Here is a 57,671-nt window from a genome sequence, read left to right on the forward strand (position 1 = left end):
CAAAGAATTGAACCACTACCTGACTCATTATATGAAACGGAACGGATTCCGGACATGGCCGATGGAAGAGTTAGCTGCCGTTTCCTTCAAAGAACATGCCGCTGCCGTGGAAGAGATGGAAAAAGAATTGAGCGGATTACTCGACAAAGCGGCTCTCCAGGAAGATAAAGCCGTCATCACCTATCTGCGTAACGACCTGTATTCCTCCATGCTGAATCTGAAACAACGGTATTGCTGGGCTGTCCGGGAAATCAACAAGGTGGCTATGGATCAGGATCCCGATTACGTCGCTTTTAACCGGGGGCTGGATCTGAATGACGAAGCCTGGCTGGAAAGGGAAAAAGATCAGGATATCACGGGGTATCCGGGGTTGGTAGACGGCAGAATCCGTTGGGAAATGGCTGTACAGCAGGATTCCCGTGCCAATACAGAATTAAATGCCGCTGCCTATATGGAGTGGGCCCGGAAGTTGATCAGTAACGAACGGGTGGCTAATTATTTTGTCAACCGTATAGCCTACCGGTATTTCAATTCCGGAGGAAACGACAAACTGGAAGAGATTTACAAGACTTTCCTGCAATGTTCAACCGATTCCGTTGCGATAGAAGAGATCGGTAACAAATACAAAGAGATCCGGGCCTTAGGGAGTGGGACTACAGCTCCTGATTTTGAAATGAAAGATGAAAACGGGAAAATCTACAGATTGTCCGACTTCAAGGGGAAATTGTTGTACATCGATATCTGGGCCACCTGGTGTGGGCCTTGTTGTCAGCAGATTCCCTTTATGGAAAAGAAATACCGGCAATACAAAGACAATCTCAATATCGAATTTATCAGTATCTCTGTGGACCATGAGATCGGAAGTTGGAAAAAAAAGGTAAAGGAAGATCGGCCGGCTTGGAGACAGTTCATTGCGGACCGGGGAATGCGGTCGGATTTATGCAAAAGATACGGTATATCGGCCATCCCCCGTTTTTTACTGATTGATCCGGCCGGACAGATCATTACAGTGAAAGCCCCGCGGCCTTCCGATCCCAAACTCGACACCTATCTGGAAAAATACGGAAATTGATACCAGCAAATACGCACTTAACTCCCCCACGATTCCCGGTCCAGGCTTCGGTATTGAATAGCCTCCGCTATATGTTGCGGCAGGATATGGTCCGAACTTGCCAGGTCGGCAATTGTCCGGGAGAGTTTGATAATCCGGTCATAAGCCCGTGCAGAAAGTCCGAATTTCTGCATCGCCATTTTTAATAAAGAAAGGCATTGTTTATCCAACGGACAAAAGCGTTTCAGCAGAGGCGGGGACATTTGGGCATTACAGTAGATACCCGGATAATCTTTAAAACGCTCCGTTTGAATGTTGCGGGCAGTGATCACCCTTGCCCGGACTACGCTACTAGGGTCGGCTTCTTGTATTCCGGCAATTTTTTCCAGTTCTACCGGGACAACCTCGATATGTATATCGATCCGGTCAAGCAGAGGACCCGAAATTTTGGATAGATAATGCTGGATCGCACTTCCCGAACAGGTACACTCTTTAGTCGGATGGTTATAATAACCACAGGGACAAGGATTCATGGAAGCGATCAGCATAAAATTGGCCGGATAATCGACACTGTAGCGGGCCCGGCTGATGGTAATTTTCCGGTCTTCCAGGGGCTGGCGCATAACTTCTAAGACATTGCGCTGAAATTCAGTGAGCTCGTCCAGGAAAAGAACTCCGTTCGTAGCGAGAGAGATTTCACCGGGACGAGGGAAAGATCCTCCGCCGATCAGGGCTATCGGAGAGATTGTATGATGGGGTGAACGGAAAGGCCGGGTCGTAATCAGCGAACAATTCCGGGATAGTTTTCCCGCGACGGAATGAATTTTTGTGGTTTCCAGCGACTCTTCGACAGTCATCGGAGGGAGTATTCCCGGTAAACGCCTCGCAAGCATCGTCTTCCCCGAGCCGGGTGCTCCTACCATCAGAAGATTGTGAGCACCGGCGGCTGCAATTTCCAAAGCCCGTTTGACGGTTTCCTGCCCTTTCACATCTTTAAAATCATAAAGAAGATCGTTGGTTACTTCCGATAGGGTCGGATCGAAGGTGAACGGTTCTGCCTGCTGTTTGCCGTTCAGAAAATCGGTGACTTCCCGGATATGGGAGAAACCATAGACGTGTATACCTTCGACTACAGCAGCTTCGTTTGCATTTTCCAACGGCACGATAATGCTTTTGAAACCCTCGCTCCTGGCATTGATAGCGATAGGAAGTACCCCTTTTACCGCCACCAAACTTCCGTCGAGTGATAATTCTCCCAACATCATAAAATTCTCCAGCCCTTCGGGCGAGAGTTGTTCGTTGGCAGCCAGAATACCGATACAGAGTGGGAGATCATAAGCAGAGCCTTCCTTTTTGACATCGGCAGGAGCCATATTGATGATTACCCGCTTGCCCGGAATCCGGGAACCGATCTCCCGCAGGGCCGAATCGATCCGTTGCTGACTTTCTTTTACCGCATTGTCCGGTAAGCCCACAATGATAAATTTAGCACCGTTCAGGATGTTAACTTCCAGAGTAATGGTTGTGGCCTCGATTCCATTGACGGCACCACTAAATATCTTCACTAACATGACACCGCAGATTTAAGATTAAGTGTATGTAAGTTAAGATAATTTTACAATAAATCAAAGTGAAAATCCTGATTTTTATCTTCGGTCTCGAGCACTGCTTCCCGACCGTCGAAACTGGCGAAACTATAATAGGTGATCCAGTCCCCTGTGTTGATATAGCGGCTGCTTGGCGAGAGAGTAAAATCGATAGGCAGATGCCGGTGTCCGAAAATGAAATAATCGAAATGTTGTCCTTGCAGCACTTCCCGGCAAAAACGGACGATCTCTTCTTTTTCCGCTCCCCGGAATGCATCGGCTTCGATTTTGCCGTTTTCCAGACGGGAATGCGACGACCATTTCCGCGCAATCAGGATTCCGATATCCGGATGTAGCCATCTGAAACACCGTTGTAAAAAACGGTTGTGAAAAATACGGTAGAGAAATAGATATCCTTTATCCTGTGGGTTCAGTGCATCGCCGTGTCCGATCAGGAAACGCTTACCGGCTATCCTGAAAATTTCATTGTGAGTATGTAGGATCACTCCGCATTCTTCCGGGAGATAACCGAATGCCCAGATATCGTGATTACCCGTAAAGAAATGTACAGGTATGCCCTGGTCCGTAAACTCGCATATTTTGGCCAGAAAGCGGACATGTCCTTTGGGTACTGCCCGCTTGTATTCGAACCAAAAATCGAAGATATCCCCGAGCAGGAACAACTCACTACAATCCGGACGGATGGTGTCGAGCCAACGGATCAGGCGGTTTTCCCGTTCCCGGTCATTATCCAATACAGGAGCACCCAGATGGACATCGGAAACGAAATAAACCTTTTTTCCAGCCTGGAGCCGGAGGGTATGTTCTGTAAGGGGGATTCGCTCACTGATTTTCATCGATTCTGCCTCTTTCTCGCTCTTGGGGTGAGTGATTTTAAATTATTTTAAAAGGTCGTTCAAACGGTCTTCCAGGCGTTGGCCTGCCAGATTTTTCCCGACAATTTCAAATTTAGGGTTGATAATATAATTGGCAGGTACATGTTGTATGTTCCACATCTGAGCAGCACGGCTTTTCAAACCATCCGGATCCCAGACACAAATCCAATTGATATCCAACTGTTTTACGAGACTTTGCCAGGCAAGTTTGTTCGGATCCAGACAAACCTGATAAATCTGAACTCCCCGGTTTTTAAATTTGTTGTAGATCTTTTTCATCTCTTGAATATAGCCGACTCCGTCTTTGCTGTTCAAGACAGTAAAATCGAGCAGTATATATTTCCCTTTCAGCGAACTAAGGGCAATGGTGTCCCCCTGTGCATTCGGAAGATGGATTTCCGGCAGTGATCCTTCGCTGTTGTTGATCAATTGTTTTATTTTCATGTTTTGAATCGCCTTGTTGATCTGGTCTAAATGATTCAGGATCGCTTTCGTATATTGCGATTCCGGGTACATCGCTTTCATCGAAGAGGCGACGACTTTATAAGAATGCAAATCGTTATCCGGATTCAGGATGAAATTATCCTGATCGAATTTCTGATACAAGGCATAATAGGAAGCCGGCGAAATGGCATGCTTCAGGATAAAATCCTTCGAAAAGTTAATTTGTTTGTTCACGACCGAATCCCAGGCGGCTGCAATTTTTTGACGTTCGCTGGTCGCTTCGGCAGGAAGGGCGGCAAAGCTTTTCTTCAGCGAATCCATCATGACATGAGTATTGTTCAGTTGAAAATTCAGCAGCTTTACCCAAAGGGAATTTTCAGATCCGTCTACCCAGTAATTCTGGGAAAGTCCGTTCAACGTTCCGCTTAATTCGATATGATCTTCCGGTTCAGCAATGAAAGTAATAAATTCCTTCGGACCGATTTTTACATTATAGAAAGTGGGGAGGGAGGTTGTTGTTTTAAAGGTGAAATGTCCGTTCCGGTCGGTTTTTGTCGAGTCGATGATGACAGCTTGATCGACATTCAACTGCTCCAGGTACACTTTTTGATTTTCAGCTTCCTTGATCTCTCCGGTAATTTTAACATTATTTTTATTTGTACAGGCTGCCAATGCAAGTAATACAAATACAGACGACCGTATATTTCTTCTCAACATGATGAAAAAGGTTAGTTATTACTAGATTTTAATCGTACGAAAATACAATTTTTTTCGACTAGGACAAAAGGAATCTATTAGTTAAAATTCTGTCAAGAATTATTTCTTTCTGTTGCTTTCTAAAGGAAAAGAATATATTTGCAAACGATGTTGAAATTGGGCAAACAGATATTGCATACGTTAGTGCTGCTTATTACCGGGATGGCATTGATTGGAGTGAATGTAACTCAGTCGGGTTGCATTCATTCGGACCGCACATATCTCGAAGTCAGAGTCCTGCCTGCAGAGAACACATGTCCTTGCGAAGAGGGATGTGGCTGTTGTCAGGAGGAACGGCAATTTTGTAAAGATTGTTGTCATGCTTCTTCCCGTCATGATTTTTATAAAGTGACTGATTCTTCATTGGTAGAGCGGGTTTTACAAATGCAACTTTCCGTATTTACCTTACCTGAATGCGGTTGGGAGATGACGATGCAGATTCTTGCTGTGCGGGACGGAAAGGATGGCTTTGCTTTTTACCGGAAGTTTCCCGGGATTCCGCCCTCATTGGAATCGTTGTGTACTTTTCTTTGTTAAAACCTTTTGCCGGTCAGTCCTGACTATGGATTTGGATAAGGTGTGTTGTCATTTTTAATCTTCAATCATAAGGTAAATAGTGTAAAAATGAAATTGTTCAGTTTAATGGTACTGTTATGTGCCTCTCTGGGAGGATATGCCCAGGATATAAAGGGACGGGTGGTCGAGCAGGAGAATGGAAAAAAGGTCGGTTTGCCGGGTGCCAATGTCTATTGGGCCGGAACGACAGACGGTGTAGTGACGGATGCTGAAGGGCATTTCAAAATCAAATGGAATAAATCGGGGCGCTTGGTCGCCAGCTTTATCGGGTACCGGACCGATACGCTTACGGTAAAACGCACGGATAAACAGGTCGAGATCGAATTGGTGGCAGGAGAAGTACTCGATGAAGTGAAAGTGGTCACCCGGGGAAATACGACGATTATGAGTACCCGAGGGCCTCTGATCGAACAGGTGATCACCGGCGAAGAATTGTGTAAAGCAGCTTGTTGTAATCTGGGAGAGAGTTTCACTACCAATGCTTCGGTAGATGTGGCATATGCCGATGCTGTGACTGGGGCGAAACAGATCCAGTTGTTGGGGCTGACCGGTAAATATGTGCAGATGATGACGGAGAATATGCCCAATTTTCGGGGGATTTCGGCATTATACGGATTGAATTATGTCCCAGGCCCTTGGATGAGCGCTATCTCGGTTTCGAAGGGGGCCGGTTCGGTAATCAATGGCTATGAAGCGATTGCCGGACAAATCAGTGTCGATTATAAAAAGCCTGCTACGAGCGAAAAGATTTTTGTCAATGCCTATGGGAATAGTGAAGGGATGATCGAATTCAATGCCAATACAGGCATCCGTCTGAATGACAAGTGGAGCACAGCCATCCTGGCTCACGGGGATTGGCTGACCATGGAACACGATGGAAACCACGATGGCTTTTTGGATATGCCTAAAACGACCCAATACAATGTGATGAATCGCTGGCAATATAAGACCGATACTTGGTTTTTGCAATTCGGAGGGAAGCTCCTCGACGAAACCCGCCTGGGAGGGCAGAAAGGATTTAGGAAGGAAATGCGGGGTAGCTATGGAGAGGGTACTTTGTATGGGATCGGCATCGACTCTCGCCGGTATGAAGGCTTTTTGAAGTTGGGTTATCTGATGCCGCAGTACGAGAATACCAGTATGGCGATTTTGGTGAATTATACCGATCACGATCAGGATTCATATTATGGCGCCCGTGATTATCAAGCCCGTCAGCAGACTGTTTTTTCTAACTATATTTTTCAGTCTATATTCGGACAGAATGAAAATCAGAAATATTCTGCGGGGTTGTCCTTTAATTTCGATCGTTATGATGAATCCTTCAACGACTATTTAGTGGGTTCCGGTCAAAAGACGGCAACCGTAGATTTCGATCGTAACGAACGGGTAGGAGGGGCTTTTTTCCAGTATACCGGACTTTTCTGGCAAAAATTGACCGTAATGGCCGGACTGCGTTATGACTACCATAATATTTTCGGTAGTTTTGTAACTCCCCGTTTACATCTGGCTTATGCCCCCGACGATTTTACGATGTTGAAGGTGTCTGCCGGTCACGGTGCCCGGACAGCCAACATCCTGGCCGATAACAGTTATCTGTTGGCTTCTGCCAATTCGGTATATGTCAACGATAAATTGTTGGCAGCCCATCCCGAAGAATTAGATCGTTTGGATATGGAAAAAGCCTGGAATTTCGGAGTACAGTTGAACCGCAAATTTCTCTTGTTCGACCGTATACTGAATATCAACCTCGATTATTACCGGACGAACTTTACCGATCAGGTCGTGGCCGATAATGAGACTCAGGTAGGAAAAGTCAATTTTTATAACTTAGACGGTGATTCTTACTCCAATTGTTATCAGGTGGAAGTGAAATACGAATTGATCCCCCGGTTCGACGTTTTGGGTGCTTATCGTTACAATGATGTGAAGACCACGATGGGCGGCCGTCTGTTGAGGGCTCCTCTGCAAAGTAAATACAAAGGCTTGTTGAATTTGTCATATTACACCAATATGAAGAAATGGCAATTCGATTTCACCACTCAATTCAACGGTCCGGGACGTATTCCCGTTCCTGTGTCAGAAAATTCAGGACAAGCGGATCGTTTCGATTCTTTCCGTATCATGAATGCCCAGATTTCCAAGTTTTTCCGTAAATGGAGTATTTATGCCGGATGTGAAAATATCGGTGATTTCACCCAAAAACATCCTATCCTGGCTGCCGACCGTCCCTGGAGTGACGCTTTCGACTCTTCGAAAATTTGGGGTCCTGTACACGGACGTAAATTTTATCTCGGCCTTCGCTTCGGATTAGATCGGGAATAATATTGTTTTATTAACTTTGATACATAAATTTAAAACTAGGAACCATGAAAGTAGTACGATTAGTTTTGATAATGGTAGTAGTATTGTCAGCTGCCATGAGTGTAAATGCTCAGAAAAAGAATGAGAAAACCGTCATTTTTAATGCTAACCTGCATTGCGAATCTTGCAAAGCAAAAGTAGAAAAGAATATCCCTTATGAAAAGGGAGTGAAAGACCTGAAAGTGGATATGAAAACTCAAACCATCACAATCACTTTCCGCGAAGACAAAAATACCACCGAAAACTTGCAGAAAGCCATCGAGAAATTGAACATCGAAGTGAAAGGAATCGAAGGAAATAACACTTCTGCCAAAACCCAAACCGGCGAAAAGTGTGAAAAATCCTGTTGTGAAAAAGAGGGGAAAACGAAATAAAAATAAAGAAAAAGGGGCAGACTTTTTAGTCTGCCTCCTTTCGTAATAACTCAATCCGGAACTTAGATATCCAGATATTTTCCTTCCTTGTCAAAAGCGGCAAGGGCTGCATTTACAGAAGGGGTATCTTCTTTATAAGTGACTCCGAACCATTTAGCCGTTGTTTTCAGTACCCTTACATCGGCAATTTGATCCTTGATCATTTTATCCACTACTTTGGGAATATAAAATTCTGATCTCAGATTATCTTTGTTAGCCGGGTAAAATTCGACGAACTGTCTTTCGATTTCTTCGAAAATTTTAGGAGTAAAGGCCCAGAAATTCATAGATACCAGATCGTCGGCATTCAGTGTTTTTCCGGTCTCTTCGTCTTTGATGCTTCCGTCTGCCTGTCTGCCGATTTTCGTACATTCCGTAACGGCAGTCAGGTGGTGATGGCTGTCGGTTTCACAGATCCCTCGTGAAACAGTGCCGTTTTCCGATAGGGTAGAAGCCAGACGGTAACCGACCAGGCCGAACTCTTGGTCCGTTGCTTCGTTGGCCAGGAAATCGTGGGCTTTTACAAAAGCATCGCTACCGTAAAAATCATCGGCATTCAGGGCGGCAAAAGGTTCATCGATTACTTCTTTGGCACTCCAGATGGCATGTGCCGTACCCCACGGCTTCTCGCGCTCGATGGGCGGCATTCCTCCCGGTAGTTTATCCATACTTTGATAGCAATAAGCGGTTTCTACCAATCCTTCGGCATATTTCCCTACAAAATCGATAAATTCTTTGGCGAAACTTTCGCGGATAACGAAAACGATCTTATCGAATCCCGCATGAACTGCGTCATAAATGGTATAGTGCAGCAAAGCCTTCTGGTGCGGTCCGAGAGGAGTAATCTGTTTCAGACTTCCGAAACGGGAACCCATGCCGGCTGCCATCACTAAGAGTGTAGTTTTTCTTTTCATGATTATACTATTTTTATAAGTGTCAGTGTTGTGAGCCGACAAAGTTATAAAAAGATTAAAGATTTAACCTAAAATTCATTTACGAATCTGCCGTTCCGGTCTGGTAAATTTTATTTCAGAGAGTCTCCGTGGTCGTGCTTATACCGGGTAAAAACCTCCATTGCTTCATATTCGGCCATACCCAAACGGTTGTACAAATCCGCTGTATTCCGGTTACGGTCTTCCGCCCGTTGCCAGAATTCACGCGGATCATCTCCCGGAAATGCCGGTCCGTTGTTTTGTGAACCGTGTTTGTAGATCGCTTTCCGTTTGATAGACAATTCTGCCGGACTGATCGGAACCGCCATGTCTACTTTTTCTACTTCCCATTCCATCCACGCGCCGCGATACCACCAGGTGTTACAATCTTTAAACCACTCGTCCCGGTCGATGATGTTGTAGGCACGGAGAATCGCATCCAGACAGACTCCGTGTGTCCCGTGCGGATCGGCTAAGTCACCCGCAGCATAGATCTGATGGGGTTGTACTTTCCGTAAAAGATCGACGATAATATCGACATCGGCTTGCGATAGCGGGTTCTTTTTCACTTTCCCGGTTTCATAGAAGGGGAGGTTCAGGAAGTGTACCCGTTCTTCAGGGACACCGATAAAACGGCAGGCTCCGCGGGCTTCTGCCCGGCGAAGGGCGGCCTTGAATTGCAATAGATACCGTGCTTCCTCGTCTCCCGGTTTGCGGTTAGCGATAGCTTGTTTTATTTGTAAAAATGCGTTTTCCATGGCCGGTAAATCCCCGTCCACCAGTTTAGTAAAAGAGGTGGCGATATCCATTTGCTGATAGATATAATCGTCGAAAACAGCGATGCTGCCCGAGGTTTGGTAAGCGACATGCACTTCGTGACCTTGTTCTACCAACCGGGCAAAAGTACCTCCCATAGAGATGACGTCGTCGTCTGGATGGGGACTGAAGATCAGGATTCGTTTAGGATAAGGATAGGCTCTTTCGGGACGGGTAGAATCATCTGCATTGGGTTTGCCTCCCGGCCAACCTGTAATGGTGTGTTGCAGGTCGTTGAATACCTGGATATTTACTTTATTGGCCGAACCGAAAGTCTTGATCAGATCGGTCATCCCATTGTCGATGTAGTCTTTGTTTTCTACTTTCAGGATCGGCTTTTTCACTTTCTGGCACAGCCAGATGACGGCTTTTCGGATCAGCTTGTCGTTCCATTGTACTTTGCTGACCAACCAGGGTTGATTGGCACGCGTCAGTTCTTCGGCTGCACTTTCGTCGATGACGAACTGTACGTTCGGATGTACTTGCAGAAAAGTGGCAGGGACAGCATCCGAAACACTACCTTCGACCGTAGCTTTGATGATAGAAGCTTTTTTCTCACCCCAAGCCAGGAGTATTACTTTCCGGGCTTTCATAATCGTACCCACTCCCATGGTAATGGCGCGGGACGGCACATTTTCCATGCCGCCGAAATCTCCTGCAGCATCCTTAATCGTCAGATCGTCTAAATATACCATCCGGGTTTTCGAAGTCAGCGGCGAACCGGGTTCGTTGAAACCGATGTGGCCTGTGCGGCCGATTCCGAGCACTTGAATGTCGATACCTCCGGCGGCCTCGATCTGCCGTTCGTATTCCTTACAAAAGTTTTCTATCTCTTCCGCTTTTAAGGTTCCGTCCGGAATATGAATATTTTTCGGGTCGATATCAATATGGTCGAATAAGTGATGGTGCATGAAATAATGGTAGCTTTGCTCCGATTCTTTAGGCATAGGCAGGTATTCGTCCAGATTGAAACTGACTACATTTTTGAACGACAGGCCTTCCTCACGGTGCATGCGGACCAGTTCTTCATAGAGTTTGATCGGAGATGAACCGGTCGCTAATCCGAGGACACATTTTTCGCTTTTATCCGCATTCGTACGGATCAGATCGGCAATTTCCCGGGCTACCGCTTTGACGGCTTCGGAAGGTTTTTCATAAATCCGGACCGGCACTTTCTCGAAACGGTTGGCGCCTTCTCCTTTCGCTATATAGTTTTTGGTGATCATAAGGTTGGGTTTAAATTTATAATGTCAACTTACAAAGTTAATAAAACTTTGGTATTTTTCATGTATCCGGGAGCGGCTTTGATGATGAAGCTGTTTTTCTGTGAAAGAATGAGGGCGTTAACGTTTTCACTTTCCCGAAATTACACAAATCTTCCTTTCGTGTTTGAAATTTAACAAAATGAATTATTTTTGATATTATGCGCTACCTTTGTTCGTACAAACGAAACACATACTACTGACAATTTATATACAACTGACCCATGAAACCCGCCTTCGGGCGGGCTTCTGATTTAACCTATATCTTATGAAAGCAAAAGACGTTTTGACAGAATTGAAAAGGCGGTTTCCCAACGAACCGGAATACCACCAGGCAGTAGAAGAGGTATTGAATACCATCGAAGATACCTATAATCGGAATATCGAGTTTGAAAAAAGCAATTTGATCGAGCGGCTCTGTATTCCCGATCGGATTTTCTCGTTTCGGGTGACCTGGACAGATGATCAGGGAAATGTGCATACCAACATGGGCTACCGCATCCAGCACAACAATGCTATAGGTCCTTACAAAGGAGGAATCCGTTTCCATTCCTCCGTGAATTTATCTATTTTAAAATTCCTGGCTTTCGAGCAGACCTTTAAAAATTCACTGACTACTTTACCGATGGGAGGGGCTAAAGGTGGTTCGGATTTTAATCCGAAAGGAAAATCGAATGCCGAGATTATGCGTTTTTGTCAGGCCTATATTTTGGAGTTATGGCGCAATATCGGACCCGGTACGGATATTCCGGCAGGGGATATCGGTGTCGGTGGCCGGGAGGTTAATTATATGTACGGAATGTATAAAAAACTGGCGAGGGAAAATAGCGGAACTTTTACGGGCAAAGGCCTGGAATCCGGTGGTTCTCTGATCCGTCCCGAAGCTACCGGTTATGGGAATGTATATTTCCTGTTGGAGATGCTGAAGACCCGGAATATAGAGCTGAAGGGCAAGACCGTAGCCGTCTCGGGGGCGGGAAATGTGGCCCTTTACACAGTACAGAAACTGAACGAGCTCGGCGCAAAGGTGGTGACTCTGTCGGATAGCAGCGGTTATATTTACGATCCCGAAGGGATCGGTGCTGGAAAGTTGGAATATATGATGGAGTTAAAATTGTTCTACCGGGGAAGGGTGAAGGAATATGCCGATAAGTACGGTTGTAAATACGTGGCCGGAGGTCGGCCGTGGGGGGAGAAATGTGATATCGCTATGCCCAGTGCCACTCAGAATGAGCTGAACGGTGACGAAGCCCGTACTTTAGTTGCCAACGGTTGTGTGGCGGTGTCCGAAGGGGCGAACATGCCCTCTACACCCGAAGCGATTCAGGTCTTTCTCGAAAATAAACTGTTGTATGCTCCCGGTAAAGCCGCCAACGCCGGCGGAGTGGCCACTTCGGGTCTCGAGATGTGTCAGAATGCACAGAAAATCAGCTGGACACGCGAAGAAGTCGATCAGAAACTAAAGGAGATCATGCAGTCTATCCATGCGCAGTGTGTGAAATACGGTACCCAGCCCGATGGTTACGTCAACTATGTCAAAGGAGCTAACGTGGCCGGTTTTATCAAAGTAGCCCGCGCGATAATGGACCAAGGCATTTTATAAAAGGTATAAATTCATCATAAGAACGTAAGTATAATTTTTTCTTTCTATTCCGATTTCGGTTTTTATACCGGAAGACCGGTTCGCCTGGACCGGTCCGTTAAGGCTTTCCTTCACTGACCGGCGGAACTCCTCGCAAGCTCGTCAGACACCGCCGGTCGGGCGTTCAGAAAAAGTTAGACGACCGACAGAAGCGACCGGGTCACCAATTCCGATCACCGGAGACGAATAAGTACCGAATAATTCTACCGTTTTTTTGGTTACGACGGTTTAGACATAGTTTTTGAAAGCGTTGTAACTATGTAAACGGTACGTTTTAATTCGGTTTATGATACCATGTTCCGCTCCTGACCGGTGGCCTTAAAAAAGGATTCGCAGGGTCCGGAAGACTTTATGGATTTTACAAATTGCTTTCTTGTTTCCCCGCCAACTGTCCGCAGGCGGCGTCGATGTCTTTCCCTTTGCTGCGGCGTACGTTGACCACCATGTTACATCCTTCCAGAAACCGGATGAAGGCATCCCGGTTTTTGTCCGGACTGTGGTGAAAACCAGAACCTTCCACATTGTTGTATTCGATGATATTGATCTTGATCGGGAATTGGCGGCAATAGAGGGCCAAAGCTTTTGCATCTTCGAGGCTGTCGTTGATATCTTTCAGAAGCAAATACTCGAAAGTCGGACGGGTTCCTGTTTTTTCGACGAAATATTTCAGGCTTCCTGCAATCTCACTCAAAGGATAGGCTTTATTCACCGGCATAAGGAAAGTGCGGGTGGTTTCTTTCGCTGCATGTAGAGAAAGCGCCAGATTAAAACGCACTCCATCGTCTGCCAATTGCCTGATTTTTTCCGGGATACCGGCTGTAGATACCGTAATCCGGTAGGGTGACATGGCTAATCCGTCCTGGGCCGTAATCCGTTCTATCGCTCTGAGGACCTGCTCGTAATTCAGTAAAGGTTCGCCCATTCCCATGAAAACGATATTGCTCAATGGTTGCCCCTGGGCTTCCGCTGCCTGCTGTGCACGGACCACCTGTTCGAAAATTTCGCCGGCCGTTAAATTACGTTTAAAACCCAGGGTACCGGTTGCACAGAATTTGCACCCCAGCTGACAACCCACTTGTGAAGATACACAGACCGTGAATTTTTGATTTCCGGGAATCAGTACGCTCTCGACGATTTCGCCGTCAGTCAGCCGCCAGGCTGTTTTTTCGGTGCCGTCGCTGGCTGTCTGCACCTGCTGCGGAAAGAGGGAATCGAAGAAATAATGCCGGCTTAATAATTCCCGGGTAGCCTTCGATAAGTTGCTCATCTCTGCGAAATCCGTCACCCCTCTTTGCCAGATCCATTGCCAGATCTGTTTTGCACGGAAAGCCTTCTCGCCTTGTGCGGTTAAAAAGTCGCTTAAATCCCGTAAAGATTCTTCTCTGATATTTTTTTTGTTACTTGTATCGGCCATAATCTCGTTATTATATAAAATCAAAATCTCTCACCTCACAAAGGTATCGTATTTTGCTATATTCTTCTCCTTCAGCCTTCCAAATCTTTTCTTCCTGTTCTTTTTTCTGTCCCGGTTTTTTCTTTTCCTCTCTCCTGTTAAAATAAAGTGAAAATCAGATAAAGAACGGATTTAATTATATATTTGCACTTATCTTAGCTTGAAAGTTATAATAACTTAGGAAAAAGGTTGTTTTTCGTTAAGAAATTTAAGTTGGGATAGTGTGGTAGTTATAATTTAAAACAAATACTATAGAATAAAACACATGAAGAAACTATTGATTATTGCTCTTGCTCTGCTTTCGGTGTCTATTGTCAGGGCTGATGAAGGAATGTGGTTGTTGTCGAAATTAAAACCACTGAACATTGAGAAAATGCAACAGATGGGATTTAAACTGACTGCAGAAGATATCTACGATGTCAATAAACCCGGTATCAAAGATGCTATCGTCGGTTTAGGCAATGCCGGCCGTCCTTTCCGTCATTTTTGTTCGGGAGAGATTATTTCTCCCAATGGGTTGATGCTGACCAATCATCACTGTGGTTTCAGTGCTATCCAATCTCATTCTTCTGTCGAGCACGACTATCTGGCCGATGGTTTCTGGGCTTACAAAATGGAAGATGAGCTCACCAATCCCGGCGTGACCGCTTCTATTCTGGAACGGATGGAAGACGTAACCGACCGTATCGCTCCTTTCTTAAAAGACGATATGAGCGAAATGGACCGCGGTGCTATCATCGACAGTATATCTGCAGTGATTGTGAAGGAAGCTGTGGCTGGAACGAAATTAAGCGGACAGGTTCAGCCGATGTTCGAAGGAAACCAATTCTTCCTGTTCCTTTACACCATCTACAAAGACGTACGTTTGGTAGGTGCCCCTCCTCAGAGCATGGGAAAATTCGGTGGAGATACCGATAACTGGATGTGGCCCCGTCATACTGCCGACTTTTCTATGTTCCGTATTTACACCGCTCCTGACGGTAGCCCTGCCGAATACTCCAAAGATAATGTACCCTTAAAACCCAAACATTACCTGCCCGTATCTGCAAAAGGCGTGAAAGACGGTGATTTTGCCATGATTATGGGATTCCCCGGAACTACCGACCGCTATACCACCAGTTTCGGATTACAGAATACGATGGATGTAACCAACGATATCCGTTACAAAGTACGTACGGTAAAATTGGAGGTTATGCGCGAAGAAATGGCTAAGAGTCCGAAAACCCGGATTCAATATGCTTCTAAATATGCCAGTTGTGCCAACTACTGGAAATATTCCTTCGAGCAGAATAAAGCGCTCAAAAACCTGAACACCAAAGGCAACAAAGAAGCCATCGAAAGAGAGTTTACCGCTTGGGTAAATGCCGATCCGGCCCGCAAAGCCACTTACGGCGAAGTGCTGCCGATGATTCGCCAGGGATACGAAGATATTAAAGAATATTCCGTAGCTACGGCTTATGCGCAGGAAGCCCTGGCCGGACCCGAAGCTCATTTGTTCGCTTACCGTAGCGGAAGAATGATCGAAGATCTTTGTGATAAAGAAATCCCCGCCGGAGAAAAAACAGAGATTAAAGAAGCTTTGAAAGATATGGCTAAAGCTTTTTTCAAAGACTATAATGCCGATCTCGATACAAAATTATTCGCTGCATTGTTTAAAATATACAACGACAATGTCGATCCCGATCTTTACCCCGAAGTTATCGATCTGGTCAACAAAAAATACAAAGGTAATTACGATAAGTTCGCTGCCGGATTGCAGCAGAAATCCATCTTCATGGACGAAGCTGCTTTCAACGCATTTCTCGACAAACCCGATTGTAAACAATTGGCCAAAGACCCGGTATATATTGCCGGTAAATCTTTCTATGAGATTTGGATCAAACTGACCGCCTACAGTGGTGAAATGCAGGAAAAAATTTCCAAAGGAGACCGTCTTTTCGTGAGGGGATTGATGGAAATGCAGCCCGATAAAGCCTGGGCTCCCAATGCCAATTCTACGATTCGCTTGACCTATGGTAAAGTAGGTAGCTACAAACCGCGGGATGCTGTTTTCTATGATTACTACACCACCCTTACCGGTGTGATCGAAAAAGAAGGGCCCAAAGGTGGGGAGTTCGAAGTACCCGACCGGCTGAAAGAACTGTATGCTCAGCAGGATTTCGCTCCTTACGGGACCGATAAGTTGAGTGTCAACTTCATCACAGATAACGACATCACCGGAGGTAACAGCGGTTCCGGTGTCATCAACGCCGAAGGACATCTGATCGGTACTGCCTTCGACGGTAACTCCGAAGCCATGTCCGGAGACATCGATTTTGAAGAAAATCTGCAACGGTGTATCAATCTCGACACTCGTTATTTCCTCTGGATTGTAGATAAATATGCCGGAGCTAAGAACCTGATCAACGAGATGACTATTATAAAATAATCAAAAACTAACTACTATGAAAAATTTAGATTGGGGTAAATTGTCCTTTGGATATTCCAAGACGGATTACAACGTACGTTGTTATTATAAGGACGGCAAATGGAGTGCTCCTGAAGTCAGCGACTCTGAAATGCTGAATATTCATATGGCTTCTACCTGTTTGCATTACGGACAGGAAGCATTCGAAGGTATGAAAGCCTTCCGGGGTAAAGATGGAAAAATCCGTCTCTTCCGTTGTGAAGAAAATGCAAAACGTATGCTTAGTTCTGCCGAATACGTAATGATGCAGGCTCCTTCGATCGAACTGTTCGAAGAAGCTGTCGTCAAAGCCATCGAGTTGAACAAAGAATACGTTCCGCCTTACGAATCGGGGGCCAGCTTATATATCCGTCCCTTGTTGATCGGTGTCGGACCGCAGATGGGAGTTGCTCCGGCTAAAGAATATATTTTCGTTGTATTTGTAGCTCCTGTAGGACCTTATTTCAAAGCCGGTTTCAAACCGACCAAAGTCATGCTCGAACGCCGTTACGACCGTGCTGCTCCCAATGGCACCGGACACATCAAAGTAGGAGGTAATTACGCTGCAGGAATGAGATCCGGCGAAGTAGCCCATCAGAAAGGCTATTCGACCGCCATCTTCCTCGATTCCAAAGAGAAGAAATACATCGACGAATGTGGCCCGGCCAATTTCTTCGGTATTAAAAACGGTTCATATATCACTCCGTTCTCTCACACCATCCTGCCTTCTATCACCAACGCCAGCCTGATGGTATTGGCCGAAGACATGGGATTGAAAGTAGAACGCCGGCTTATTCCCGTAGAAGAACTCGAGACTTTCGAAGAAGCCGGAGCTTGCGGTACGGCTGCTGTCATCAGTCCTATCGGACAGATCGATGATCTCGAAAACAACAAGAGCATCGTTTTCGGTAAGCCCGATGTTCCTGGTGAATGGTGTACCAAATTGTACAACCGTTTGAGAGCTATTCAATACGGAGACGAACCGGACAAATTCGGTTGGGTAAAAGTATTGAATTTCTAAAAACAGATTTTTAGGGATAATTGAATCAACTCGGAGAAAGTGCCTGATCAGTTCAGGCACTTTCTTTTTGGAACTCCGGGACGGACCTTTCGTCCCCAATGGGGGAGGACGGGAGTTCATAACTACTCCTTCGGCGTTTAAAGTAGTATATCGGGTTGCTGGAGCCTGCGGATATATATTTTTTTGAAACTTTCTTTATCAAACATTGGTCGATCTACGAAATTTTCGTAGATTTGCGAATAAATCGTAGTTTGATGTGCCTTATGGAAAAATTGACTTTTCAGGAAGAAGAAATCATGCTTATTATCTGGCAGGTAAAAGAAGGAGTGATTAAAGATTTTTTGAATTGCATGGAAGAGCCTCGTCCGCCTTATACGACGGTGGCTTCTATCGTGAAAAATCTGGAGAAAAAAGGATATGTACAGGCCAAACGTTATGGGAACACCTATGTTTATTCGCCTTCGATCGATGAAGGGGAATACAAAACGAAATTTCTTTCCGGCGTCGTACAGAATTATTTCGAGAATTCATATAAAGAGATGGTAACTTTTTTTGCCCGGAAACAGAAGATCTCGGCCAAAGAGTTAGAAGAAATTATCCGTTTAATTGAAAAAGAATAGGAGCTATGGAAGATTTTCAAATTTATATATTACAGGTAAATGCGGGTTTAGTGGTATTCTATCTTTTATATCGGATGTTGTTTTCCAGGGATACTTTTTTAAGAATCCGGCGTTTATTTCTTTTTTCCATCGTTATACTGGCTTTTGTATATCCCCTGATTTCGTTGGCATCCTGGTTGGAGCAAGGTAATGCCTTGCCCGGGATGGTTGTCGGGTATGCCGAAATGCTGGCGGTGGTTACTCCTGTGGCTCCGCAACCTGCCGCAGAACAATCGCTTTTCACCTGGCAGCGGTTCCTGATCTGGATTTGGAGTGGGGGAAGTCTTGTGCTGACACTCCGTATGGCGGTCCAGTTGGCTGGTATCTGTCGACTCGCTTATCAGGGTAAAAAACAGAGCTGTCATCATGTTCCGGTCATTGCTTTGCCGAAGATTACAGCTCCTTTCTCTTTCTTCGGTTGGATTTTTGTCAATCCGGCCCATTACGAAGAGCGGGAACTTCATGAGATTATCGTACACGAGTCTGCTCATGTCCGCCAATGGCATTCATTGGATATGTTACTCGGGGAGATACTTTGTATCTTTTTCTGGTTCAATCCGGTTGTCTGGCTTTTACGTAAAGAAATCAGGCAGAATCTGGAATTTTTAGCAGATGAGCAAGTGGTAAATTCCGGTTACAACCGCAAAAATTATCAATATCACTTGCTTCGCCTGTCCCATCAATCGACTGCAGTACCTATAGTTAATAATTTCAATGTTTCTCAATTAAAAAAACGAATTATTATGATGAATAAGAAGAAAACATCCAGAATCGGCTTGTTGAAATATGCCTTTTTACTTCCGGTAACCGGCTTATTGATTCTGGCTGGAAATGCACGAGCCGTAACCGATCTGGCCTCCCATACGCTGATACAGGCCGGCGGGGAAACTTCCTTATACAAAGGCCGGGTAGTGGACGAACAAGGTAATCCCCTGCAAGGGGCCACGGTCATTATCAAAGGGACCTCACTGGGGGCTTCCACTGATCAGGATGGAGAATTCTCTATCCAGGCCGGGAAGGGAGATACGCTTTATTTTTCATATGTAGGCAAACGGACTGCAGAGGTGATTTGTGGGGATAAAGCTAATCTGAAAGAGGTGGTTTTACCTAAGCAACCGGTAGAGCTCGAGGGAATGGTAGTTGTCGGATATGCGAAAGCTGGCCAGAATGCAACATCTAAGGAGGGAGAAATTTTCACGGCTGTCGAGGAAATGCCGGTATTCAAAGAAGGAAATGTGCTGGCTTATATGGCACGGATGGTCAAATATCCTGTCCGGGCTCAGGAGAAAGGAATTCAGGGTAAAGTGATTGTTTCTTTCGTAATCGATAAAGCGGGTAGAGTGACCGATCCTCAGGTTGTAAGAAGTGTAGATCAGGATCTGGACCGGGAAGCCCTGAGAGTTGTCAAGGCATTACCCGATTGGATTCCCGGCAAACAGAGAGGCGTGGCTGTAGATGTGTTCTATACGCTTCCGATCGAATTCCGCTTGCAGAGCGATGCAGAAACTCCTGCCGTTTCGGGAAAAGCGGATGAACAGGTGTGACCGGCCTTTTAACAGTAAAAACAACGGCCGATAAATCGGAGTTGTGCAGTCTTCCCCATCGCTGATTAGTAAAACCTTCGCTCCTGATAAATGAATATAAATCAGAACCGAAGGTTCACCGATCCTTCCCTTAGGGGGGATTATTTCGTATTGATAATCACTTCTGCATTCGGGTAATACCCCACCTCTTTTTCAATCGGGCTAATCGGACGGATTTGCAGGATCTCACTGGGATCGATATCGAAACGGTCGGCCAGGCGTCCGTCGATAACCAGAAGAGGTTCTTTCATTTTTTCGAGATTGTATTTGTATTCCTGGCTATTGTATTTAAAAGTGAGTACGCCATTCTGAAAGCTCACAAATTCTCCTAACCGATCTCTCGACGTGATGAATAAATAGGATTTTTTGACATCTTCTTTCGATGGGATGATGTTGACATTCAAAATCTTATCCGGCATTTGTACGTTGTCTTTAGGGGCTTGTTGCCCATCGATGATGTAAGTCATATCCGAATTCTGGGAGTCGATTTTAATTTTTGTTTTTCCGTTTTCTTCCGTGATTTGTACCGAGTTACTGCTCATACCTGTACCGTTGCCGAACGATTGGAAAAATTTTTCAACCTTTTGCCGGTGATTGCCGTTTTTGAAAAATTCTTCGAAATCTTCATCCGTCATGCCCTCCCCCGGATTAAAAAATTCGTCCGGTAGGAAATGACCGAATGGAAAACCGCCGGGCATATTGTTCGTGGTGGTCGAATCACCGGGCATGCCGAAAAAATCGCCGAATAACGACCCGCTTCCCATGTGATTGTGCAGATTTTCCATCATCTGCCGGATATGCTGTGAAATAGCTCCGGGATTCATATCCGGGAAATCGTTAAAGTGTTTATACGACTCATAGGTGTCGGCATTGGAACTCAAGGCAGCCAGGGAGTTCAGGCCTTTCAGATTCAGCGCTCTCGACAGCAGGGCGATTTTATCCAGTTGAATGTCTCCCCGGAGTTCGATGATATCCACCTGTTGTGGGTTTTGGTTCCAGACCACCAGGTCGGTCACTTGTCCGTTTTTGTTGTGCGTGTAGATCAGTTGCTTTCCGAACTCGTCGTTCCGGCTTTTGATCAGTTTGTATTTTTCCGGTTTATCCAGTATTTCCCGGAACTGGCCGATCGCTTTTTCGCTCAGGGAGGGATCGGTCTGATTCAAATCCAGATTGAGAATATTCACCTCTTCCAGTTTTTGCAGGAGTTCGTTTGCCTCGGGCGGAAGATTATTCCGTTGATAAAGTCCGTAAAGGCTTTTGTCCAGCTGGGTGACCGTCACGCCGTTTTTCTCATGGTATTTGGACATGAGCTTAGATAATTGTGCATTTGCCGCGAAAGGCAAAACAGATACAATCGACAAAATAATAAATATTCTTCTCATGGCTATCTTGTTTTATAATTATACTTTTTATTCTATCGCTATAATCAGGTTATGATCTTCGTAAAGCACTCTTTGTACCGGTGTTTTTTCATCTTCCAGGGCATTTCCCAGGACGCGCAGTGCATTTTCGAAGCGTTCTTTCTTCAGGTTATCCGACAGTTGTATACCCGGACGGGGTGTCGTTGTGAAGGTCCCCCTGAATGAAAGGATCAGCACGGCCATCGCTGCGATACTCCCGGCCGTAATCCAGAGCTGTCTGATTTTGCGTTGCCGTTTTTGCCGGATATACCGCTGTAATTTTTCATTCAGGCCTTCCGGTATTTCCATCGGATCGCGAAGCCCCAAAATCGGTTCTCCCGGGAGTTCTCCCCGTTGCCAGGCAGACCTCAACTCCCGCTCTTCTGCCAAAGTTGTCTCCCCTTTGTAATATCGTTTCAGTACTTCTTCCATATATTCTATCTGTCATCTTTCATTTCGCATCATTTCTTTTACCTTCGACCGTCCGCGTGAGAGCAACACCCGGATGTGGTTGGCGGTTAGTCCTGTGATCTGTTCGATTTCTTCAAATTCCAGTTCTTCTATTTCCCGCAGGATGAGCACCTCCCGTTGATTTTCCGGCAGAGTGTCGATGATTTGCCGGAGAAGGCTCACGGTGTCCTTGGTTTCGATTTCCTGCAAGGGATTGCTTGTATAATCTTCGTTTTGTGCCAGCTCTTCCCCGCCGTACACCGGTTTTTGTTTTTTTATCCAGTCGAGGCACAAGTTGCGGGTCACCTTCAATGCCCAGGCCCGGGGATTTTGCACTTCTTTCAGCTCTCTACGTGTATTCCAGAGTTTAATCATAACCTCCTGAGTGATGTCTGCAGCATCTGTCGGATTGCTGAGAATATGCTGTGCATAGGCATAGATATTCTTGGTCAGAGGCAGGATCATATGGTTAAATTCTTTTTCTGTCATCATTAGTAAGACGGATGCAGGCTGATTTTATTACAAAGGAACGGTTTTTTCTTCGTTAAAGTATGTTAGAGAACGTTTTTCTTGCCGTTTCTTTATCGCCTTCGATGCGCAGGTTACGTCCTTTAATAATCACATCTTCGCCGGGAGTGAGTAAGGTATTCACTTTTTGGGTTCACTTCAAATACAATAATGATACAAAATTAAATATCTTGTCGCCCACGATTGAATAATAATATTCATTTTACCTTCAGCTTCAGGTAAAAGCCTGAGGAAGGTAGTTCTTTACCATATAGTAAATAGGTAGTTATCATGTAGTTAATATGTATCAACTCCAATTCAATTCCAATTATTCTCCAATTTAATACCAATTTTAATCGGTATTGAATTGAAAATAAATTGGAAATTTAAACTTTTTTTATTATATTACAAACCTCGAAACTAAATATAAACATCATGGCAAGAGTAATTTCTTCAGGGCTCGGGCATATTTCCGGACGCATAGGCGACCATATCTTTTATGCTGTGGGAGATAAAAGATACGTACGCCGCGCTCCTGTTAAAGTCAGTAATCCCCGTTCGCCGGCCCAATGTTTACAGCGGTGGCGGCAGGTGTGTGTGCAAACGCTGTTCCGGTCGGTCAAGGGGACTTTATTTCAGCGTGCTGCCGGCGAGGCTGCTGTCCGGTTGGGAAAACGATCGGGATATCATCTTTTTTTAAGCCGGAATATCAATGCTTTCGGAGAGGGTGACCGGGTCGACTATGCCAAATTGAGTTTTGGAGGTGCTTGTTTACAATTGCCTGATCGGTTTGCTTGTGTGCAGAACGAAACGGGGCATTGGGAGTTGGTCTGGCAGGCGGGGATCCCCATGGCGACGGCAGCGCCGGACGACCGTTTGATAGTTGCCGCTATCTGCCCGGACGAACCTTATCGGTTAATTGTGTTGGAAAATATCTGCGCGCTCAGAAAAGATGGACGGGCAGAAGGTGAATGGCCGGCAAGCGGGAAGGAATTGCATTTATATTGTCTGTTTTGCTCTGCATCCGGAGAAACTTTTTCGCCGGATTGCTATTTCAGATTGAACCGGTAAATACAATGAAATTATGGCAGTTTTTGAATCGGGTTTATTCAGCAGGCTGAGCGGGTCCTTCGGAAATGTTACGATGTACCGGCTTGGAGATTCTAATGTGGTAAAAGGAAAAAGATGGGCACGGGATGCCCGTACTCCGTCGCAATTGATACACCGGGCTAAATGGAAAGTCTTGGGTCTCCTGGCTATGAGAATGAAAAAAGTGCTTGAATTGGGTTTTCCCGGTAGGGAAGCCAGAGGAAGGGTAAACGGTTTTATGAGCCGGAATCTACCTTGTATGGCTTGTGACGAGGGGTTGAACGTCTCCGTCGATTATAGTAAACTGAAAGTTTCGGCCGGCGAGCTACGGGCTCCGGAAGTCACTGCCCAATGGGCAGATTCGGGCGGAATTTTGATTTTCAAACAAAAACGGCAACCGCTGAAACCTCTGATGTACGACGACGACCGGCTTTATGTTTTTCTCTGGAATCCGGAAGTGCTGCGGACAAAACTGTTGCCTTTACACCAAAGAAAAGAAACGGCGGAAGTATGCTTTACACTTCCGGAAGAATGGAAGAATACTTCTTTTCATATATACGCTTTCGCCGTAAATGCACGTGCCACGAAGGCCTCGGAAACACTTTGGCTGGGAAACTTTCACGAGAATAAAGAATGATATTTATATACATGTTTACACTTACAAACGTACGTTTATTAGTGTAAATATGTATATAACACCATCATTTATTAAGAAGTAATTTGTTCTGCTTAAAAAAATTTCTAAATTTGTAAACGAATATAAAAAAGTGCGGAAGAGTCCGCACTATGAAAATAAGTGAACGTTGTTGTCCTTTAGACGAAATTTGGGAAATTTAAGTTAATATCATGGACAACATATTGTTTGCATCGAAAGGTGTGGACGTATGTAAGCTATGATATTAGGTTTCCCAAAACCTCGTCTATTAGTGAACATATAGTTCACACCGAATTTTTATATATAGACTGATATCAAAACCTATGAAATATGATATAAATTATTTTAGGTTTATATAATAAATAATCTTGTCATCAAAAATTCGCCAAACTTCAATTTCACAAGATTAGATATGTAATTCTCGTTTGAATAAGTGTGGATTGTTATCTATTAGTGATATGGGTGTTTAGCGATACCTTGATGATGGATAGTGAAACGATTCATACTCTTTTTAATTATTAAGCAAATCACAATGATTCAGAGAAATAATCGATCAAATAACAATTATAGTCCTTCGTCTGGAATAAAGAATTTGGGAGATATCTTAAATTCTTTAGCTATGGTATTTATCATATCTAAATTGAAAGCCATTCCACAATTAGGATTTTCACGATTTGCAAAAAAAGCACGAGAGCGATTAATTCTTTCTGCGAATTGCTCTTGGGTTAATTTTTGTTCATCTCGTAATTCTCGAACCTTTTGGCTTACAAATAATTGAATCTTTGACTTTTCTTTTTGTCTCATAGTTCTCAATTGTTCGTAAATAAAAGGTTTTTTTATAATCAGCCGAGCTCTATATTTAGAGCATTTGAACCTAAAACTATACCATTATGAAAACAATTCCCTTTGTTCCAGCCTGCCAGAATATGGAGGAGATTCAGAAACTCGCCGTTTTGATAACCGATTTCATTCATCCCGAAATGATTGTTTTGTTCGGTCGGTATGCAGGTATGCCTTCGTACGATATCCGGGGAGGTTATGAACTGCTGATCCTGACCGCAAATCAACCGGCGGTGGGTGTTAAAGAAGTGATGGGGTATCTTGCCATGAATTTCCCTGAGAAAGACCGGAAAGAGCCTTATCTTTCACTTCATTTGTTGACCGTTGTTTTCGTTCACCACCATTCTTCCCAAAGCCATTTTTTGTATACTATTCGCAAGGAGGGAGTTTTACTGTATAAAAACGAGTCTTGTAAGCTGAAAGACAAAGTCTGTTACAAGCCGGTCCGCAGTTATCGTCAGGCGGAGGGCTATTCGGACCAATGCCTGGCCTTAGGACGGGCCTTTTTGCAAGATGCCCGTCGTCAGCAACAGAGCGGTATTCCACGCATGTCTGCTTTTTATCTCAGCCAGGCCGCTATCCAGTTTTTTCGGGCAGCCGCGTTCGTTCATTACGGTTTTATCCCAGAACAGAAGGAAGATTTGCTCATGACTTATCTCCGCATACGGCATTGTTCGGCTGGAATGGCAGGTTTGTGGAAAGGGGAGAGAGAGCTTTCGGAATGGAGGCTGTTCGGTCGGTTGCAGTCGTTCAGCTATAAAGCCCGTTACAGCTACCCTTTCACAGTGGATTCGGATTTGCTTGCCTGTTGTATGGACTGTGTGGTGAAAACCGAAAAAGTTGTCGGGGATTTTTGTGCGGAGCGGCTCCGCTTCCTGGCACATCTTCGGTCTTGACCAGTGTAACCGGAGGTTACCGATTAGCGCTTTATCGGTCGGCATCTCTTCGATGCTGATCGGTGCAATTCCCGCTTGCTGATGAATGCCTGGCTGACCGGCAGCACAATCTTTCCGGTCGGCTTTACAGTCAGAACCAGAGGTTCGCTGGCCAGAAACCGGAGAGGTTTTGCCGGTCCGGAGCCTGAATGACGCCCCTGATCAGGAACGAAGCGACGCTAATCCCTCTCCCTGTCTCACTCCCGCTTCATCGGGAGTTGTTCCTCGTATACGGCGGGAAGGTTCTCTTCCGTGTCTTTGTCTTTTTTCTTTTTGTGGGTAAACCGTTCGTGCAAGCTCTCCATCATCAGGTAGAAATTGGGAATAAACAAGGTGCCTACGAGGGAGGTCATCAACATACCGGCAAAAACGGCAATACCGAGCGAGATCCGGCTCGAAGCTCCGGCTCCGGTCGAAATCACCAGCGGGAAAGTGCCGAGGATGAAAGCAAAAGAGGTCATCAGGATCGGGCGGAGACGTACGCGTCCGCCTTCGATCGCCGATTCTTCGGTCGACTTGCCTGCAGCCCGGTAATCCCGGGCGAATTCTACGATCAGGATGGCATTTTTCGCCGCCAGGGCAATCAGAAGCACTACTCCGATTTGGGTGTAAACGCTGATCGGAAGATTCATGACCATCACTCCGATCACTACTCCCAGCAGGGCGATAGGCAAACCCATGATCACTGCAAAAGGATCCGTCCAGCTCTCGTATTGGGCTGCCAGGATCAGGAAAGCCACCACGATGGCCAGTATAAAGATGATGGAGGTGGACGAACTCGCATTTTCTTCCTGATATGCCATAGAAGTCCATTCATAACCGAAGGAGCGTCCCACTTTCTCCCGGATCAGTTTGGCCATAATATTCAGCGCCTCTCCCGAGCTATAACCGTCTGCTGCGGCACCCGAGATCAGGGCGGATACGTAAGTGTTGTATTTCGTCAGGCTCTCTGCTCCGATCCGCGTCTCGATAGTAGTAAAGGCCGAAAGGGGAATCATGTCGCCCTTGGAGTTGCGGACATTCAATAGGCGTAGGTCGGTTACCAGAGCCCGGCTGTCGGGGGCACCCTCGACCTTCACCTGGTAAGTGCGGCCGAATTTCACAAAATTGTTGACATAGGTGGAACCGAGGTATGTGCCGATCGTATTGAACACCTCGCTTAGCGGAATCTGCATCAGCTCTACTTTGTTCCGGTCGATATTCAGGTAATACTGGGGTACACTGGCGCTGAACATCGACTGGACGGTAGAGAGACCCGGGGTCTCGTTGCCGGCGAGCATCAGTTCGTCTGTCATGCGTTGCAGTTCTTGCGGGCCGTAGCTGTTGATATCCTCCAGCATGACTTCAAACCCGCTGCTTTCGCCCAATCCCGGGATGGCCGGCGGTAAGACGGCGAAGGTTCTGGCTTCCGGTATCGCTTCATAGGCCATACCGTTGAATTGGTTCACCAGGCTTTGGGCGCTTAACTGCGGAGATTTCCGTTGGTCCCAGTTTTTGAGCATCACGAACAGCGTGGCGGCATTCGAAGCGTTTGCATTACTCATCATTGAAAAGCCGTTGATCGTGATATAGGTTTCGATGCCTTCCATTTGGTTCAGTACGGCCGACGCTTTTTGCAGGGCCGTAGCCGTCTGGCTCGACGAAGCACCGTCGGTCAGTTGCATGAAAGCGATGAAATACCCCTGGTCTTCTTCCGGGATAAAAGTACGCGGCCATTTGATAAATCCCCAGAAAGCCAGCACCGAAAGGATCAAAAAGACGATAAAAGTCATCAGCGATTTACGCATGAAGTGAGTGATCACCCAGGTATAACCATGGTTTGTCTTTTCAAAAAACTGGTTGAAAGCTTTGAAGAGAAAGAATTTGGCCGGCTGTTTGGGTTTCAGAAACAGGGCACAAAGTGCGGGGCTCAGGGTGAGGGCGTTGAACCCGCTGATTACCGTCGAGATGGCGATCGTCAGGGCGAATTGTTTGTACAACTGGCCGGTGATGCCGCCGATAAAGGCCGTGGGAATAAATACGGCCAACAGTACGAGCACAATACCCACAACAGCTCCCGACACTTCCTTCATGGCCTGGATCACCGCCTCTTTTACGGTGGAATACCGGCCGGTTTCGATCAGCCGGTAACTGTTTTCTACGATGATAATGGCGTCGTCTACCACCAGCCCGATAGCCAGTACCAGCCCGAAGAGAGTCAGCGTATTGATGGAAAATCCCAGCATCGCCATGAATGTGAAAGTCCCGACCAGCGAGACGGGAATCGTGATCAGCGGAATCAGCATCGCCCGCCAGTTCTGGAGGAAGATCAGAATAACCAGTAAAACCAGGATAAAGGCGGTGATCAGGGTTTCGTATATTCCTGAAATCGAGGCATTGATAAATTCCGTCGTATCGAGGGTCACGTTGTATTGCACCCCTTCGGGGAAATAGGAGGCCAGTTTGTCCATCTCTTTTTTCACCCGTTGTGCCACGTCCAGGGCGTTGGCTCCCGGAAGCTGATAGACGGCGATAGCTGCGACGGCTCCGCCTTTCAGGGTGGCGGTGGAGCTGTAGCTTTCACGTCCGAGCTCTATAGTGGCCAGGTCACGGATGCGAAGGTATTTGCCGTCGGGAAGGGCCTTGACGATGATATTGCCGAATTCTTCTTCATCGATCAGTAATCCTTTGGTTTCGAGGGTGTATTGGTAGGCTTCTTTGCGGACTAAGGGTTCCGATCCCACGCTGCCCGCTGTAACCTGGATATTCTGGCCCTGAATGGCCGATACGATATCCGCCGGAGTGATGCCCCGGATAGTCAGCTGATCCGGATCCAGCCAGATACGCATACTGTATTTGCCCATGCCGAACAAGCCCACATTACCTACTCCTTTTACCCGGCCCAATTCGTTGGTGATATTCAGGGCCGCATAATTAGAGAGAAAAAGAGCGTCGTATTGCGGACTATCCGAGGTCAGTGACAGAAACATCACGACGTTGGTCGATTCCTTGGTCGTAGTGACCCCGATCTGGGTCACCTCCTGCGGTAAAGTGCTCAGGGCCATGTTCACCCGGTTTTCTACGAGCACGGTGGCCATATCCAGGTCGGTTCCCACTTCGAAAGTGATGGTCAGCTGGTAGCTGCCTGTGCTCGACGAAGTCGACGACATATAAAGCATACCCTCTACACCGTTCACTTGTTGCTCGATCGGGGTGCCTACCATGTCGGCGATTGTACTGGCATTGGCTCCGGGGTAGGAGGCCCGGACAACGACTGTCGGAGGAGTGATCGTCGGATATTGTTCTACCGGCAGACTACGTAAAGATACCAGTCCTGCGATCACGATAAGGATAGACAGGACCGTAGCGAATATAGGGCGGTTAATGAAAAATGTACTGAACATAGGAATAGATTAACGTTTTGTTTTTTCTCTCACTGGTTTCACGGTCATGCCCGGACGCACATTCATCAGGGCTTCCACGACATAACGGTCGTCCGGAGTGACACCGCTGACGATCTCCCGCATGCCGTCGTTACTCAATACCCCGACTTTGACGGTTTGCTGCACCACCCGGTTGTTCTCATCCACCAGATAGACATAGCGGCCTGCCTGTCCCGTGCCGATCGAAGCCTCCGGTATCAGTAAAGCATCTTTTACCACTTTATAGGGAAGCCGGATTTTGACATACATCCCGCTTAATAATTCTTCTTTCGGATTTTCGAGAATGGCCCGTACGGTCACCGTCCCGGTTTGCAGATCGACGTTCGGCGAAGTATAGTCGAGCTCGCCTTTCCAATAACGGCTGGTGTCCGCAGCATTGATGACCGTCAGCGCCAGGGCCGAATCTTTCGATACCAGCGGATTGGTCACCGGAGGAATTTGTTCGAACTCGGCATAAGCCATATTGAAATAAGCATACATATACTTATCTTTATACATCGTAGCCAGGGTGACCGGTTGTACCGCTCCTCCGACAAAGTTCTGAAGGTCCACCAGGTTCCGGGATACCCGTCCGTCGAAAGGAGCTTTGATGTAACAATAATTCAGATTGGTCTGAGCAGTATTCAATTGTGCCCGGGCATTCTGAAGATTCGCTATCGCCGAATGGTAATCCGATTCGGCCTGGATGAAGTCGATCTCACTGATAGCCCGGCTAGGCATCGCTTCTTTCATCTTCTCGTATTGTGCCCTGGCGTAAGCCAGACGTGCCTCTGTACTCTTCATTTCGGCCTGTGCCGCTTTCAACTGATCCTGATAGGGTTGAGGTTCGATGACAAACAACAACTGGCCTGCTTTTACCGGCACTCCCGGGATATAATTCATCTTTTCCAGGAATCCCGATACCCGGGCCACCAGATTCACCGTTTGCACGGCTTCCAGATAAGCCGGATACTGATACGTATACACGACATCGTGTTGGGCAGGTCTGTTCACTAAAATCTCCGGGGCCGCTTGTCCGCTTGCGGCTTCCTGTTTCTCTTTCTTCCTGCAACCTCCCAATATCACTCCCAAACCAATCATCAGAACGATCATCTTTTTCATAACAATGATTTTTTTAATTCGCTTTTAGCCTTTAACTTTATTTTTCCACTCCTCCCCCCAGTGCCTTATACACCTGTATCATATAGAGCAGGGTTGCACTCTGCGAATTCACATACACATTTTCGTAGTTCAATACATTGCGTTGTGAGTCCAGTACATTCTGGTAATTGGTCAGTCCTTTCTTATACAGGTCCATTGCATATTCCAGCGTCAGTTTAATTTCCTGCAGAGCAAGCCGGTCTGCATCCAGTTGTTGGAGTGATTTATTATATGACGATAAGGCATCGTCTACCTCTTGCAAAGCTGTGAGCAGAGTTTGGTTATACGTATTGATCCCTTCGTCCAGTTGGATTTGGGCCTGCCGGTTAGCCTGGGCGATCTGGCGCCCGCTGAAAATCGTCCATTTGATGCTCGGGCTGATTTGCCACGTCATGTTCTCCTTCTTGAAAAACTGTTTGTAATATTCGTTGCCATACCCGAAAGCGCCCGTTAGGTAGAATTTCGGCCACCAGTCTGCCCGTGTTGCTCCTGCTGCGGCTGCCAGTGCATCCATCGTCCGTTCGGCCGAGCGGACATCCGGGCGCCGCCGGATCAGTTCGGCCGGGATTCCTTGCATAAGGATCGGGTTGCCTTGGGGGAGAGGGTGCACTTGCAGTAAAGCTTGCCGTAAAGAATCCGAATACTCTCCGGTCAGGACAGCCAGTGTATTCACTTCCGAGTAGACCGAGGCTTCCAGTCCGGGAAGGGTTGCCTTCGTTTGTAGCCACAGGCCTTTCGATTGCGCCACCGTTAGGTTGGAAGTCAGTCCGGCCGCCAGTTTGGCTTCATTGATCCGGAGAATCTCCTCCTGTGATTCCAGGTTATTACGGGCAACTTCCAGTTGTTGCTGGTAAGTGCGCAGACGGATATAAGCCATCGCCACTTCTGAGGCGAGCGAGACCATTGTACCCCGGTAATCCTCCTGTGAAGCCAGGTAATATTCTTTTTGGGCTTTGGCTCCTTTCCGGATATTGCCGAACACATCGATTTCCCAATTCATTTCTATACCGGCCTGCCCGATGTGGTAGTAATTATCGGCATGGTCGATGCCCAGACTGCTTTTTTCCGGTGTATATTGGGCCGAAGCGCTGAAACTCGGGAAAAAATGGCCCTGTTGTGACCGCCAGCGCGATTTCGCCAATTGGATATTTTTTACTGCATTCTGCAGATTATAATTATTGGCTACAGATTTGTCGATCAGACGGATAAGTGTCGAATCTCCGAAAAATTGCCACCAACTGTCTTCTGAAGGCATCGTTTGTTGCAGATCGAGTACCGGGTCTTGCTGGGCTTTTGACCGGCCCCCTAAGATCAGGCTTAAAAATAACAGAAATAAGATTCGTCTCATATCGGATCGGTTAAAATATCGTTTAAATTACAAATCCCTATACGAAAACGAAATAGCGAATGTTGTGGAATAATTCAGCTCGTTTGTGGAATTATTCCACAAAAACAAGTTCCCCGGGGAAAAGATTTGAATATATAGTATGCTGACAGCCAATGCATAACTTTTATACTTGAAAAATGGTATATATTTTTCATAAGCGAGGAAATAGCAAGTATAAATAAATTAAACAGATAAATATGAGGGTTAATAATTGGCTGAGTGGTTTTGCCTGTGTGCTCCTGTTGGGAGTGGTGGGTTGTAAAAAAGATAAGATACGTGAAGGAATTCCCGTAGTAGTTGAGAAAGTGGGGGTCGATGATGTAGAGATATTCGGTGATTATGTAGGGCGGATCAGGGCCCGGCAATTTGTGGAAGTACATGCCCGGGTAGAAGGCTATCTGGAAAAGATGCTTTTTGAGGAAGGGAAACGGGTAGAGCGTAATCAGCCCTTATTTATTATCAATCCCGATTTATATAAAGCGCGGGCCGATAAAGCTGCGGCTCAACTGAAAAAAGACGAAGCCCAGGAGTTGAAAACCGGACGCGATGTAGAGCGTCTGCGTCCTTTATACGAACAGAATGCAGCCAGCCAGTTGGACCTGGACAATGCCATTGCCGCTTACGAAAGTGCTAAAGCGAACGTAGCCATGAGTAAAGCCGATCTGGCACAGGCAGAGATGGAGCTGGGATATACGACGGTACGTTCGCCCATTTCGGGATACATCAGCGAACGGCATGCCGATATCGGTACCTTGGTGGGCCCCGGCTCCAAGTCGCTATTGGCGACCGTCGTGGCCAGCGATACCGTGTTGGTCGATTTTAGCCTCACCGCCCTCGATTATCTCCGCAGCCAGCAGCGTAATGTCAGATTAGGCGAGCAGGACGCTACCCGTTCCTGGCAGCCCTCGATTACGGTCACCCTGGCCGATAATTCTGTTTATCCGGAGAAGGGCCTGGTCGACTTTGCCGAGCCTCAGGTCGATCCCAAGACAGGTACTTTCGGGGTGAGAGCCGAACTGGCCAATCCCGGGCGGAAACTGCTGCCCGGACAGTTTACCAAAGTCAAATTGCTGCTCGATGTGCGCGAAAACGCCGTAGTGGTACCTGCCCGCGCAATTATTATCGAGAAGGGAGGTGCTCATGTTTATGTTATGCGCAGGGATAGTACTGCCGAGAAACGGTTTATCGAAACCGGACCCGAAGTCGGTAATTTTGTGGTGGTAGAGAGGGGATTGGGACCTGATGAAATGGTCGTGACCGAGGGACAACACAAACTTTCTCCCGGTGATCTTTTGGCTCCCCGCACGGTGGCTAAAAAAGAAGAAAATACAGACGAAATAAACGAAGTAAGATGAAAGTTGAATTCTTTATAGACCGCCCTATCTTTTCGGCGGTATTATCCATATTGATTGTCGTGGTAGGATGTATCGGCCTTTATTTGTTGCCGGTGGATCAATACCCGCAGATTACACCTCCTATGGTGAAAATTTCGGCCTCCTATCCCGGGGCTAGTGCACAGACTGTCTCGCAGGCAGTGGCGACCCCCATCGAGCAGGAACTCAACGGGACGCCGGGAATGCTCTACATGGAATCCAGCAGTTCCAATTCCGGCGGTTTGTCAATCAATGTCACCTTCGACATTTCGGCCAATCCCGAATTATCTGCCGTAGAAATCCAGAACCGGGTGAAACTGGCCGAGTCGCGCTTGCCCGCCGAGGTGGTGCAGAACGGTATTTCCGTCGAAAAGCAATCTTCGAATCAGCTCATGACCCTGACCCTGACTTCCGACGATCCCCGTTTCGACGAAATCTATCTCAGTAATTTTGCGACGATCAATGTCCTGGATATCCTGAGGCGTATCCCCGGGGTAGGACGGGTTTCCAATATCGGAAGCCGTTATTATGGTATGTGTATCTGGGTGATGCCCGACCGGATGGCTAATTTCGGACTGACGGTAAAAGATTTGCAGGATGCCCTCAAAGACCAGAACCGTGAGTCGGCGGCCGGCGAATTGGGCAAGCAGCCTATTTCCGGACAGGATATTACCATTCCGATCACTACCCAGGGGCGTTTGTCTACAGTCAATGAATTCGAAGAGATTGTGGTCAGAGCGAATCCCGACGGTTCTATCGTACGTTTGAGGGACGTTGCCCGGGTCTCTCTCGAGGCTTCTTCCTATTCCACCGAGAGTGGTATGAACGGTAAAAATGCCGCAGTACTCGGGATTTATACCCTTCCCGGTGCGAATGCCGTCGAAGTGGCCGGGCAGGTGCGCGAAACGATGAAAGAGATCAGTAAGAATTTTCCCGAAGGGCTCGATTACGAAATCCCTTTCGATATCACCAGCTACATTTCCGAGTCTATCCACGAAGTGTATAAAACCTTGTTCGAAGCGCTGTTGCTGGTGGTGTTGGTGGTGTTTCTTTCGCTCCAGAACTGGCGCGCTTCTCTGGTGCCCCTGATTGCTGTGCCGATATCGTTGATCGGAACTTTCGGGGTGATGTTGGTTTTGGGCTTTTCGCTCAATTTACTTACTCTGTTGGGATTGATTTTGTCGATAGGTATCGTGGTCGACGATGCCATTGTAGTTGTCGAAGCGGTCGAGAGTTATATGGAAAAAGAAGGTTTGAGCCCCTACGAGGCTACGAAGAAAGCTATGCGGGGATTGACCGGGGCGTTGATCGCCACCTCTCTCGTGCTGGCTGCGGTATTTATTCCGGTTAGTTTCCTGGGGGGGATTACTGGTTTGCTTTACCGGCAGTTTGCCATTACCATTGTCGTTTCGGTGTTGATATCGACTGTGGTCGCTTTGACGCTGAGTCCGGCGATGTGTGCGCTCTTGCTGCGTCCTTCCGCACCCTCTAAAAACCGTATTTTCGGAATGATCAACCGTTGGCTGGCTACCGGAAACCGGAAATATGTAGGGATAATCGGTAAAGCGATCGCCAATCCCCGCCGTATCCTGGCCGGTTTCGGGATGGTACTTGTTTTCATCTTTGTATTGAACCGGGTGGTTCCGGGTAGTTTTATGCCTGAAGAAGATCAGGGCTATTTCAAGGTTGAACTGGAATTACCCGAAGGGGCTACACTCGAGCGTACACGCCTGGTGACGGATCGGGCGGTAGAATTTCTGAAAGCTCATCCTGCAGTCGGTTATGTACAGAATGTGACCGGTTCCAGTCCCCGGGTAGGAACCAACCAGGCCCGCTCCGAACTGACGGTGATTCTGAAATCGTGGGAAAAGCGTAAAGGAAACGGTATGGAGATCGATCAGGTGATGGAAGATACCCGCAAAGAGTTGAAGCAATATCCCGAGGCCCGGGTTTATTTGTCGAAACCGCCTGTTATTCCAGGCTTAGGTACTGCCGGTGGATTCGAGATGCAGGTCGAAGCCCGGAATGGAGCTACTTTCGAAAATCTGGTCGAAGCGGTCGATACCCTGATGAAGTATGCTGCCGAGAGTAAAGCTTTCACCGGTCTGTCGTCTTCGTTACAGGCCGAAATTCCTCAGCTGTATTTTGATGTCGACCGGGACAAAGCCAAATTCCTGGGTATCCCGATGTCCGATATTTTTTCGACGATGAAAGCTTACACCGGATCGGTTTATGTGAACGATTTCAATATGTTTAACCGGGTTTATAAGGTATATATTCAGGCCGAAGCTCCTTACCGGGCACATAAAGACAATATCAATATGTTCTTTGTAAAGACGGCGGGAGGGGATATGGTGCCTCTGACTGCTTTGGGTGATGCCGAATATACGACAGGTCCGGGAAATATCCGGCGCTTCAATATGTTCACGACGGCAGTTGTCCGGGGGGCGGCAGCTCCGGGATATAGTTCGGGTGAGGTGATGCGTAAGATGGAAAACATTGCCAAGACTCATTTACCCGAGAATATCGGTGTCGAATGGAGCGGTTTGTCTTATCAGGAGAAAAAAGCCGAGGGACAGCTGGGGCTGGTATTGACTCTGGTATTCCTGTTCGTCTTCCTCTTTCTGGCTGCTTTATACGAAAGTTGGCTGGTGCCGGTGGCCGTGTTGCTGTCGTTGCCCGTTGCAGCTTTGGGGGCTTATCTGGGCATTCTGGGATTTGGGCTCGAGAACGATATCTATTTCCAGATCGGTTTGGTGACTTTGATCGGTCTGGCTGCTAAAAATGCGATTTTGATTGTGGAGTTTGCCAAGATGGAAGTCGACAAAGGGGTCGATGTGGTTGTCGCTGCCAAAAATGCGGCCATGTTGCGTTTCCGCCCGATCCTGATGACTTCGCTGGCCTTTGTGTTGGGTATGTTGCCTCTGGTCATGGCATCCGGACCGGGATCGGCCAGCCGCCATTCGATCGGGACCGGTGTGTTCTTCGGTATGATTGCAGCCATTACCATCGGAATAGTATTGGTACCTTTTTTCTTTGTAATGGTTTATAAATTCAAAGAAAAGATTAGAGTAAAAACGAAAAGTGTAAAATGATGAAAAAAATTTATACCCTCGCTATTGTATTGCTGGTATTGGGAGTGAGTTCCTGTAAACTGGGAAAGCATTACTCCCGGCCCGAACTCCGCTTGCCGGAACAGATCGAAGGAACGGTGCCCGATTCGGTTTCGGCCGGTGATATCCGATGGGCCGATTTATATACCGATCCGGTACTCCGGCAGTTGATCCGGAAAACATTGGAAGGAAACAAAGACCTGATGATCGCTGCGGCCAAAGTGAAAGAATCGATGGAACTCCGTCGTATCGCTAAAGCCGACCTTTTCCCCAAGGCAGAGGCTACCGTGTCTGCCGAGCGCGAATACGATGAAACGCCTGGGAATACTTTTGAGGGAAAAGTGTTGGCATCCTGGGAAGTCGATTTGTGGGGAAAACTACGTTGGGCCGGTCAAGCCGCTCTGGCCGAATATTTGCAGAGCGTCGAAGGCAGGCAGGCTTTGCAGTCGGCTCTGGTTGCCCAGGTGGCGCAGGCTTATTTCGAGTTGATCGCTTTAGATCAGGAACTGGCCATCGTACGGCAGACACTGGCGGCCCGGCAGGAAGGAGTACGTCTGGCAAAGCTCAGGTTCGAGGGAGGATTGACTTCCGAAAATCCCTTGCGTCAGGCACAGGTTGAATTGGCCAGAACCCAAACCCTGGTACCGGGATTAGAAAGGGAGATTCGCCTCAAAGAGAATCAGATTACTTTACTGGCCGGAGAATATCCCGGAGAAGTGGCGAGAGGGAAAAGTATCGGTCAGCAGCAGTTGATAACCGCTCTGCCGGTGGGATTATCTTCCCGAATCCTGGAAAGACGGCCCGACATCCGCCAGGCCGAATATCGGTTGAAAGCGGCTCATGCCAAAGTCGGTGTGGCTTATACCAGCATGTTCCCGAAATTTACTTTAACCGGACATTATGGCCTTGAGAGCAGCGATCTGACCGATTTTCTGAAAGCACCTTACTTTTTTGTCGGTGGTGAATTATTGGCACCGGTGTTTAATCTGGGAAAAAACAGAGCGCGTTTAAAAGCTTCCAGAGCTGTGCAGGAACAGGAAACCTACAATTATCAGAAAGTGGTGCTCCAGGCTTTCACCGAAGTGAGCAATGCCTTGGTCAACTCCCGCAAAAGTCGTGAAATCCGTGAATCCCGCGAACATCTCGAACAGTCGGCCCGTTCTAATCTCGATCTGGCTACTTTGCAATACATCAACGGAGTGATCAGTTATCTCGATGTATTGGATGCCCAGCGTGGATATTTCGATGCCCAGATCGGCCTCAATACGGCTATCCGCGACGAATTACTGGCTACGGTACAATTGTATCAGGTATTGGGAGGCGGTTGTTCATAGGGATATCAAAAAATGTACATCGGGAGTGTCCCCTGATCAGGATTTCCGGGATTCGATCTCCCGGAGATTCTCCATTTTTTTCTTTCGCAGGAATCCGTTGATATCTTCCAGGTGTTCGGTGACTTTACCGTTTCCGAATTCGTAGACCTTTTGGGCCAGTCCGTTGAGGAAATCCCGGTCATGGGATACGACGATCAGTGTGCCGTCGAAATCGATCAAAGCATTTTTCAGTATATCTTTCGTTTTCAGGTCCAGGTGGTTGGTCGGTTCGTCGAGGATCAACAGGTTGACCGGTTGAAGAAGCAGTTTGATCATAGCCAGACGGGTGCGCTCTCCGCCCGAAAGTACCTTCACTTTTTTGTCGATATCGTCTCCGCTGAACATAAAAGCGCCCAGCAGGTTTTTGGTATTACTTTTCAGCTCCGAAGGGGTAACGTCATCCACCGTCTGGAAAACAGTCAGTTCTTCGTCCAGAAGAGAGGCCTGGTTTTGGGCGAAATAACCGATTTGTACATTGTGGCCGAGTGTGAGTTTACCGGTATAATCCGTAATCTCCCCCATAATACATTTTACGAGCGTAGATTTTCCTTCCCCGTTGCGTCCTACGAAAGCCACCTTTTCTCCTCTTTGAATGGTGAACCCCGCCTCTTTGAACACCAGATGATCCCCGTAATATTTCGACAATTCCTGGGCGATTACCGGATAGCTGCCCGAACGGGGAGAAGGAGGAAATTTCAGGCGCAGGGCAGAGGTATCTTCTTCGTCCACTTCGATCAGCTCTAGCTTTTCGAGCATCTTTACCCGCGATTGCACTTGCAGGGTTTTAGAGTAAGTGCCTTTAAACCGCTCGATAAAATCTTTGGTTTCGGCGATCATTTTTTGTTGTTCGTCATAGGCTTTTTGTTGTTGGGCCCGGCGGTCTTTACGTAGCTCCAGGTACTTGGAGTAATTCACCTTATAATCGTAGATCCGTCCCATCGTGACTTCGATGGTCCGGGTGGTGATGTTATCGACGAATGTACGGTCGTGAGAAATAACGACGACAGCTTTTCCGTTGCTGATCAGAAATTCTTCCAGCCATTGGATCGAGTCGATATCCAGATGATTGGTGGGTTCGTCTAAAAGCAGGACATCCGGATTTTTGAGTAACATTTTGGCCAGTTCGATCCGCATCCGCCAGCCTCCGCTGAAATCGCTGGTCTGACGTTGCAGGTCTTCCCGTTTGAACCCCAGCCCTAGCAGTGTTTTTTCGACATCTGCTTCGAAATGGGTGAGGTCGATACTATAATATTTCTCGCTCAGAGCAGAAACCTCTTCGATCAATTTATAATATTCGGGTGAGTCGTAATCGGTACGCTCGGTCAGCTGACGGTTCAGGTCGTCGATCCTTTTCTCCATTGCGAAAAGAGGGGCAAAAGCCTGCGAAGCTTCTTCGTATACGGTACGTCCGTCTTCGGTCATCAGATGCTGCGGGAGATAGGCGATCACGGTATCTTTCGGCGCCGATACATTGCCCCGGCTCGGTTTGCGCTGGCCTGCCAGGATTTTCAGAAGGGTGGATTTCCCTGCACCGTTTTTTCCCATCAGGGCTATCCGGTCTTTCTCATTGATCTGAAAGGAAATATCTTTAAAGAGGGCTCTGTCACCGAATTCTACCGTAAGTCCGTCTACTGAAATCATTTTTTATCTGTCGAAAATTTTTAAATCCATCTTTCCCCCTTCTTTTTCCTGCCCCTCTGTTCTTTTTATCCTGCCGCAAAGATAGAAAGAAGTCGGATAAAAATGCCGGAATAAGGATAAATAAAGTAAATAGTTATCTTCCCCGGATTATCCGATAAATTTACCTTCCTTCCAGATGCCCGAATTCCGGGTACCGTCGGCCCAGGTATAGGTCCCCTGTCCGTGTCGTCTGTCATTCATCCATTGGCCTGTATATTTATCTCCGTTATTCCAGGTGAACGTCCCTTGTCCTTGTTTCATATCGTTTACCCATTGCCCTTCATATTTATTTCCGTCGGCATGATAATAAATACCCTGACCGTGCATACGATCATTCATCCATTGTCCTACGTATTTATCCCCATTGACCCACGTGAACGTCCCTTGTCCCTGTTTCTTATCGTCGAACCATTGTCCTTCATACCGACAACCATTGGCATAATAATAAATCCCCTCTCCTTGTTGTTTGTCATTCACCCATTGTCCCTTATATTTGCTACCATCGGGATGATAAAGTGTTCCCTGACCGTGCATACAATCATTTTTCCATTGCCCTTCATACCTGCTTCCACTTTTCCACTGGTAAGTTCCCTGTCCTTGTTTTTTGCCGTTCTCCCATTGTCCGTCGTATTTACTGCCATCGGCAAAATAATAAATGCCTGGTCCTTGTTTGTGATCATTCTCCCATTGTCCGTCGTATTTATCCCCGTTGGCATAATAAAAAACGCCTTGACCATGCATATAGTCACCATTCCATTGCCCTTCGTACCTGCTTCCGTCTTGCCAGTCGTAAGTTCCCCAGCCTTGTTTCTTATCGTTTACCCAATCTCCTTTATATTTGCTTCCGTTGGCATAATAAAAAATACCCCGTCCGTGCATATTCCCGTTTTTCCATTGTCCTTCATATCTACCCCCGTCGGTCCAGCAATAAGTCCCCTGTCCGTTGAATTTTCCATCTGCCATTTCTCCGGTATAGCTCCCGTTGTCGAACTTATGGGTTTCCATCTTTGAAGTATTGGAAGCCGTAGATGAGGAGGTAAAAGTATTCGAAATAGGAGTGCTTCCCGAAGTGCCGGATGTTGTCGAAGACGGAGTTAGACCACGTCCGAGGCATTGGGCGATCGAGGCGACAAGCTCTTGAATATGATGGCTTTCGAATGGACAAGCATCTATCCGGTCCAATTTCAATAAGTGATAGGTCATATCGCTGGGTCCCAGCTTCTTGGAGATCTTAAACGGGACGATATTTTTCTCGAATTCCAGTGCCAGGCTAATCTCGTTCGCCGTATTCTCGGAATTATTCGAATGCTCCGACCATATAAAAAGTAAAATCTTACTATTATACACAGCCTGTGAGATCGCTTTGGCATAAGAAGTCCCTCTTTTTATCTCCTCTTTATCTATCCAATAAGATATATTCGCTTGCGTCAATGCAGCTCTGATCTTTTTCACCAATTCTTCGTCTTTTCTCGAATAACTGATAAATACATCATGTTCCATATCGGTTTGATTTTTCATTATTTTAAACTACAAAGAAATAAAAACATATCCATTTCCGGGTCGGCATTTTCCAATATTTCCGGATTTTGTATCAACTGCCTGTCTTTTGCTGTCAAACGTTCCAGCTCGTAACCCGATAAAAAGATCATCAACTTACCGTCTTGTGTGAAGCCTTTGAGTTTTTTGGCATACCATTCCGGACGATTGCTTACCTTGGGGGCGGGTTGATTGTCGGCGATCAGTTTATTTTCTTCTGCACGTTGGCGGATCCAGTTCCATTTACCGTTATGCCGTTCCTTGATGCCCAATAGGTAATAACACTCCGAATCCTCCATCCCGGTTTGCTGATTGAGTTCCGTGACGATATAATCGTCGTTCATCATAAAACCGGCGATACTTATAAATCCTTTCTGACTTAAATCTGTAAATGCCTGCATGGCATTTTCCGTTTCCCAATAACTTTCCGGGACGTTATATTTCCCAAAATCGAATTTCAGGAAAGGAACGGCACTGCCGGGGATAATCCGGTAAATCACCGGTTCGAGGGCGGTGAAAAGATAAGCTTCGTTTCGATGCTGGGTGAGCAAAGGGCCGATACTGGCTTCCAGTGTCCTGGTTTCCATCGGAAGGTATTTCCCCATCACTTGCAAAGCCGAATCGGTCTGTGTCAGTCGTTCAGGATATTTTCCATTGTTATACCCCTCGTAAAACCAGAATTGCGGACCTAGTTTGATAAAACTCTGTGTTCTGTCCGGGACCTCTCTTTGGTCTATGAACCGACCGTTTTTATGATAGCGGTAGAGTTGCACATCTTGTCCCGACAAAATATAGAGCTCGTCTGTTTCGGGATCACTGTAAAAGTCGCTCAATCCCAGGTATTCGCCCGGTGCTCTTCCGATTTTTCCGATAGAATCTAAAAATTCTCCCTTCCTGTCGAACCGGTAAACAAGATTACTCCCGTTCAGCATGTCACCGACATAAAAACTATTACTGTCCGAACGAATCGCATTATATGCCCCCACCGTGATCGATTCCCGGTGGTCCAGTTTGATCACTTCTATCGATTCGATAAAAGTCCTTAGCGAAGAAGCATTGGGCCCGCTATATTCTACCATTTCAGGTAATTCGGGTCGGGAAGTCCCGGCATGACAACCGGTCAGAAGTGCACAAAGCAAAAAGAAAAGGATATTCTGCATAACAAGGATACAATTATAATTTGTTTGCCAAGTTATGATTATTTTGTCAAAAATTTAGATAAATGTGGTATATTTGTTCGCACTAAATCGTTTCGTTGACCATTGTAAAATATGACAAACCGGCAAATTTCACCTCATACAGCCTCTTTTGAAAAGATCTTCCGGGAATATTATCCGGTATTGCTGCCTTTTGTGGAACGGCATGTCGGAGAACGGGAACTGGCTAAAGATTTGGTGCAGGATGTCTTTTTGAAATTATATAAGAGTTATCCTTATTTTTCCTCAGAGGTAAATATTAAATCCTGGTTATATACCTCTTCACGAAATGCTGCATTGGATTATCTGCGGCATTTGAAAGTTCGGGATAACAATAAGCTACTGATGGCAGAAGCGATGATGTATGCTGCCGATGTGGATGAGGTGATCAGTGAAGAACTGACCCGCAAGATCCATGAAGCTATCGATTCTTTACCTTTGCAGTGCTGCCAGATCGTACGTATGCATATCATCGATGGAAAGAAATATACCGAAATCTCCGCTGAATTGGGAATATCTATAAATACCATAAAAACACAGATTTTCCGTGGATATAAAAAATTGCGTGAACTACTTGCCGATGATTTGAATGCCCTGGTGTTATTTTATTTCCATATCGTCAGAAAAGAAAATCCTGATTTTTGTTGAAAATCAGAAGAAATATCAAATTTTTGTCACTCAAAATAAAAATAAGCTCGTCTTATCTGTAATTGAAACAAACTGTCGGATGAAAATCCGATGTTTATTATAAACAATAAGTCATGAAAGTTATTTTTATTTTATTTCTGTGTTTCCTTGTAAATCTGGTTTCGGCTCAAGATTTCCAGTATCGTATCGACTCAAATGTAAATACAGTAAAAATCGACTCCATAGGAAAGATTGTACGGGAATTGAGAAATTACAATACTAAGGGTAATAATCGTTATTTATCCTATTGGGAAGCTTATGCTTATTATAAATGTGCTATACTTTCCAGGGTATTGAAAAAAGAGGAAGACGCTGAAAAATTTACGGAAAAGGCGATTGAGATACTGGAATCTACAAAAGGGAAGACAACTGAAGATTATGCCCTGCTAGGTATGTTAAAAAATTATCAAATAAATTTTTCAGGATGGTTGGCGACTATTAAATTGAGTAATCAAGCTAAAACGATGGCGCAGAAGGCTATTGAATTGGATGGTGATAATTTACGGGCCTATCTGGTTTTGGGTATAAATAATTATTATACACCGGAGCTTTATGGTGGAAAAAGTAAATGTGAAGCATATTTCAAAAAAGCAATAGCTCTTCCTGACCGTACTTCAGAAAATGAATTCGACCCTACCTGGGGAAAAGGAGATGCTTTTTATTTCTTGTTATCCTATTACAAGAACCGGAAGGATGATGGGGATCAGGAACTTTTTGAAAAATTGAAACAGGATGCCCGGAATAAATTTCCGGATGATAAAAGATTCAAGCGTATCGGTTATTAATTATAAGAATATTATCCTGTATCATGGAGCCGTTCATGACAGTTATAGAATTTGCCGGTATATCCGATTTTATAGGGTGTGATCAAAAATATGAAAATAGCTATTCTGAGGTGCTCAGGTTTATAAGAGAAAGGATGACATTCCGGGTTTACACTTCTGTTAGGGATAAATTTTATTTGATATTGGTGTTCGTATTCATTATCCCTGTTGGTTTGTCTGCACAAAATGCTTATATACAGGGAGTTGTCCAAGATATTGACGGAACACCTTTGGCCGGGGCTGTTGTGATGCTTATGCGTGACGGTACACGGGTTGCGGCGACTACTTGTAAGATAAACGGTACTTTTAAAATCTCAGCTCACATTCTGCAAACCGATGTTTTACAGGTGTCGTTTGTCGGATTCCGTAATCGGCAAATTCCCGTTTCTGCATTTACCGATTGGAATAATATTCGAATTATCTTGCGGGAAAAAGTCATACAACTTGACGATGTTACGGTTATGAGTCCTAGTATATCCGAAGACTTTGCTGTAGAACGTTTGGAGAGTATCGATATTTATCTTTCTCCTGCTTCAGGTGCCGATCCTTTGAAAGCAGTATCTGTGATGGCGGCGTCTACCAATGTATCGGAAAGTGCGAATACAGAATTACGGGGATCTTCGGGCAACCATTCCGTTGTGGTGCTGAATGGGGTGCCTGTCTGGAAGCCGGTACGCAATACCCAATTGAACGGTATCGGGAATTTTTCTGTTTTCAATACTGAACTTATCGGCCAGATGAAAGTTTATGCAGGTAATCCTCCATTGACAATAGGGAATTCGATTGCAGGTGCGATAGAGATTGAAACGCCTGAACACATCACTCGTAATGATTTGAAATTGTCTTTATCGCTTGCGAATGCCGGTGTCCTGATCAGTAAAAAGATATCGGATAAAAATTTCCTGCAATTATATGCTAATCACCAATTTTCAGCTCCATACCTCTGGCTGAATCATACTAATACAGATTTTTTGAAGCGTTTCAATACGACGGATGGAGGGGTGAACCTCCATTTACAGTTAACCCCTCGGTTGAAATTCAATCTTTATGAATATGCTATCGACGAATACTACCGGGCAGATACAGAGCAATATAATTATAAGGACGAAAGTAAGGCAACAAGCCGGCGTTGGTTTCAGGTTGCAGGCCTTACTTTTGCGGCCTTGCAAAGTGGTGTAGTGGTTGAATTGAATAATGGCATAGATCTCTGTAAAAGCGGTTATCAATTTGGTGTCATGGACGGTTCGACACGGGAGAACCGCTTGTATACCTCGTTGGCCGCAAAGTATTTTGTTAGAAATCTGGGGTTTCAGGCTGGACTCACACATCAATATACACGAGTTAATTTTTATGGTACTTTTCCCAAATATTTTTATGATTATTCGGATGAAGCAGAGGGTGTAACGGCCGATGATAAACTCTATAACCGTGTCTGGGAAGGTTATTTTTATTGTAAGTATACTCCTATGCGTCATTTACTTTTCAGCGGTGCGGTCAGAAAAAATATTCCTGAAGCCAGTCAACCTGATTATATATCCTGGCAAGTTTCGGGGCGATGGAATATGAATGAAAAATTTTCATTGTTATTGTCAGCCGGAAAATATCATACTTATAATGTTCCGGCATACAACAGCCAAAATTTTGCTTTACATTCTTCCCGTCAATATTCTGTTGACCTGACAAGTCATATTTATGACTTTGATCTAAAACTCTCTTCTTATCTAAAAAATGAAAATACCCGGGACTATTTTGCTGAGAACGGGAAAGAGGCTGTTGTGGAGCGAAGACTGAAAGGTTTGGAATTTTCTATTGCCCGTACGATAGGGCGATTTTCATTTGCAGGTTCTTATACTTTTATCGATTCCCGTGTCCGGTTGGGGAAAAAGAGTTATCGTTCTGCCAATGATATGGATTATATCATCCGGACCTCCATTGTCTGGCGTACAGCAAATCAATGGAATATAGGGATAAATTTTTCTGCACGCCCGGGTTTATATTACACCCCTGTTGAGTATGCTTTAAATATTAGTGATAATGTATGGTTTCCTCTTTATGGAGACTATAATTCGGAACAAGTAACGGCTTATCATTCATTGGATTTGACCGTCAATAAGATATTTCCGTTAAACAAAGGTCACTTACTTGCATTTTTCACAATTACAAATATGTTGGATAAATCAAATAGAAATTATCCTGTGTATAGTACTGACTATAAATCTGTCCTTGGGTGGGAAGAATATCAGAGGAGATTGGTGTATGTAGGATTACAGTTTAATTTTTAAATGATTTTTTATAAAAATGTCAAATTCTTGTCATACAAAATATAGGTGAGTCCGTTTTAGAGGTGATAATTGAAATAGACTGTTATTATAATTTGATACGACAATTTAAAGGGTCGTTTAATTTAGTTGAAAGTTTATAAAGTTCATAATGTTTATAAAGTCATTGGACCCTGCGGGTACCTGGTTAATTGACAATGAAACAGTATACCCAAGGGATGGATCCTATTTGATTGATTATCAATAATTTTATTCTCGTTTTCTTTTCTCATTTTTTTCCCCTTTTTTATTTTTTAATGGAAGCGAAGCTTCCAAGAATTGTTCATTATTCTTTTTGCGAAAACCCGCAAAAAGAATCGACCCTTTTTCATTTGAAATAGCGGATCAAACCCAATAAAATACAATGGAAAAAGAAGAAATAACGATAGAATTACTTTATAGAAAACTGGAAAACCGTTTGACAGAAGAGGAAGTCAAACATTTTGAGATATGGATGCAGGATATCGATCATCAGAGGTATTATCAAAATCTACAATCTTTTTATGAATTACGAGAGGATGGAAGGCCGGATAGTGCAGAAGTGAACCGTGCGTGGATTGATTTACAGAGCCGGATAAATAAACAGGGGGCAAAGACCGGACGTAACCGTCTGTTATGGTGTGGTGTGGTAGCGGCTTCAATAATTATTTTGTTGGGAGTAATACCTTTAATTGTGCCGCAAGATGTAAAAAACGTTTCTTCGGAAGCGGAGATACAGATCCGTCCCGGTCATCGGAATGCTATTCTGGAACTGGCTGATGGTAAGGTTTATAACCTGACAAACTTGGAATATGGGGGGAATAACAGGATTTCTGAGAATATTATTGTGGATAGTTGTTGTTTGGATTATCTCCGGCCGGATACGCTGATTCCGGTTGCCTTGGCTTGGCATAAAGTAATTGTTCCCCGGGGAGGAGAATTTCAGATTTCTCTGGAAGATGGAACGAGAGTTTGGCTGAATTCAGAATCTACCCTGAAATATCCGGAGGTATTTACCGGAACTACCCGGGAGGTATTTCTGGAAGGGGAAGCCTATTTTGAAGTAGCACGAAATACAAATTGTCCTTTTATCGTGCATACGGGAATACAAAATGTCAGGGTATGGGGGACCAGTTTCGGAATAACGAATTATGCAGATGACCAGAATCTGACTACCACTTTGGTTAACGGGAAGGTACAAGTAGAATTTCCGGGCTTTTCGGATGAGGTATTTCTTTTGGAACCAGGTTTTCAGCTGGCTTGTGACCGGCAAAACCGGAAAATTGAAAAGCGGACTGTCGATGTCTATGAATATGTTGCCTGGAAAGATGGAAAATATGTTTTTACCCGGAAACGTCTTGAAGATATATTGACTACTCTTTCACGGTGGTATGATTTTCATGTGTTTTTCCAAAATCCGGAAGCAAAAGAGGTGCTCTTTTCCGGTGAACTGAGACGTTTCGATAGTTTCAGTGATATTCTTCGTCTGATTGAGAAAACAAGCGATGTCAAATTTACTACGACAGGCAATACCGTTTTGGTGAGGGAATGATGATAACGACTAAAATAATGTTGAACTAAAGAATGCTAACTTATGAGAAAACAAGGATGTAAAAAATGGGCATTATATGTCCCACAGTTGGTGGCCTTGCTTTTAGTATTCAATTTGAATCTGAATGCAACCGCATTTTCCCAGCATCAGCGATTAAATCTGAATTTGAAGGATGCTACGCTGGAAGAGTTTATTTCAGCCATTAAAAGACAGTGCGATGTGGGTTTTATTTATGATTATAATAAAACGAAAGATTTGAAAGGCATTACTGTCACTGCTGTGAATGAAGAGATTTCCGCAGTTTTGGAGCAGGCTTTAAGGGGGACGGGGTTTACGGCGGAAATAGATAACAATACGATTATTCTGCGGAAATCGGCTGTCCCGCAGACAGTACAAGTGGCTAAGCGGATTAGCGGTCAGGTGATGGACAAAAGTGGGAATGCATTACCGGGTGTAACCGTTATGATTAAAGGAACGACCTTGGGTACGACAACGGGGGTAAACGGAGATTTTGAAATCAGCTTACCGAATCCTGTAGGCCAGACTTTGGTATTTTCTTTTATCGGAATGACTTCGGTTGAAATGACTTTGAAGAATACAGAACCTTTGACCGTTGTGTTAAAAGAAGAAGCGACGGAGATGGAAGAGGTGGTGATCACCGGTATTTATTCCAGGAAAAAAGAGAGTTTTACCGGTTCTTCCCAGACCTATACCCATAAGGAGTTGAAGATGATCGGGAATACCAATGTCTTGCAAAGTCTGAAAACCATCGATCCTTCTTTTGCGATCATTGAGAATAATCAGTTCGGCTCTGACCCCAATACTTTGCCGGATATTAATGTGCGTGGTAAAACGAGTGTTGTCGGATTAACCCAGGAATATGATACTGACCCGAACCAGCCCCTGTTTATTCTGGATGGATTCGAATCGACCTTGAAAGCAATCAGTAATCTGAGTATGGACCGGGTGGCCAGTATCACTGTATTGAAAGATGCTGCTGCAACCGCTATTTATGGTTCCAAGGCAGCGAACGGTGTTATTGTCGTTGAAACAAAAGCTCCTGAAGCCGGAAAGCTACAAGTGAACTACAATGGAAATCTGAATTTTTCATTTGCCGATCTTTCGGATTATAATTTGATGAATGCCCGTGAAAAATTGGCATTTGAAAAATTAGCCGGCCGTTATGGTCCTTTAGATGCAAATGGGGAAATTATAGACGAAGGTTATCAGTCTACTTACTACCAACGTTTGGCTGAAGTGGAGAAAGGGGTGGATTCGTATTGGCTGAACGAACCTTTACGTTTTGCCACTTCCCACAGTCATGATCTTTTTATTGAAGGGGGAGATTCCCGTATGCGTTATGGTTTAGGGGTAAATTATAACCGGACAGCCGGTGTCATGAAAGGGTCTGACAATAATGTCCTGAACGGAAACGTCCGTTTGATTTACCGTTACAAAAATCTGGCATTTACCGATTACGTCAATTTTGATTATTCGGTATCCGATCGCGAAAAAGTAGCTTTTTCCAAATTCTCACAGGCCAATCCCTATTACCGGAAAGTGAACGATTATGGAGAGCCGGAGGCAGTGCTCGAGAAATATAAACTTATGTCAGGTGATGAATATGTCTTCAATCCGTTGTACGATATGTCTTTGAATTCTTCCAACCGAACCCGGAATTTCGGCTTCCGGAACAATTTTGAGGTGGATTGGCGGGTTATTGAACCTCTCCGGTTGAGAGCCAGAATCAGCGTATCGAAGTCGGTGTCTAAACAAGAAGTTTTTCAATCTCCTAAAGCTTCGGTATTTTACGGGAAGAGTGAAAAAGAAAAAGGATCTTATTCTGAAACCAATGGGGATGTGTTGAGCTATGACGGGGATTTGAATGCGACTTTCGGTAAGTTGTTTGACAATAAACACATGGTGAATGCCGTTGTGGGTATGCAGGTGTCCGATAATAAAAACAAGACTTCCGGTTTTAGAGCGATAGGTTATGTCGACGACCGGAATATCAATCCTACTTTTTCCAATGGTTATCCGTCCGGAGAGAAGCCTTCTTATTCAAACAGCCAGAAACGTTCGGCCAGTTATTATATGAACGGGGGATATGCCTATGATAACCGTTATCTGTTGGATGCTAATTTCAGGGCGGACGGTTCATCTGTTTTCGGAGTTTCGAATAAGTTTACGACAACCTGGGCGGTAGGTGTCGGCTGGAATATACACAATGAATCTTTTGTAAAAAACTGTGCGTTTATTGATTTTCTGAAATTGCGTTATTCGATCGGTAATCCGGGTAACCAGAATTTTAGCCTGTACATGTCGTCCAATATGTATAGCTATACGACAAGCTTTAATAATCCTTTCGGTTTAGGAGTCGGAATATCTTCTTACGGGAATCCGAATCTGGAATGGCAGAAAACAATCGATCAGAATTTCGGATTCGATGTAGAAATATTTCATCGTCGTTTACGTCTGAATTTCGACTATTTTATGAAGAATACCGATCCTTTATTGGTATCAGTGACCTTACCGACTTCGACAGGTACAGCTTCCGTACCGACCAATCTGGGAAAACAGACGACCAAAGGGTATACACTTTCGGCTAATGTCGTCGTGTTACAGAAGGAGGAGCTGAACTGGAGTATCAATGGAAATTTACGGCATTTAAAATATGAGTATAAGAATATCGGGAATGCACTGGAAAAATACAATGCACAAAACCGGGAAGATGAAACTGATCAAAAGATCGGAAGTTCAAATTTGAAACGTTATTATGACGGAGGAAGCCCTTCTGATATCTGGGCTGTACGTTCGGCCGGAATCGATCCGGTGACCGGACGGGAAATTTTCATCAAGAAAGATGGAACTCAGACTTTTGAATTCGATTATAATGATGAGGTCATCGTCGGTAACTCAGATCCTAAGCTGGAAGGTGTGATCGGCAGTTCATTCTATTGGAAAGGATTGTCGGCTTCGATAAATTTCCGTTACCGGGTAGGTGGACAGATTTTTCTGAGTGCTCTGTACAATAAAGTAGAGAATATTTCTGATCAGGACGTGTATTATAATCAGGACAAACGAGCCCTGTACGACCGTTGGCAGAAACCCGGGGATGTCGCTAAATTTAAAGCCATATCTCTGAATGAAACCACTCCGATGTCTTCCCGTTTTGTTGCCGATGAGAATACATTATCCTGTGAATCGGTTTCCATCGGGTATGAAACCCAGGCTCGCTGGCTGAGGCATTTCGGTGCTTCTTCCATGACTATACGCGGATATATGAACGATATTTTCCGGATATCTACTGTAAAAAATGAACGGGGATTGGATTATCCTTTTGCCCGTAGTGTGGCTTTTTCTTTAGGTATAAGGTTTTAATGCTAAAAAGATTAGATTATGAATAGAATAAAAAGAATATGGATACTGGGGCTTTTACTGATAGGCGCTTCATGTAATTCCTGGTTGGATGTGGCTCCGGAGGATCAGATTATGGAAAAAGACCTGTTTGAAGAAAGAGAGGGGTTTCTGATGGCTTTAAACGGGGTGTACCTGAATATGAATAGTTCGTCGAATTATGGAGGTAATTTGTCGGCCGGTATAATTGATGTGATGGCTCAGTATTATAATTGTACCACCAGTGAGCACAATTATAGTGGTTACCAGTCCTATGCTTATGATAGTAAGACGTCAAAAGACCGGTTCGAAACGGTATGGAAGACCACTTATTCCCAGATTTCGAATTTGAATGCTATACTGGAACATTGCGGAGACGGGAATCCGGTGCTGCCGGAACTGTATTATAAATTGATCAAAGGCGAGGCGTTGGGATTACGTGCTATGTTACATTTCGATATGCTCCGGCTGTTCGGGCCACTTTGGACGGAAAAGGAGCAGGCAAGTATACCTTACCAGACTTCTTCGGAACGGATTGTCGAACCTTTGTTAAGCGCAGACAGCGTATTAAACTGTGTGCTTACCGATTTGACAAGAGCTGCTGATTTATTGAAGGATGTCGATCCTGTTATTACCGATGGAGCCAGAAATTACAGTGGAGGAGAAAATGGTAATGATCTTTTTTACCGGCAATACCGGATGAATTACTATGCAGTGAAAGCTTTGATGGCAAGGGCGTATATGTGGAAGGAAGATTACAGCAAGGCAAAAGAATGTGCCATTGAGGTGATTGAGGAAGTCGCTGACGAAAAGAATCCTTTGTTCCCTTTGTGTACAGCAACTTATGCAGATACAGCCTCCAATGATAATATGTTTGCGACAGAGGTATTGTTCTCTTTGTACAATAGTATTCGTACAGATAATATTTATAAGACCTATTTTACCTCTGATCTGAATGTGGTGAATTTACTGACTTTGGCCGGAGGCTATCAGAATGGCCGTATCCGTACCATTTTCGAATCTCCCGATGATTTGCGTTTTAAAATGTGGGAATCTGTAACAAAGGAAGGAAAAGAGTTTTGTTGTTTCAAGAAGTATGCAGAGGTACAGACGACTACCGATGAAGCAAAGGCCAAGGCAGAGCGTTTTGCTTATATGGTTCCCCTGATCCGGGTCAGCGAACTTTATTTGATTGCGGCCGAATGTGTCGGAGTCCGGGAAAGGCAGGTCGGTATTGCTTTGGAAAAATACCTGAATCCTTTACGTAAAGCCAGAAAGTGTATCAGCCTGAATACAGAGTCGCCGACTGATCTGAATACGGCTATCCGGAATGAGTATATCCGGGAATTTATCGGAGAGGGGCAAACCTTCTATTATTTCAAACGCAATCGGTTGGAAAGTATACCCGATGGTTCCCAGCCGGCAGAGACGTTGACGATGCAACTCCGGAATTATGTGGTTCCATTACCTGACAGTGAAACCAGTCAACGGGAAAATCAAAGTAGTTCAACTGAAAAAGAGTAAATTATGAAAAATATTGTTTATATAGCGACCTTATTCCTCATCATTGCCGGTCTGTCCGGATGTGAAAAAGAAATCAAGGATTTCGACGGAGAGGAAGGAGTTTATTTCTATGTACAATGGGGACCGGATTGGTATGACACGACTTATTGGGCCGCCCAGCCTTATACTAAAGTTGAATTTATTAAAAAGGGTGTAGATGAACAGTTGCTGAAAATAAGGGTACAGGCGACAGGAAGGATAAAGGATTATGACCGGAAATTCCGTATTGTAGCCGATCAGGATAGTACGACAGCCGTAAAAGGTGAAAATTATCTGGAATTTGATGAATGGCAAACCATAAAGGGAGGCTGGAGTTATGCAGATGTGCCGGTGACTGTGAAAAATAGTGAAGCATTGGATGAAGTGGAACGTAATCTTGTACTTCGTTTATTGCCATCCGAAGATTTCACCCTGGCTATTCCGCAATGGTTCGATTTGAGCGGTATGTTGGGGAATGATAGCGGCAAGGAGGAATTTGACGGGACACGGCATAAGATTATCCTGAACAACTTTATTACTTGTCCGGAAGTTTGGATGGGAAGGGAGTCCGGTGAAATCGGAGATTTGGAGGGAGGATTGTGGGGATTCTTTTCAAAGGAAAAATTTGAAGAAATCCTAAAGCGTTTTCCGGAGTTGACTTATGAAGATTTTATGTCCAATGAAACGATGCCGTCCGGTTTGAAATATGCTATCCAAAACAAGATGGCTATGGATTTGCAGGCATTATATGACAAGAGCCCCGATCATCGTGATGCAATCAGGGAGAAAGATGGACGACTGATGTGGTTTCAGGGGGTGAGTTGGAAATCTTATTATGGGGTTCCGTTTCAACCGGGAGAATGATAGAATTGAAATATACTAAAATCTGACTACGATGAGAAAATTAATATTGATATTATGGGCGGGAATTCTATCTGTTTTTAGTATTTCCTGTTATGATGACGAGGGATCGAATGATTATCATTCAATTAATGAAGTAAAAATTTCCGATTGGAAAAAAGGAGGTTATACGGCTATTTTTAAGAGTGATACTTTAAAAATCACTCCACTTTCCTATCTGGACACCGTACGGAAAGAACCTGTGATACAGTTTACAGAAGACAGTGATCCTTCGCGTTATGAATACGAATGGAAAGTGGTGGCCAGCAGTTCGACCGATGACCGGGATAAAGGAATCATTTTGGGTACGGAACGGAATCTGAGGTATTTTGTCGATTTGAAACCTGATTCTTATCGTTTATTTCTGAAAGTCAAAGATACAAAGACGGATTTGATCTGGAAATCCTATACCTCACTGACTGTTTTGAGTGTGACGGATAAAGGTTTTTTTGTTCTTGGGGAAAAAGAAGATGGCACGGTGGGTATGGATATGATTTCTATGGCAAAAGATACGATTGTGTTGAAGAATCTGTTGGAAGGGAATGGATTGCCTGAATTACGGGGACCGATGCGGGTCATGTATACCGGTTCTCATTATTCTGAGACTCCGGCAATGAAACTGTGGATATCCACAGAATCAGGATCCTATTATCTGGATTTGACCTCATTCGCTTCCGGCCCCATGAATACCTTGCGTTCTATGACTTATTCAGGTTTTCCGATGCCTGATATGTTGAATGTGGTGGATATGGCTGCCAAACGGTACTATACCAGTATGACAATGAGTCGGGTAATGATGACAGAAGATTATGTATTCGGGGCGAGTTTGTACTTGGATGAAAATTATGGAAATCCTTCCAACCGTATGGATGTGATGAGTGAAAAATGCTTCCGGCCTTTCCCATATATTTTTACCAGTATCATCAATCCGAGTGGGTGGATTATTTATAATACCGACGATCATTGTTTTACCCTTTTGAAAAGTGCTGACGGATTGAGTGTAACTCAGTTACAGGACAATACCGGAGAAGCGTTTCCATGGATACAACCGGCAGGCCGGATCTGTATTTATGGTGAGAATACATTTAATACAGTGGGAGGTAGTTCAAATGGAAATTCATTTGCACTGATGGAAGATCAGCAAAATTTCTATGTCTATCAGTTTTATTGCAGTATCCGGAATTATGTGCCGAGCGATATGCCTCAGAAGAGAGCCGGCTATACGATAGACAAATCGAAAGCGACCGGTTTGAGAAGCGGATTACTTTACGCTTTTGCTTCTAGGCGTTCTTTGTTATTGTATGCTGACGGACAAATATTACATGCATATGATTATGTGAATCATATTCATTATGAGAAAGACCTGGGCGATCAGATTACCTTTATCAAATTTGATCCCTATGGAAATAATTACGATGAGTTGATGGTTGGTACCTACAACGCGGCAGAGAAGGGAATTGTAACGCGTTATCTTTTGGGTACTGATCTGGACTCTTTTGAATTGGAACCTTTGAAAGATTGTCGTTGGAACGGTTTGGTGAAAGTGAAAGATATTGATTACCGGCAATAGTTTGAGATCATATTTATGAATAAAAAAGTGATCATATGGATGGCCGGAATCCTGCTGTTGCCTTTGTGGGTGTGTGCCCAGGGGGTAAATTTCCGGCCGCTTTCTTATACGGAAGCGATAGAACTTGCTGCGAAAGAGAACAAGATGGTTTTTATTGACTTTTATACAACATGGTGCGGACCTTGTAAACGAATGTCAAAAGAGGTTTTTCCCCAGCAGGAAGTAGGAGAATATTTCAACCGTACTTTTATTTCCCTCAAATTAGATGCAGAGAAAGAAAATGGGTTGGAACTGGCAAAGAAATATGCCGTAAAGGCTTTTCCTACGTTTGTGGTATTGAGTCCGGATGGTACGGAGGTATTCAGGACCTCCGGCTATCGCCCGGCCGATGAGTTTGTGGAGAAAATCCGCAAAGGGATCGATCCCCGATGGTCACCTGCCGGATTGACTAAACGCTACGAAAAGGGCGAACGTACTCCTCAGTTGGTTGATGATTATGCCACGTTATTATTGGAACAAGGGAAGACAAATGAGGGATTCGGGGTGATCAATGATTATTTTAATCGCTTATCTGCCCGGAAAAAGGTAAAACCGGAGAACTTCTTTCTATATGAACGCTACACCCTGAATTTTGATGACCCCAAAGCACAGTATGTGTTTGATAACAGGGAACAATTTGTCAGGGCAAACGGAAAGGAGATTGTAGATAAACTGTTGTATTCATGGCTGCGCATCCGGTTGATTCCCTATTTCTCATTGAGAAGCCCGGAACCTGTTACTGCTGAGGGGTTGCAGAAATTGAAAACGGATATCGAACAGGTAAAGCTTACCCATACCCGTGCGATGCCGGATTTATTGGCCATAGCTGATGTCCGGATGGGAGGGAATGTCCGGGAATATCTGGAAATATGTAAGGAAAAATTCCCTGTTCTGGAAGATCAGGACCGTTTTCTGATTCTATTGGATCTGGAGGTGGTAATGACCGAATCTCAGGAGGTTAAACAACTGGCAGTCGATTTATTACGCAGCAATATGCAGGTTGCCGACGAATTCCATCAGCGTATTCTGCGGATGAAGATGCTGGAATTGGAAGGGAAGAAAGATTTTACTTTACAGGCAGAAATCGATGCTGTAGAGAAGGGAAAAGTGATCGTCATGGGATGGACACCCCAGGGTATGCTACAGGATACTTTCGATTTTACTGATCACCGGATCAGGTTGAATATGGCTGCCCGGGATACTTCCCGGTTGACGCTGAAGCTTTTGTGTGAAGAACTGGCTTGTCCGGCACCCCGCTTGGGTACCTATTATCCGAATGTCAGTCTGATGGTGGTCCCTGGTGAATATGCTGTTATGAAAATCAGAGCTGAAAAAGGGAAAGTACCGGAAGTTGACTGGATTAGAGGAGGTACTGTGGCGCACGATTACTGGCGTCTTTATTACGAGCAGGTTGATCCTGCTGAAGCGGCTTACCGACAGTTGACAATGACAAATATGCTTGAAGGAGGAGATATCCGCGATTATAAAGAGGAGTTTGACGCTTATATGCAGGCCAACAAACAAACCATAATGGCGTTTGTACGGGCAAATCCCCGAAGTTATATCTCCCTGATGAATTTGCTGGAACATTATAATTGGTTTGACGAAAACGAGGCCGAACGGATATATGATCAGCTTCCTCAGGAATTGCAAGGTACAGCTTATGGGAAAATACTCAAACGGAAATTGGATGCCGGCCGCCCTTATCGTCCGGGTACAATAGCACCTGATTTTGTGAAGAAGGATATGAATGGTAAAGACGTTTCTTTGAAAAAGCTGAAAGGGAAATATGTATTGCTCGATTTCTGGGGAAGTTGGTGCGGACCTTGCCGGGCCTCCCATCCCCATTTGAAAGAGTTACATAAAAAATATAGCGGGAAGGTAGTCTTTGTCAATGTGGCCGATGAAAATGTGAAGGATCTGGAGCAGGCTAAAAAATTATGGAAACAGGCGGTAAAAGAAGATGGTATGACCTGGACTCAAATCCTCAACAATGAAGGTAAGGAGGAACAGGATCTATTGAAACTTTATAATATCACTTCTTTTCCTACTAAGATACTGATAGATCCCGAAGGGAAGGTGGTTGCCCGGCTTGTCGGAGCAACAGCTGATCCTGAAGAATTTCTGAAAGCACTTTAAAGTAAGAAAACGGGATTCTGAAATGATAAAAGCTAAGGATGGGAAAGAACCGGATTTTTCCGGTTCTTTTTTAATACATTAATTTATTTTCAAAATAAATGTGTAAAATTAAAATATACCTTTTATACCTTTGCGGAACAGAGATTGGAGATATGACTTTGAAACGGAAAGATCAGGAAGTTATGCTGCAATTTGAAAAACTTTTCAAGCTGCATTTCAAATCTTTGTGTTATTATGCCATGAGCATTGTGAGGGATGAGGAGAGTGCGAGAGATATGGTTCATGATGTTTTTCTGAATTTATGGAAGCGTCGGGAGACCCTCGATTTTTCTCGTCCGATGCAGGCATATCTTACTGTTCTTGTCCGGAATCAATGTTTTAATTATCTGGAACATCTTAAAGTCCGGGAAAGTTATGCTACAGAGGAGTTGGTCTCGGCTAGCCTTTATGGAGACAGTGATTCGGCCGAGACTGATGAACTGGTGGAAACTATTATGCATCGGATAGATCTTTTGCCGGAAAAATGTGCAGAGGTGATGCGTCTTTGCTTTATTGATTGTAAAAAATACAAAGAGATTGCCGAGGTGTTGAATATTTCTGTCAATACGGTAAAAACTCATGTGGTGACGGGATTGCGGATTCTGCGGGACGAATTTTCGGATACTCTGGTTTTGTTGGTTTTTGCCCGGTTAAAAAAACAGGGAAGTATAAATTCTTTTAATTTTTAACATT

Annotated in this window: 41 protein-coding genes; 25 read left to right on the forward strand and 16 right to left on the reverse strand. The window is 45.1% G+C overall.

Annotated features, from left to right (window positions below; all coding sequences use genetic code 11):
* Positions 1 to 1,072, forward strand: a 1,072-nt coding sequence (locus tag WS34_RS15440; protein WP_286693640.1) for a TlpA family protein disulfide reductase, incomplete at its 5' end; no start/stop codon positions are given.
* Between the two features lie 17 nt (positions 1,073 to 1,089).
* Here the strand turns inward: WS34_RS15440 and WS34_RS05365 are convergent.
* From WS34_RS05365 to WS34_RS05375, 3 genes are read right to left on the reverse strand one after another with little or no spacing between them, the layout of a single operon-like run.
* Entirely contained in the window at positions 1,090 to 2,622 is a 1,533-nt protein-coding gene (locus WS34_RS05365) for a YifB family Mg chelatase-like AAA ATPase (RefSeq protein WP_046403618.1), read from the reverse strand.
* Between the two features lie 44 nt (positions 2,623 to 2,666).
* Entirely contained in the window at positions 2,667 to 3,494 is an 828-nt protein-coding gene (locus WS34_RS05370) for a UDP-2,3-diacylglucosamine diphosphatase (protein ID WP_046403620.1), read from the reverse strand.
* Between the two features lie 42 nt (positions 3,495 to 3,536).
* Positions 3,537 to 4,694 carry a TlpA disulfide reductase family protein gene (locus WS34_RS05375; protein WP_046403623.1) on the reverse strand — a complete coding sequence of 386 codons (1,158 nt, stop codon included), beginning with the start codon at positions 4,692 to 4,694 and terminating at the stop codon, positions 3,537 to 3,539.
* Between the two features lie 147 nt (positions 4,695 to 4,841).
* Here WS34_RS05375 and WS34_RS05380 point away from each other — a divergent pair, with 147 nt between their 5' ends.
* The 3 genes from WS34_RS05380 (at position 4,842) to WS34_RS05390 (ending at position 8,044) form a co-directional block, all read left to right on the forward strand.
* The gene (locus tag WS34_RS05380) at positions 4,842 to 5,270 is read left to right on the forward strand and encodes a hypothetical protein (RefSeq protein WP_022161205.1); all 429 of its coding nucleotides are present in this window, start codon (positions 4,842 to 4,844) and stop codon (positions 5,268 to 5,270) included.
* An 87-nt stretch (positions 5,271 to 5,357) separates the two neighbouring features.
* Positions 5,358 to 7,631, forward strand: coding sequence for a TonB-dependent receptor (locus tag WS34_RS05385; RefSeq protein ID WP_013612453.1), 2,274 nt, complete (start codon positions 5,358 to 5,360; stop codon positions 7,629 to 7,631).
* Between the two features lie 44 nt (positions 7,632 to 7,675).
* Positions 7,676 to 8,044: a heavy-metal-associated domain-containing protein gene (locus WS34_RS05390; RefSeq protein WP_046403626.1), complete on the forward strand. Its 369-nt coding sequence runs from the start codon at positions 7,676 to 7,678 to the stop codon at positions 8,042 to 8,044.
* Positions 8,045 to 8,106: 62 nt separating this feature from the next.
* Here the strand turns inward: WS34_RS05390 and WS34_RS05395 are convergent, their stop codons facing one another.
* Positions 8,107 to 8,997: a nucleotidyltransferase family protein gene (locus WS34_RS05395; protein ID WP_013612451.1), complete on the reverse strand. Its 891-nt coding sequence runs from the start codon at positions 8,995 to 8,997 to the stop codon at positions 8,107 to 8,109.
* 110 nt (positions 8,998 to 9,107) lie between these two features.
* Complete coding sequence (gene nagB / locus WS34_RS05400) at positions 9,108 to 11,057, reverse strand: glucosamine-6-phosphate deaminase (RefSeq protein ID WP_013612450.1); 1,950 nt, start codon at positions 11,055 to 11,057, stop codon at positions 9,108 to 9,110.
* A gap of 304 nt (positions 11,058 to 11,361) precedes the next feature.
* Between nagB and WS34_RS05405 the strand changes: the two genes are divergently transcribed.
* Entirely contained in the window at positions 11,362 to 12,696 is a 1,335-nt protein-coding gene (locus WS34_RS05405) for an NADP-specific glutamate dehydrogenase (protein WP_022161201.1), read from the forward strand.
* 397 nt (positions 12,697 to 13,093) lie between these two features.
* Here the strand turns inward: WS34_RS05405 and rlmN are convergent, their stop codons facing one another.
* Complete coding sequence (gene rlmN, locus WS34_RS05410; RefSeq protein ID WP_013612439.1) at positions 13,094 to 14,149, reverse strand: dual-specificity RNA methyltransferase RlmN; 1,056 nt, start codon at positions 14,147 to 14,149, stop codon at positions 13,094 to 13,096.
* Between the two features lie 304 nt (positions 14,150 to 14,453).
* Between rlmN and WS34_RS05415 the strand changes: the two genes are divergently transcribed.
* The 4 genes from WS34_RS05415 (at position 14,454) to WS34_RS05430 (ending at position 19,858) form a co-directional block, all read left to right on the forward strand.
* Positions 14,454 to 16,616, forward strand: a complete 2,163-nt coding sequence (locus tag WS34_RS05415; RefSeq protein ID WP_013612438.1) for a S46 family peptidase — start codon at positions 14,454 to 14,456, stop codon at positions 16,614 to 16,616.
* A 16-nt stretch (positions 16,617 to 16,632) separates the two neighbouring features.
* Positions 16,633 to 17,655 (forward strand): branched-chain amino acid aminotransferase, encoded by a 1,023-nt coding sequence (locus tag WS34_RS05420; RefSeq protein ID WP_013612437.1) that lies wholly within the window; start codon positions 16,633 to 16,635, stop codon positions 17,653 to 17,655.
* A gap of 263 nt (positions 17,656 to 17,918) precedes the next feature.
* Positions 17,919 to 18,275: a BlaI/MecI/CopY family transcriptional regulator gene (locus tag WS34_RS05425; protein ID WP_041557342.1), complete on the forward strand. Its 357-nt coding sequence runs from the start codon at positions 17,919 to 17,921 to the stop codon at positions 18,273 to 18,275.
* Positions 18,276 to 18,280: 5 nt separating this feature from the next.
* Positions 18,281 to 19,858 (forward strand): M56 family metallopeptidase, encoded by a 1,578-nt coding sequence (locus WS34_RS05430; protein ID WP_046403630.1) that lies wholly within the window; start codon positions 18,281 to 18,283, stop codon positions 19,856 to 19,858.
* A gap of 140 nt (positions 19,859 to 19,998) precedes the next feature.
* On the opposite strand, the gene WS34_RS05435 is transcribed toward WS34_RS05430, so the two are convergent.
* The 3 genes from WS34_RS05435 to WS34_RS05445 are packed head-to-tail and all read right to left on the reverse strand — an operon-like array spanning position 19,999 to position 22,239.
* A complete protein-coding gene (locus tag WS34_RS05435; RefSeq protein ID WP_013612434.1) occupies positions 19,999 to 21,279 on the reverse strand; it encodes a DUF4252 domain-containing protein in 1,281 nt (426 codons plus the stop codon).
* Positions 21,280 to 21,306: 27 nt separating this feature from the next.
* Positions 21,307 to 21,729, reverse strand: coding sequence for a PG0215 family putative anti-sigma factor (locus tag WS34_RS05440; RefSeq protein ID WP_046403634.1), 423 nt, complete (start codon positions 21,727 to 21,729; stop codon positions 21,307 to 21,309).
* A gap of 12 nt (positions 21,730 to 21,741) precedes the next feature.
* Positions 21,742 to 22,239, reverse strand: coding sequence for a GFO_1088 family ECF-type sigma factor (locus WS34_RS05445; RefSeq protein ID WP_286693641.1), 498 nt, complete (start codon positions 22,237 to 22,239; stop codon positions 21,742 to 21,744).
* 450 nt (positions 22,240 to 22,689) lie between these two features.
* Here WS34_RS05445 and WS34_RS05450 point away from each other — a divergent pair, with 450 nt between their 5' ends.
* Positions 22,690 to 23,325: a hypothetical protein gene (locus WS34_RS05450; protein ID WP_046403637.1), complete on the forward strand. Its 636-nt coding sequence runs from the start codon at positions 22,690 to 22,692 to the stop codon at positions 23,323 to 23,325.
* A 13-nt stretch (positions 23,326 to 23,338) separates the two neighbouring features.
* On the forward strand, positions 23,339 to 23,980 hold the full coding sequence (locus WS34_RS05455; protein WP_046403639.1) for a hypothetical protein: 642 nt from the start codon (positions 23,339 to 23,341) through the stop codon (positions 23,978 to 23,980).
* A 582-nt stretch (positions 23,981 to 24,562) separates the two neighbouring features.
* On the opposite strand, the gene WS34_RS05460 is transcribed toward WS34_RS05455, so the two are convergent.
* Positions 24,563 to 24,802 (reverse strand): helix-turn-helix domain-containing protein, encoded by a 240-nt coding sequence (locus WS34_RS05460; protein ID WP_046403642.1) that lies wholly within the window; start codon positions 24,800 to 24,802, stop codon positions 24,563 to 24,565.
* Positions 24,803 to 24,888: 86 nt separating this feature from the next.
* Between WS34_RS05460 and WS34_RS05465 the strand changes: the two genes are divergently transcribed.
* A complete protein-coding gene (locus tag WS34_RS05465) occupies positions 24,889 to 25,734 on the forward strand; it encodes a hypothetical protein (protein ID WP_286693642.1) in 846 nt (281 codons plus the stop codon).
* Positions 25,735 to 25,970: 236 nt separating this feature from the next.
* On the opposite strand, the gene WS34_RS05470 is transcribed toward WS34_RS05465, so the two are convergent.
* Genes WS34_RS05470 through WS34_RS05480 form a run of 3 tightly spaced genes read right to left on the reverse strand, consistent with a single transcriptional unit; the run spans position 25,971 to position 31,683 of the window.
* Positions 25,971 to 29,156: an efflux RND transporter permease subunit gene (locus WS34_RS05470; RefSeq protein ID WP_046403646.1), complete on the reverse strand. Its 3,186-nt coding sequence runs from the start codon at positions 29,154 to 29,156 to the stop codon at positions 25,971 to 25,973.
* 9 nt (positions 29,157 to 29,165) lie between these two features.
* The gene (locus tag WS34_RS05475) at positions 29,166 to 30,296 is read right to left on the reverse strand and encodes an efflux RND transporter periplasmic adaptor subunit (protein ID WP_013612426.1); all 1,131 of its coding nucleotides are present in this window, start codon (positions 30,294 to 30,296) and stop codon (positions 29,166 to 29,168) included.
* A 37-nt stretch (positions 30,297 to 30,333) separates the two neighbouring features.
* The gene (locus WS34_RS05480) at positions 30,334 to 31,683 is read right to left on the reverse strand and encodes an efflux transporter outer membrane subunit (protein WP_013612425.1); all 1,350 of its coding nucleotides are present in this window, start codon (positions 31,681 to 31,683) and stop codon (positions 30,334 to 30,336) included.
* A gap of 236 nt (positions 31,684 to 31,919) precedes the next feature.
* Between WS34_RS05480 and WS34_RS05485 the strand changes: the two genes are divergently transcribed.
* From WS34_RS05485 to WS34_RS05495, 3 genes are read left to right on the forward strand one after another with little or no spacing between them, the layout of a single operon-like run.
* Positions 31,920 to 33,077 (forward strand): efflux RND transporter periplasmic adaptor subunit, encoded by a 1,158-nt coding sequence (locus WS34_RS05485; protein WP_013612424.1) that lies wholly within the window; start codon positions 31,920 to 31,922, stop codon positions 33,075 to 33,077.
* A complete protein-coding gene (locus tag WS34_RS05490; RefSeq protein ID WP_046403649.1) occupies positions 33,074 to 36,190 on the forward strand; it encodes an efflux RND transporter permease subunit in 3,117 nt (1,038 codons plus the stop codon). Before WS34_RS05485 ends, WS34_RS05490 begins: the two co-directional genes overlap by 4 nt.
* Positions 36,190 to 37,542 carry an efflux transporter outer membrane subunit gene (locus tag WS34_RS05495; RefSeq protein WP_046403671.1) on the forward strand — a complete coding sequence of 451 codons (1,353 nt, stop codon included), beginning with the start codon at positions 36,190 to 36,192 and terminating at the stop codon, positions 37,540 to 37,542. Before WS34_RS05490 ends, WS34_RS05495 begins: the two co-directional genes overlap by 1 nt.
* A gap of 36 nt (positions 37,543 to 37,578) precedes the next feature.
* On the opposite strand, the gene WS34_RS05500 is transcribed toward WS34_RS05495, so the two are convergent.
* The 3 genes from WS34_RS05500 to WS34_RS05510 all read right to left on the reverse strand — a co-directional run bounded on the left by WS34_RS05500 (position 37,579) and on the right by WS34_RS05510 (position 41,957).
* Positions 37,579 to 39,222, reverse strand: a complete 1,644-nt coding sequence (locus WS34_RS05500) for an ABC-F family ATP-binding cassette domain-containing protein (protein WP_046403650.1) — start codon at positions 39,220 to 39,222, stop codon at positions 37,579 to 37,581.
* 147 nt (positions 39,223 to 39,369) lie between these two features.
* Positions 39,370 to 40,779 (reverse strand): TIR domain-containing protein, encoded by a 1,410-nt coding sequence (locus WS34_RS05505; RefSeq protein WP_049782894.1) that lies wholly within the window; start codon positions 40,777 to 40,779, stop codon positions 39,370 to 39,372.
* Positions 40,779 to 41,957, reverse strand: a complete 1,179-nt coding sequence (locus tag WS34_RS05510; protein WP_013612419.1) for a DUF4934 domain-containing protein — start codon at positions 41,955 to 41,957, stop codon at positions 40,779 to 40,781. The genes WS34_RS05505 and WS34_RS05510 overlap by 1 nt, the downstream gene beginning before the upstream one ends.
* 111 nt (positions 41,958 to 42,068) lie before the next feature.
* Here WS34_RS05510 and WS34_RS05515 point away from each other — a divergent pair, with 111 nt between their 5' ends.
* The 10 genes from WS34_RS05515 (at position 42,069) to WS34_RS05560 (ending at position 57,667) form a co-directional block, all read left to right on the forward strand.
* Positions 42,069 to 42,641, forward strand: a complete 573-nt coding sequence (locus tag WS34_RS05515) for an RNA polymerase sigma factor (RefSeq protein WP_013612418.1) — start codon at positions 42,069 to 42,071, stop codon at positions 42,639 to 42,641.
* Between the two features lie 113 nt (positions 42,642 to 42,754).
* Positions 42,755 to 43,465, forward strand: a complete 711-nt coding sequence (locus WS34_RS05520; RefSeq protein WP_013612417.1) for a tetratricopeptide repeat protein — start codon at positions 42,755 to 42,757, stop codon at positions 43,463 to 43,465.
* A gap of 134 nt (positions 43,466 to 43,599) precedes the next feature.
* Positions 43,600 to 45,786 (forward strand): TonB-dependent receptor, encoded by a 2,187-nt coding sequence (locus tag WS34_RS05525; protein ID WP_286693644.1) that lies wholly within the window; start codon positions 43,600 to 43,602, stop codon positions 45,784 to 45,786.
* Positions 45,787 to 46,186: 400 nt separating this feature from the next.
* Positions 46,187 to 47,353 carry a FecR family protein gene (locus WS34_RS05530; RefSeq protein WP_046403655.1) on the forward strand — a complete coding sequence of 389 codons (1,167 nt, stop codon included), beginning with the start codon at positions 46,187 to 46,189 and terminating at the stop codon, positions 47,351 to 47,353.
* A 42-nt stretch (positions 47,354 to 47,395) separates the two neighbouring features.
* Positions 47,396 to 50,734, forward strand: coding sequence for a SusC/RagA family TonB-linked outer membrane protein (locus WS34_RS05535; protein WP_046403658.1), 3,339 nt, complete (start codon positions 47,396 to 47,398; stop codon positions 50,732 to 50,734).
* A gap of 18 nt (positions 50,735 to 50,752) precedes the next feature.
* Complete coding sequence (locus WS34_RS05540) at positions 50,753 to 52,273, forward strand: RagB/SusD family nutrient uptake outer membrane protein (RefSeq protein WP_013612413.1); 1,521 nt, start codon at positions 50,753 to 50,755, stop codon at positions 52,271 to 52,273.
* Positions 52,274 to 52,276: 3 nt separating this feature from the next.
* Entirely contained in the window at positions 52,277 to 53,155 is an 879-nt protein-coding gene (locus WS34_RS05545) for a DUF4843 domain-containing protein (RefSeq protein WP_046403660.1), read from the forward strand.
* A 31-nt stretch (positions 53,156 to 53,186) separates the two neighbouring features.
* On the forward strand, positions 53,187 to 54,761 hold the full coding sequence (locus WS34_RS05550) for a PKD-like family lipoprotein (RefSeq protein WP_046403662.1): 1,575 nt from the start codon (positions 53,187 to 53,189) through the stop codon (positions 54,759 to 54,761).
* A 15-nt stretch (positions 54,762 to 54,776) separates the two neighbouring features.
* Positions 54,777 to 56,939 (forward strand): thioredoxin fold domain-containing protein, encoded by a 2,163-nt coding sequence (locus WS34_RS15445; RefSeq protein ID WP_286693645.1) that lies wholly within the window; start codon positions 54,777 to 54,779, stop codon positions 56,937 to 56,939.
* Positions 56,940 to 57,037: 98 nt separating this feature from the next.
* Positions 57,038 to 57,667 carry an RNA polymerase sigma-70 factor gene (locus tag WS34_RS05560; protein WP_286693646.1) on the forward strand — a complete coding sequence of 210 codons (630 nt, stop codon included), beginning with the start codon at positions 57,038 to 57,040 and terminating at the stop codon, positions 57,665 to 57,667.
* The last annotated feature ends 4 nt before the right edge of the window (positions 57,668 to 57,671 follow it).

Origin of the sequence: Odoribacter sp. N15.MGS-14, from assembly GCF_000980245.1 — a bacterium.
Taxonomy (GTDB): Bacteria; Bacteroidota; Bacteroidia; order Bacteroidales; family Marinifilaceae; genus Odoribacter; species Odoribacter splanchnicus.

What these genes read in the sequence shown, in the direction of transcription:
- WS34_RS05365 (WP_046403618.1), bottom strand. Translation starts at nt 2,622, where the DNA reads ATGTTAGTGAAGATATTTAGTGGTGCCGTCAATGGAATCGAGGCCACA.
- WS34_RS05370 (WP_046403620.1), bottom strand. Translation starts at nt 3,494, where the DNA reads ATGAAAATCAGTGAGCGAATCCCCCTTACAGAACATACCCTCCGGCTC.
- WS34_RS05375 (WP_046403623.1), bottom strand. Translation starts at nt 4,694, where the DNA reads ATGTTGAGAAGAAATATACGGTCGTCTGTATTTGTATTACTTGCATTG.
- WS34_RS05380 (WP_022161205.1), top strand. Translation starts at nt 4,842, where the DNA reads ATGTTGAAATTGGGCAAACAGATATTGCATACGTTAGTGCTGCTTATT.
- WS34_RS05385 (WP_013612453.1), top strand. Translation starts at nt 5,358, where the DNA reads ATGAAATTGTTCAGTTTAATGGTACTGTTATGTGCCTCTCTGGGAGGA.
- WS34_RS05390 (WP_046403626.1), top strand. Translation starts at nt 7,676, where the DNA reads ATGAAAGTAGTACGATTAGTTTTGATAATGGTAGTAGTATTGTCAGCT.
- WS34_RS05395 (WP_013612451.1), bottom strand. Translation starts at nt 8,997, where the DNA reads ATGAAAAGAAAAACTACACTCTTAGTGATGGCAGCCGGCATGGGTTCC.
- nagB (WP_013612450.1), bottom strand. Translation starts at nt 11,057, where the DNA reads ATGATCACCAAAAACTATATAGCGAAAGGAGAAGGCGCCAACCGTTTC.
- WS34_RS05405 (WP_022161201.1), top strand. Translation starts at nt 11,362, where the DNA reads ATGAAAGCAAAAGACGTTTTGACAGAATTGAAAAGGCGGTTTCCCAAC.
- rlmN (WP_013612439.1), bottom strand. Translation starts at nt 14,149, where the DNA reads ATGGCCGATACAAGTAACAAAAAAAATATCAGAGAAGAATCTTTACGG.
- WS34_RS05415 (WP_013612438.1), top strand. Translation starts at nt 14,454, where the DNA reads ATGAAGAAACTATTGATTATTGCTCTTGCTCTGCTTTCGGTGTCTATT.
- WS34_RS05420 (WP_013612437.1), top strand. Translation starts at nt 16,633, where the DNA reads ATGAAAAATTTAGATTGGGGTAAATTGTCCTTTGGATATTCCAAGACG.
- WS34_RS05425 (WP_041557342.1), top strand. Translation starts at nt 17,919, where the DNA reads ATGGAAAAATTGACTTTTCAGGAAGAAGAAATCATGCTTATTATCTGG.
- WS34_RS05430 (WP_046403630.1), top strand. Translation starts at nt 18,281, where the DNA reads ATGGAAGATTTTCAAATTTATATATTACAGGTAAATGCGGGTTTAGTG.
- WS34_RS05435 (WP_013612434.1), bottom strand. Translation starts at nt 21,279, where the DNA reads ATGAGAAGAATATTTATTATTTTGTCGATTGTATCTGTTTTGCCTTTC.
- WS34_RS05440 (WP_046403634.1), bottom strand. Translation starts at nt 21,729, where the DNA reads ATGGAAGAAGTACTGAAACGATATTACAAAGGGGAGACAACTTTGGCA.
- WS34_RS05445 (WP_286693641.1), bottom strand. Translation starts at nt 22,239, where the DNA reads ATGATGACAGAAAAAGAATTTAACCATATGATCCTGCCTCTGACCAAG.
- WS34_RS05450 (WP_046403637.1), top strand. Translation starts at nt 22,690, where the DNA reads ATGGCAAGAGTAATTTCTTCAGGGCTCGGGCATATTTCCGGACGCATA.
- WS34_RS05455 (WP_046403639.1), top strand. Translation starts at nt 23,339, where the DNA reads ATGGCAGTTTTTGAATCGGGTTTATTCAGCAGGCTGAGCGGGTCCTTC.
- WS34_RS05460 (WP_046403642.1), bottom strand. Translation starts at nt 24,802, where the DNA reads ATGAGACAAAAAGAAAAGTCAAAGATTCAATTATTTGTAAGCCAAAAG.
- WS34_RS05465 (WP_286693642.1), top strand. Translation starts at nt 24,889, where the DNA reads ATGAAAACAATTCCCTTTGTTCCAGCCTGCCAGAATATGGAGGAGATT.
- WS34_RS05470 (WP_046403646.1), bottom strand. Translation starts at nt 29,156, where the DNA reads ATGTTCAGTACATTTTTCATTAACCGCCCTATATTCGCTACGGTCCTG.
- WS34_RS05475 (WP_013612426.1), bottom strand. Translation starts at nt 30,296, where the DNA reads ATGAAAAAGATGATCGTTCTGATGATTGGTTTGGGAGTGATATTGGGA.
- WS34_RS05480 (WP_013612425.1), bottom strand. Translation starts at nt 31,683, where the DNA reads ATGAGACGAATCTTATTTCTGTTATTTTTAAGCCTGATCTTAGGGGGC.
- WS34_RS05485 (WP_013612424.1), top strand. Translation starts at nt 31,920, where the DNA reads ATGAGGGTTAATAATTGGCTGAGTGGTTTTGCCTGTGTGCTCCTGTTG.
- WS34_RS05490 (WP_046403649.1), top strand. Translation starts at nt 33,074, where the DNA reads ATGAAAGTTGAATTCTTTATAGACCGCCCTATCTTTTCGGCGGTATTA.
- WS34_RS05495 (WP_046403671.1), top strand. Translation starts at nt 36,190, where the DNA reads ATGAAAAAAATTTATACCCTCGCTATTGTATTGCTGGTATTGGGAGTG.
- WS34_RS05500 (WP_046403650.1), bottom strand. Translation starts at nt 39,222, where the DNA reads ATGATTTCAGTAGACGGACTTACGGTAGAATTCGGTGACAGAGCCCTC.
- WS34_RS05505 (WP_049782894.1), bottom strand. Translation starts at nt 40,779, where the DNA reads ATGAAAAATCAAACCGATATGGAACATGATGTATTTATCAGTTATTCG.
- WS34_RS05510 (WP_013612419.1), bottom strand. Translation starts at nt 41,957, where the DNA reads ATGCAGAATATCCTTTTCTTTTTGCTTTGTGCACTTCTGACCGGTTGT.
- WS34_RS05515 (WP_013612418.1), top strand. Translation starts at nt 42,069, where the DNA reads ATGACAAACCGGCAAATTTCACCTCATACAGCCTCTTTTGAAAAGATC.
- WS34_RS05520 (WP_013612417.1), top strand. Translation starts at nt 42,755, where the DNA reads ATGAAAGTTATTTTTATTTTATTTCTGTGTTTCCTTGTAAATCTGGTT.
- WS34_RS05525 (WP_286693644.1), top strand. Translation starts at nt 43,600, where the DNA reads ATGACATTCCGGGTTTACACTTCTGTTAGGGATAAATTTTATTTGATA.
- WS34_RS05530 (WP_046403655.1), top strand. Translation starts at nt 46,187, where the DNA reads ATGGAAAAAGAAGAAATAACGATAGAATTACTTTATAGAAAACTGGAA.
- WS34_RS05535 (WP_046403658.1), top strand. Translation starts at nt 47,396, where the DNA reads ATGAGAAAACAAGGATGTAAAAAATGGGCATTATATGTCCCACAGTTG.
- WS34_RS05540 (WP_013612413.1), top strand. Translation starts at nt 50,753, where the DNA reads ATGAATAGAATAAAAAGAATATGGATACTGGGGCTTTTACTGATAGGC.
- WS34_RS05545 (WP_046403660.1), top strand. Translation starts at nt 52,277, where the DNA reads ATGAAAAATATTGTTTATATAGCGACCTTATTCCTCATCATTGCCGGT.
- WS34_RS05550 (WP_046403662.1), top strand. Translation starts at nt 53,187, where the DNA reads ATGAGAAAATTAATATTGATATTATGGGCGGGAATTCTATCTGTTTTT.
- WS34_RS15445 (WP_286693645.1), top strand. Translation starts at nt 54,777, where the DNA reads ATGAATAAAAAAGTGATCATATGGATGGCCGGAATCCTGCTGTTGCCT.
- WS34_RS05560 (WP_286693646.1), top strand. Translation starts at nt 57,038, where the DNA reads ATGTGTAAAATTAAAATATACCTTTTATACCTTTGCGGAACAGAGATT.